Genomic DNA, 41,352 nt, shown 5'->3' on the forward strand with positions numbered 1-41,352 from the left:
ATCATCTAATACTTTCTGAACAGCTGTTTTTATGGTGGAATCAGTGGCACTATAGGCCAGAGCTTGCGCTCTTTGTGCCAATTGCCAAGCATCTGATGTTTGACTTAATGCTGCTGCTATTTCACCTTGAGTGCTGGCTTTTTCTACCATCGCTTGCGCTGTTTTTTGAGCATCTTGAGCTTTTGCGATGGCGATTTTTGGGTCGTTGGCGATTGCCATTGCTAGTTCTGCTGGTTTAGCCTGAGCGTTGCGTAGAGTGGCGATTACTTTTTGCATGATCTCATTTGCCGACGCTCTTAGAAGATCATTTAACGATACTGTTGCTGATAGGTCTTGAGCTTTTTGAGCTAATATTTGAGCTTTTTGTGCTGCCGTAATGGCTGCTTGAACGGCAGCATCTGTTGTGGCCGTATCAACCAATTTTTGTGCATTAGTTTGAGCATCTTGAGCATCGTTAATAGCTTTTTGCGCCATACCTAAGGTGGTTAATTGGGTTTGTATTTTTGTAATAAGTGTATTTGCATCGTCTATAATTCCTTGAGCTCTTGCTTGATCATCTGTTTGAGTGCCAGTTTTTGCTTTTGTCGCCTGCGCTAATGCTGTTTGTGCTTGTGCCAAAGCTGCATTAATTTGGTCAGAGGTGACTGATGTGTTCGCTTGTGTATTGGCAGCAGCTACAGCTCTTTGAGCGTCAGTTACCGCTTGATACGCGGCTTGTGCTGCATCAGTTTTATCATGTGCCATTTTTACTGTTGTGGTTGCATCATCCACTATTTTTTGAGTATCTATTTTAATGGTGCTGTCAGTTGCATTGGCGACTGCGGTTTGAGCATTCATAGCTTTTAACTGAGCATTTTCTGCTTGAGATAAGGCAGCTGCTATGGTTGTTCGCGTAGTTGCTTGGGCTACGGATTGTTGGGCTTCTGTTAGAGCGATTCGTGCTTGATTTAACGCGGCCGTTCTAAATTCCAATACTGCTTGTTCTTCGGCTGCTATTTGGGCGGCTGCTATATCTTTTTGTGATTGAGAAGCTGCAGCGGCATTGATTTTACTTTGTGCCATGTTTGATGTCGCGAATGCATCGAGGTATACTTGGTGAGCTGCTTCTACTAGTGCAGGATCCTTTGAATTATTTACTGCAAGGTAAGTATCTTGTGCTAGTTTTAAGGCTGCTTGTGCTTGCTTGAGGGCTGCGAGTATATCGTTCGGATTTGCAGCAGTATCGACTGCTTTTTGTGCGTCGGTTTGAGCTGTTTTTGCTAAAACTATAGTATTTTGAGTTGCTGCTTGAGCTGTTTTGGAAGCCTGCAAAGCAGTAGTTTTTTTATCTTGCGCCATAGTTACTATTTTTTGAGCATTACTACGCGTATCGTTGGCAGCAGTCTTAATAGTGCCATCTATCTGGTTTTCGGCTAATAGTTGGGTGTTTTGAGATCCGGCAAGGACTGTTAGTGCTTGTGTTAATGCTGATTCTATTTGGTCGAGGGATGTTGCTGAGTCGACCGCAGTTTGTGCTGCTTGTATTGCATATTGAGTTTGAGTCAGCGAGGCTTGTGCTGCTTTTACGGCATTAAATAGGTCTTGTGCTGTTTTCAAGGTTGCGGTTGCATCGTCTACTGCTTTTTGAGCTGCTGCTTTGAGTGTATCATCTCCCTGTGTGGCTGCTGCATCTCGAGCATTCTTAGCATTAGATAAGCTTGATTGAGATGCAGTGACTGCTGCTTGTATAATATCGTGTGTTGTTGCAGTATTGATCACCGCTTGAGCTGCTACATTTGAATTTTGAGCTACTTTTATATAGTTTTGCACATTGGTAAACCCATTGAGTTTACTTTCTGCTTTACTCATGGTTTGGCCTGTATCAAATAATAGTTTTTGACCCAATGCTTTCAACGTATCGTCTGTTGTTTTGAAGGCGAGAATATTGGCATTTTGAGCTTTGGAAAGAGCCGATTTTGCTTGCGTTAATGCGGCTTCAATATCTGCTTGCAAAGCAGCCTTATCCAAGGCTGCTTGCGCTGTTTGTTGAGCATCTTGTGCAATCGTGAGTGCCGCTTGAGCATCGGCTTTGGCTTGTTGGACTGCTTGAGCTGTTTGCGCTGCTCGTGCTATTTGATAGGCGGCTTGATCTACTTGCATTTTTTGTGTTTGGTTTTGTATGTCATTGATCACGCCTTGTGCTTCATTGAGGGTGCTGGCGGTTGCTGCTTTGATGGTGGCATCAAGATTGGCAGTCAATGGTGGTAGACTAGTAGCCACTATTTGAGCATCTTGCGCTTGTTTTAACGCATCTTGCGCAAACGTTAATGCTCGTGCTAGGTCACTTTGTGTTTGAGCCCATCCTAATTGTGCCCTGGCTATGCTGAGGGCGTTTTGAGCTTTGGCTAGGGCTGTTTGTGCAGGATTGGCTTGCAGTTGTTCTGTTGTTGCAAGAGCATCTGCTTTGGCTTTTTCATCGGCTAATTGAGCTGCTGCTAGGGCATCAGCTTTGGCATTATCTTCGGCCGCTTGAGTTGCAGCCAGGGAAATTGCTTGAGCTTTATCTTGTGCATCTTGTTTAAGTTTATCGGTGATCTGAATTTGTTCTATGATTTTGGGCGTTCCGATGCTATTTAAGAATGATCGATAAAGATCGTATACATCAATACTATAGGCCCATTGCACCAAGTTTGCTAGGCTTGAGTCTGTACCCGGCAGATTCAAGAAATCATGATCCCAACCTTGTGCGGTTGTTATGATACTGCTCAGTTTTTCTTGTGCTGCTTGTTTTGCTTGGGGACTATTGTTTGAAGTGTACCAATAGTTCTGAAGCAGGCTGGATAATTCCATGATATCTTTTTGAAGAGCATCGTATTGAGCCATTTTTGTACGTGCTTTTTCATAGTCTTCTTGTTGTTGATTTGCTGCAGCGATCAAAGCTTTTTGGATTAATGGTGCATCGGGATATTTGTTAAAAATTCTTTGGTAGGAATCCAATATTCCAAGTTTATACGTTGGCGCTACTAACGATGCTATGTGTGCATCGAGGGTAATAAAATCTTCGTAGCTGAGTCTATCGATTTTTTCTATTATTTCTTCAAATGCAATAATAGCAGGATTGAGTAAAAAATTGGCAATGCTTTGTTTTATGGTTGCAAGAAATACTTCTTGAGCTTGCTTGGTAAAATTGGCGAATTTTTCCTGGCTGGCATCGGTCATTATTGCAGGCAAGGTGCCATATTGTTTAAAGTATTCTAACATGCCCTGAAACCAACCGGATAAGGTTAGCCAGAGAGGCGGCGTGTTCCATTCCATATCAGCAATAACAGCCTGTAGAAATTGATAGTATAAATCAGTCATCGCTTTAAACCCTAATGCAGTTGAAGCTATATTCTGTCCTTGTGCTTCACTTAATGCTCTTATTACGGAAGTAATGGTTGCGTCTTGTAATGTTTGATTTTTTATATCTTGTTGTATGGTTGCCGTAATAGCAGGGAAGTTGAAAGTATTGATAGTAATTTGTTCTTGAGAAATTTGTTGAGGAGCAGTTGCAGGAGTAGGGGTTGTTGCGACTTGTGCGTCAGCTAATGCTTTTGCTATAGCTTCTTGTTGTAATGCCGCAGCCTTATCGGCAGCAGCCTTGGCGTCTTGCGCGGTTTTAGCGTCATCGGCAGCTTTTTTTGCTTGTGCATCAGCCAATGCTTTTGTTGTAGCTTCTTGTTGTAATGCAGCAGCTTTGGCATCTTGCGTAGCTTTTTCTTGAGCATCTTGAGCAGCTTTTGCATTTGCGGCCTGTTTTGCTTGTGCGTCAGCTAGTGCTTTTGCGGCTTCGTCTTGTTGTAATGCAGCAGCTTTGGCTTGTGCAACTTGTTGTGCTTGTGCCTCAGCTAAAGCCTTTGCGGCCTCTGCTTCTTTTAATGCAACGGCCTTAGCATTTGCATCGGCTTGAGCTTTTGCGTCTTGTGCGGCTTTTGCCTGTGCAGCTTGTTGTGCTTGCGCGTCTGCTATTGCCTTTGCTGCTTCTGCTTGTTTTTGTGCGATTTGAGCTTTCGTGAGTGGTTTTAACGCATCTTTAATGGCTTTGAGTGTATCGCTCGCTAATTTTTTTGCTTGAGTAAGGGCGTCTTTAATATCAGCATCATTATTTAATTTTTTAGTTGAAGCTAATTTGGTGACATCATCCAATTGTTTGGTGATGGATTTGAGTGCGTTTTCGGTTTTAGCTGTTTGTGCGGCTGTTTTTGCTGTGGTAATTTTTTGTAGTATATCGGTTTTTGCAGCAGCTGTCTGAGCGTCTTTAATTTCTTTAAGAGTATCGCTTACTTCTTTTTTTGCTTGGACTAGAGCGTTTTTAATATCAGCATCATTATTTAATTTTTTTGTGAGAGCTAATTTGGTGGCATCATCTAATTGTTTGGTTATAGATTTGAGAGTGTCTTCGGTTGTAGCTGCTTGTGCGGTTGTTTGAGCAGCAGTAATTTGCTGAAGCATGTTAGTTTTAACCTTTTGCAGATCTTCTGTCACTTTTGGGGTTGCAGCTGCGGTTTTAGGCTGAATAACGGCGACCGCGTTGTTTGTCAACGCGGTCAATAGTATAATCATAAAAACGTATTTTTTTGACACATATTTCACAAGCATTCCTCTTGGAAATGACTTATTGTAAGCACTGTTTAAAACTTATTCAGTAATAACAATAGGTGCAGGTTGATTCATATATTCTGGAAAAGCGTTGTCTATTAATGGTTTTAGTTGTTCTAGTCTTTGACTGAATGCGTTGCGGAAGTCAGAGAACTCAAATTGGGCCATGATCCAAAGTCCCAGGATAGGGAAGGTAGTCATGATAGCAACATGAAGGTTTTTTAAAGCTGCTCTGTTTTGAGGGGTTTCTGCATTTCTTTGGATTTTTTCTGCCATTGTTTGTGAGAGGTCATAAATTTTTTGTATAGCAGGTAGGAATGCTTTCATGTCAGGTACCATCGCCTTAAATTTCTTTTCCCACTGTGAAGTTGGAAACTTAATGAATTCAATAATAAACGCTTTTATTTCAGGTTGTGCATTCTTAAATTTTGCTAAAGCATCTTTAGCCGCTTCTTTTAATGGTGATGGATAGGTTGCTATCTTGAGTTGTGATTCGAATGACTTCATCGTGTTATTAAATTGAGTAGTAAAATCTTTGACTAATTTATCTTGTTCTTTTTTTAATCTCTCCAGTTCTTTTTTTGCTGCTAATTCTGCTGCGGTCTTTTTGACGACCGGTGCTTTAGTTGCTGGCTTTATTACCACAGCTTGTGCCTGAGGTGCACAGAAGGCTAAGCTTATCATGGCAATCGAGAATGCTAAGACATGTTTAGGGGATATGTTTTTCATAGTAACTTCCTTTTTTTAAAAACTATATTGGTAACTTTATTATCAGTATTCCATAGTGACAAGCAAGAAATCAATAGTTTTATTAAATTCAATTATAATTGTTATTCGTAGGCGAATTAGGAGTTTTATGAGGGGAGTTAAAAGTTGCTCGAGATAGGGATTGTTTAGGGTCGATGGTTCATAATTCTTTTTGATAGCGCCACTGATGGAGCGGCCAAGGCTATTGCGGCTAGCTTTATGATATAACTGACGATAATAATGTGCAGAATGTTGTCCACGATGCCATAGAGACCTAAAAAGCTAAATAATATGGTGTCGAGTAATTGACTGACGATAATCGATGCACCATTGCGGATGACTAAATGGCGATTGACTAGGGCTATCTTGAGTCGAGCATAAAGCCATGAATCAAAGAACTGCACTACTAAATAGACAACAAATGAGGCAATAACAATGCGGGGCATGAATCCTAGGATGGCTTGAAAGTGATCTTGCATGGTGTCGCTTGGGCTTGGAACGTAGGCCAGTTGAATTTGCGATACGATACCATAAAAAGCTAAGAGGCCAAAGCTGGTCCAAATTGCCTTTTTTGCACTCTCTTGTCCAAAGTATTCTTGGAGAAGATTTAAACCCAATACAGCACCGATGGTGAATGCATCAGAACAGGTGGCGTTAAAGCCAAAAAGCGTGGTTTGCTTGGTGACAAATATGTTTGCCAAAATGCATTGCACAGAAATAAAGGCAACAAGCGCCTCTTTGCCCATACGGAGGGCAAGGAGTGCTGATGCGGCAATGAAAAGAGAATGAGCGGAGAAAATTAATTCATTAATCATGTCAGTAACGGCCATTCTTTAAAGCCAATGAGTTGGCACTCAGGTTGGGGAATAATGCCAAATTCTTTTTTGACCAATTCTTGCATGGTGCGCACAAGGTTAACAATATCAGTTGATGTGGCATTGCCACGGTTTATGAGCATATTGGCATGTTGATAGGATACTATCGCATCGCCAACGGCAAGTTGACCTTTAACGCCGATTTTATCTAAGTAGTAGGCAACGTAGATCATTTTTTTACCATTACTCATCAAGGTAACTTCATTGTCATGAAAATTTCTGAAAAATGAGCCACAGGTGTGCGTGCTGGGGTATCGTTTAACGCGGTGGCGTATAATTTCAATCCGTCTGCCTTGTGCATAGGCCGTTGCTAAGTCGGTTGTCCTTTTAAGCTTAAATGTTGCGTTAAGGAGGTAGTGATTTTTATCGAATAGTTTTGATTGGTCGTAACCAAAATTAAACCATGCCGTGGATACTGTTTCAACCAGACCTGATTCTTTATGGATAATCTGCGCGCTGACTAAAAATTGCTCAAGTAAGAACTCATAATAGTGAAGATTGATATAGACCGAACCGCCTACAGTACCTGGAATGCCACTAAATTCCTCCAAGCCGACGATATTGTGTTCAAGGCAATATAGGATGAGATCATGGATAGTAACGCCAGCGCCGGCTGTAATTTCTACAGATTCTTCATTTAAGCAGTTAATGGTTATTTCATTAAGTTGTGGTCTTATGACTAATCCATCAAAACCATCATCACTGATTAATATATTAGCACCTTGTCCAAGTACAAAAATAGCCAGTTTGTGTTCTTGCGCATAAAAAAGTGCTTGCGCAAATTCTTGTGCCGTTGTTGGCTCTACATAATTTTTTGCAGCACCACCGGTTCTGAACCAGTTTTTATCGGCAAGCAAAATATCGTGTTGAACCACGAGACTATGTTGGTTGTGATGGGGGCTTTGTGTGTGCATTATTGTACGGAGCAGGCTGTTTGAGGTTCAGCTTTTTTAAACGGTGCACGCACGGCAACTTTTTTATTCGTCACTAATTCTGAGCATTCTTTGCTACAAGTGTTGTGGTATTGTGTAACACAGTCTTGGCAGGCAATAAAATGTTTGTTGCAGGTGGCATTGAGGCAATTGGTGTAATCATCAGATGCATTGCTGCATAGGTCGCAGATGCTCAAAATGTCATCATTAATCTTAACCGCTACGCGACTATCAAAAACATAGTTTTTCCCTCTAAAATAACCATCGGGGAATTGTTCGGTATAACGAACAATTCCGCCTTCAACTTGATAGACTTCTTGGGCAATGCCTTTTTGGTTGAGGTAAGCGGTTGCTCGTTCGCAACGGACGCCGCCGGTGCAGAACATTAACACTTTTTTGTCTTTAAACTGCTCAGCATTGATGTCCAAATATTCTGGCAGATCTCTAAAATTCTTAATATCAGGAATAATTGCATCAGTAAAGGTGCCAATTCTTGATTCGTAGTTGTTTCTGGTATCTAGAATAACCAGGTTCTCTGGTTTGTCTTGTAGCAATGCATGGGCTTGAGCAGGGGTAAGGTGGCGACCGCCATCACGAACAGTGACTTTTTGTGTATCTTGACCAAAGTTAACGATTTCATCTTTAATTACAATGCGTAGTCGTGGGAAGTAGTCAGAATCGCCTTCGCTTTTTTTAAAATCAATAGCGCCAAAAAGTTCGTGATTGTTCATGAGGGTAATGTAACGTTCTACCATGGTATTGTCCCCGGCTAGGGTGCCGTTAATGCCTTCGTGGGCGAGAATAATACGGCCTTTTAATCCAAGATCTTGGCAAATTTGAGTCTGCCATTTTAGGATTTGCTTAGGGTATTGAATGTCGACGTATTTATAGAAAAGGATTAATGTGCCCATAGGATTTTTCAATAAATTAAGGGTTAAAAGTTCTTATATACTCTTATTTTTACTATAGCATATTGCTATGGGGCCGTCGATAGTCAATAGGTTTTTAGAGTGTCAGATCTATTGGCGTAATGTCTTTTTAAAAACATTACAAAAAGAAAATTATTGACAAACTGCTTGTATCTGTCAACATCTCTCCTCTGTATGTTAGCGTTCAATTTTTTGAGGTTTGTTATGTGTGATTTAAGAAAAATATTTTTGATAGGGTTATTCAATATAGTTTCTGGTGCATTTGCTGGTCAGGGTGGAAGTTGCGAGATTCTCCCATTAGATAAATATAATCCAGATGTTGCGGATGGAGTATCAAGATTGTTAATGAAGGCGATTGTAGCAAGTGATTATGGCCAGGTTGTGCGGGCTTTGGATTTTCATGCTGATGTTAATGCATCAGCAGAGGAAGGAATAACTCCGCTTATGCTTGCCTGCAGTAAAGACAACAGTGATATAGTGAAATTTCTTATTTGTTGTAGAGCCGATTCCAATATTCAAGATCTTAGTGGTGAGACAGCTCTTCATGTAGCTGCATGTTATAGTGCATACGGGTGTATAAAATTATTGCTTGAATCAGGCGCTCGGGTTGACGTAAAAAACAATAAGGGTCAGACGCCAGTGGATTTTGCTATGGTGTCTGGTAATTATAAATGTATGGGAGTTCTGGTAAGAAAACTTTTTGAACCAACCAAGCGTACGGTGACGCCAAAACATTTTATATTTGCACCAATATTGCCAAAAGCGGTGCATGGAGCTCTTATGTTTTCTAATAAAGAAATGATAAAAGATTTTCTGAATGGTCCGGCAATGCATTGTGGCGATAACGTTGAAGCGGTAGATGTTTCAACTGGTTCTTGTTTGTTATCTTTAGCCGCAGCGTATAGTTCTGAAGAAATAGTACAAATGATCTTATCAAGAAGGCCTCATCTTAATAGAAAAAATCGTCTAGGGCAAACAGCTTTGCATCGTGCTGTGTCACATGCTCAGCCAAACATAGTGGAGTTGCTTTTAATAGCTGGTGCTTCTGCTAATATAGTTGATAATGCCGATAGGACAGCGTTTGATATTGTTTGTGTTGGTTCAGATTTTAAACATGCTGAGTTACGTAAACATTATTTAGAAAAAAAAACATTATTGGTTGATCACATGAAACGCAACATGGCCATCGAGCTTTATAAGCATACTCCGATAGCAAATTACGACACGCGCGAACAAATAACAAAATTAATTATGGATTATCATACTATCAGTGAGCCACGGCCTCACCAATAATAAAAATTGAGTCGTTAGCACCAGCGAATTTTTAAGGATATTGCATGAAACATAGTACAAAAATAGTATTAACCTTCTCACTCGGAATGAACATGACCGGCCTTGTCGCCATGTTGCCTTACTGGAGAGTTTCTGAAGCTTTAAAAGCCAATCCGGAGCGATCTATTACACAAATATTTTCTCAAGAATTATTAATAGCAAGTCAATCTGGTCAGTTGAATACAATGCAAGAATTGATTGAGATAGGTGCCGATGTGAATTTTCAAGGGGCCGATGGTACTACTGCGCTGCATAATGCATTGCTTAATAGGCATCTTGGATGTGTGCAATGTTTGATTAATGCAAAAGCTAATATCAACCTTGCAGATGGTGAAGGTATAACACCACTTCATTGTGCCACAAGTCGTAATGATGGAGCATCTATGAATCTGTTAATTGAAAAGAATGCTTTCATTGCAGCATGTGATAATGACGGGCAAACTTCAATGCATGTTGCCGTTGAGCAGGGCTATAGCGATGGTTTGCAGCTTTTGCTTGATAACAATTTTGGTCCTGAGACTACGCTTTGTATTGATAAGGCTAATGCAAATGGTGAGACGCCACTGCATTATGCGGCAGATCTTGGGGATGAGCAATGCCTGAAAATTTTGTTGGCAGCAAAAGCTAATGTTAATCTTAGAGCTGCTAGTGGTAAGACGCCATTTGAGTTAGCGTTTGATCGGGATAATGCCTTATGTATGATTCTTTTATGTTTACAGCAGCATTAATCATAGATGGCGAGCATGATGAAAATTAGTCTTATTCATTGATTTTGCGCTAGCACGCTATGGTTCTTTTTGGTATACTGACACTGAAACTGATAGTGTGTAAGTGTATCAAAAAAAAGGATCGTAATTATGACAAAAAAATTAATGTTAGCATTGTTATGTGGCGTAGCTCCAGTAATGTTTAATGGATGCTCATGTCAGACAGATAAAAAAGAAACAAAAGAAGTAACAACAAAAACAGCAACCACAAAAGAAATGAAAAATACTATGAACGAAATTAAAACTACTCCGTCAGGATTACGTTATCAAATTCAACAAGCAGCACCTGCTGATGCTAAAAAACCTACCAAAGGTAATAAAGTAACCGTTCACTACACTGGCTGGTTGGAAGATAAAGATGGTCAACCAAATTTAGATAAGAAATTTGATAGCAGTGTTGGTCGCGCTCCATTCAGTTTTGTTATTGGTGCAGGCATGGTAATTCAAGGCTGGGACGAAGGTGTTATGGATATGGCAGTTGGCGAAAAACGTCGCTTAATTATTCCTGGCAATCTTGCATATGGCAAACAAGGCTACCCTGGTGTTATACCACCTAACGCAACATTGATTTTTGATGTTGAGCTTTTAGAAGCTGCATAAAAATAGATTATAAAAATTGGTTATAAAAAAAGAAGCTGGGCTTAAAAAACCCGGCTTCTTTTTTTGTTTGAAATCTTGATAAAATCCTGCAGAAATAAGTAAGACGCATAGGCGTATTAGATATGATCGACTTTCTTTTTGAAGTAATGCCAGGTGAATATCGTAAAAAGTACGGTAAATAGAGTAAGCGCTCCTGCACAAATCCAAACAGGCATAAAGTTTGGTGTGCCAAGCATAGCGCGACGTAGCCCTTCGGTGACATACACAAATGGATTTAAAAGTAAGATGTAGCCAAGTGGTGGACAGAATTGTTTAATGATTTGCCAGGGGATAAAGGTGCCACCAAACAGTAGTAATACAAAATTAATACGCATCCAGAACGATCGTAGACTTCGTGAACTTGGCATTAGGCAGGCGGTTAAATGAGTGTATGCAGCAGAGCAGAGCGCGCTCAAAAATATAATGACGGAGGTTGCAAGCCATGATGCATGTGTGGTTACAAACATAGTGCCGAGAATCAATTTTGCCATAGGGAAAAATGGTAATGCGATAATACAGGTAAAAATCGTATTGAAGAGAATGCGTTGAACTATTACTAATCGTGGATCGAGCAAAGTAATTTGATAATCGATAAAGCGTTTATTTTCAAGATCAAAAATTAATCCAATGCTCAAATTATACGCAAACGAAAAAACAACAATCAGCATGTGGCCGACTAATAGTGTGGTGCTTTGGATAGCGCTATTAGGTCCAAAATAGGTTGTTGCCATAATATAGCCGATGCCAATCGTGTATATGGTAGGATAAATAAAACAATAGTTGATGAAGTACGTGAGCAAGCGTTCGCGATAGTTATAGGCATCACGATATAAAAATTGTAAAAAAATGCGCGCTGTTTTTGTGATATTCATATATTACCTATACCGGATCTAATCTTTTTTTGACGCCATACACTAAACAAACACAATTAAATACAATAAAGATGCTGAGCATGACAGCACATAGTGGCCAAGGGATAAAGTCTTGGTTGCCAAGAAATGCTGCGCGTATGCCCTCTGCAGCATAGGTGATTGGGTTGAGTAGCATGCAGTAGGCAATCCATGGTTGCCAAAGATAGACTTTTTTCCATACAACTAATGTTGCACCAATCCACCACATGGGTGCAAGAATTCGTGGCCATGAATTGGCCATAATCCATGACAGTGACAACGAGTAACTGAATGCTAAAAAGAAAGTAGAAAAATAAGCTAAAATTAATGGGTAAACGATTGCAATGCCTAGCCAACTGATTGCTGCTAGGTTAAAGTGCGTATGTAATAGGCCAACGCCAATCGTGAACAGTGGGAGCGTTACGATCGCAACCTCAAGCATGTGATTGATAATGAATGAGGCAAAGAGCCATCGCTTAGGAATGGGTAACGTCAGATGATAATCAATAAAGCGATCATGTTCTAAATTAAAACTTGTTTTTAGTACAAAGGCATATCCCAAATGGAATAATAATGAGGTCATGCTACCAAGGTAGGTAGGTGCAATCATGGCAGATGGCGTTCCCAGTAAGGGGAATAAATAACCAAAGGTGGTGACTTGTACGATAAGCGGTGGTATGCAATCAATGATAATTGAGCTCACATTGGCAGCGATCATTTTGAGATCTTTGCTTATCAGTACGCGGAGTATTCGAGCATTTTTAAGGGTACTCATTATTAAGCCTTTCAGGCGGTTTAGAGCTCTTGTATGTCTTTGGTGATATGTATAAAAATATCTTCTAGGTTGTCCATGCTATGTTTTGCTTTAAGTGCGGCAACCGATTCAATGAGTATGAGTCTTCCTCTGTGCAAGATACAGACTCTATCAGAAAGAACTTCAGCTTCGTCCAAATAGTGAGTCGTTAAAATAATCGTGATACCCATGCTTTTTAAATTTCTAATAATGGCCCAGAGTTTTCTGCGAATGTCAGGATCAAGACCTACGGTTGGCTCATCTAAAATAACAATTTCTGGATTGTGCATGAGTGCTCGTGCAATCAACACGCGTTGTTTAGTGCCGCCAGAAAGGGAATCGATAGCCGCATTCTCGTGGCGTTTAAGCTCAAGCTGTTCAATGAGTTTATCAGTACGTTGTTGGACTATTTCTTCGGGAATCAAAAAGTAACGGCCAGCAAATAATAAGTTTTCTTTAACCGTTAAAAATTGATCAAGGTTTTGTGTTTGTGGGCAAAATCCTAAGTGTGTTCGATAGTCAGGAATGTTTTTATAGATTGAAGTGCCATTAAAAAGAATGTCACCCGAAGTTGCAGGATGCAGGGTAGCTATGATAGAAGATAGTGTTGTTTTGCCAGCACCATTCACGCCAAGGAGCCCAAATATTTCGCCTTTATGAATATCGAGCGATACATTGTCCAAGGCTTTGGTAGTACCGTTTTTGCCTTGATATATTTTGGTGATATTTTTGATCGAAAGAATATTTTGTTGCATAGGTATTACTCGATGATAGTTCCGATTTTAATGAGATGCTTATTTTTATTGGCAACATAAATAGCAGCGAATATCCATACGACTGTTATGCCGCAGCTTATAAGTGTGCCAAATATCATTAAGTTGCCGATGTTATTTTTAAAGATGTTATTGATTTGTGCTCCTGTTTGTTGTGCTGCGCGGAAAGCAAACATATCAATCCATCCTTTGGTTTTAAAGCGAATATCTTTGCTGGTAGGAATGTAGAGCATTTCTTTTACTGGATTATTAAGGCCGTATGCTAATCCTTTTGCAAGAAGCATGACACCAAAGGTTGCCCATAGAAATTGTCCAGCAGTTGGATTGCCAAGATTAAAAAAAACGAATAATGATATGAATGCAGTTGCCAAACATACGGGAAATACTAATAAACAGAAGCGTATGCCAAAGCGTTTTAATAAGTAGCTCGTACCAAAAAAAGCCATGAGTAATGCGAGGGTATTCACGCTTATACCGTACATGCCTTGAAACTGTGCGAAGACGTCTTCTTGACAAAATGACGGATGCTCATGTGCGCTCGTTTGCATTTGGTATTCAACGATTTGAGTGATAATTTCATAAAAAGTAGAAATGACCAATATGCAGAGTACGTATGGTTTAGTGATTAGCAATATAAGACCAGAAAAAAATCCCTTAAGAAACCCTTCTTTTTTGTTTTCTGTGGTATGTGCTTCGGGATTGCCAATTTGTTGTTGTGGTGGTATAACACGCATAAAATAGTACATGAGGCAGCCAATTATAATAGAGGTGGCTGTAGCAATTAAAAAAAATGTCCATATGCCCCCAAACTGTAGTGAGCCAAGGTTGATAAGTGATCCTGTAATTGCGCCGCATTGTGCCATTGTAACGAGAAAAGGATAGCTTCGTTGTGCTGATTGCGTAGTGCTAATGCTTATGGTGAACGACCAGAAGAGCGTAATTAATAAAGCGCCGAAGCTGTCGGTGGCAAAAAATGATAACCAGCCTATGCCAGCAAGAATATTTTTACCTAAATACATATCGCCATAAAAATGACGTAACGCAAGCAATAGAGTGATACCACCAAAAAGAAACGTGTATAAGCTGCAGAGTAAATAAAAAACGGTATGTTTTTCGAATAAATCAATTATTTTCGAATATAACAAAATAAGAAGAATTATGACAAAAGGCGACCAAAACTTTGCAATTGGTTGCATAAGGCAACCATAATTTGCGGGCCATCCGAATTGACTAGGGAATGCAATCTTAAAAAAAATCGTGTTTTTAGCTAAACCTACGAGCCAATACGTACCTATGATAAGAAAAAAAATCATACCAAGAATAGTATATTTTTTGAGCTCTTCTTTGTGTAAATCAGGCCAAAAAAAGTGTACGAATTTGGTTAACATAATGAGTTCCTTAGTATTGTACACAAATTCTTATTCAATAATTGTTCCGCTTTTGATAAGGTATTTGTTTTTATTTGCAACATAAATAGCGGCAATTATCCATACTACTGTAATACCACAGCTAATCATGGTACCGAAGACCATTAATTCACTCATGTTATGTTTGAAAGCGTTATTAATCTGTGCGCCTGTTTGTTTTGCAGTGCGGCTTGCAAACATATCAATCCAGCCTTTTGATTTAAAGCGAACATCTTTGCTTGTTGGAATATACATGATTTCTTTGACTGGGTTGTTGACTGCGTATCCCAAGCCCTTTGCAAGAATCATAACGCTAAAGGTTGCCCAGAGTAGTTGACCTGTGCTTGGGTTGCCAAGTTTGAAAAAACTGAACAGTGATAAAAATGCAATTGCTAGGCAAATAGGAAACAACAATAAGCAGAATTTGAGTCCAAATCGTTTGATCAGATAGCTTGTGCCAAGAAGTGCCATGAAGAACGCCATGGTGTTAACGCAAATACCATAAATACCTTGAAATTGTGCAAAGCCTGCTTCACCGCAAAATGATGGGTAGACATAGGCATTGGATTGCATTTGGTATTCTATAATTTGGGTGATAATTTCATAGACGGTAGAAACAATTAATACACCAAGCAAATACGGTTTTGTTACCAGCAATATGAGGCCAGAGAAAAATCCTTCAAAAAAACCTTCTGTTTTTTTTTCTGTTGCATGTGCTTGTCGGTTGCCAATAAGTTCTTGGTGCGGAGTGACGAGCATGAAATAATACATGGCGCCGCCGGCTGCTATGATGGCGAAAGTTGCGATGAGAAAGAGTACCCACATGCCACCCAAGCGCTCAATGCCCAAGGTAGGAATGGAACCTATAATAGCACCAAATTGTGCTGCGGTTCCAAGAAGTGGGTAGCCGCGCTGTGCAGAAGCCGATGTGCTGATACTGGTGGTAAATGACCAAAATAGAGCAACAAGTAATGAGCCAAAACTTTCGATAGCAAAAAAAGAAACCCAACCAACATTGGCAAGAAGTATTTTTCCTAAATAAACATCGCCATAAAAGTGGCGCATGGCAAGAAGCACTGTTATGCCACCAAATAGTATGGTGTAGATAGCGCATAGAATGTAAAAAACAACATGCTTTTCAAACCAATCAATCATTTTCGAGTAGATGAGTACCAAGGCAATAATAACAAAGGGCGACCAAAATTTTGCCACCGGTTGCATGAGACAACCTTGATTTGCTGGCCAACCGAGAGTTGTTGGGAATGCAATTTTAAAAAACAAGGTGTTTTTTGCTAAGCGCAAAAGCCAATAGGTACCAATGATAAGAAAGAATATAGACGAAAGAATGCTGAATTTTTTTAATTCTTGTTGTTGTAAATCGGGCCAAAAAAAGTTGATCATACGCGCTAACATGAGTAAATCCTTACTAGGTATTTTCGTGAAATATCAGATTGTGGTAGAGGTAAGAAGGGAAGGTAGTGCAACAAAGGCAGCACTTACCACTTTTTACTTATAAAGGTTACCATGTAATTGAGTGCATGACAACGATTGATTGCCATGTTTTTTTATTCGATGCGGGCTAGGCCGCGAGCTCTACTTTTTTCAAACATGGCTTTAAAGAACATGATAGCCAAAGCGAGGTACATTACGTTTAATGCAAGACTGATTGCCATATAATCAATACGCGGAATATTTTCTTCCATCATTGAGCGCATGCCTTCAAATACATAAGTAGGTGGGAGTGAGTAGGCGATGCATTGGAGCCAGGTTGGTAATGTTTTTACTGGATAGTACATGCCAATAAAAGGTGATATGAAGTAGCCGATTGCCCAGTTTGCCCAATTAAGGCGCATACCGCCATGCATAATGAGTCCCGCGGTACAAAAACCAAGTATCCAGCCGGTCAAAAGAAGGGAAAGGCTAAATGGGAAGAGCATCCAACCGATAGCAAAAATATTGAGTGAGTACAGCATCCACGCAAAGCTTGCGCACAAGGTTATAATAAAGGTTACTCGAATGATTCCCAGAAGCATTACTGCTGCGATCCATTCATTAATGGTGAGTGGTGAGCTAAAAATATTGATGAGGTTTTGAGACCATAATTCATCGATAAGGTTATTGGTAATGGCGTTTCAAGCCATAGGCTCATCATGCCCCAGATTACAACATCAATGAGTGGCCAAAATACAAAATCACCGATTACTAATAAATCGCGTGTTGATTGGCGCAGATAGCGGAGTGTTACTGCCCATATACGGTATGATTTCATGGTCATCATAAGGCTGCACCAGCTTTGTGTGATGGTGTTCTTGAGGGTTCGGCAATTTGTAAAAAGTAATCTTGTAATGTTGGTTTTTCGATAGTAACGCCCGCGTAAGCAACTTTAGCATGTGCTAGATTAGTAAGGAGCGTTGCAACTTTTTGTTCGTTGATCTCAATAGAGATAGTGGTGTTGCGTACGGCATGAGGCAATGCGTTGTGTCGTGCATAATGCACGGCTCTATCAAGACCCTCTTTAATGGTAAGTTGCACCCGTGATGTTGCAATGCGAGATGCAAGGAGTGCCGGTGTATCATTTGCAATGAGTTTGCCTTGTTTTATGACAAGAACACGATTGCACAGTTCTGTTACTTCATCCATATTGTGCGATGCCAGGAGAATAGAGATGCCAAGGTCTCGTTGTTGTTGGAGGACGAATTGTCGCATTTCGTAGGCGATGTCGGGATCCAACGAAGCGGTGGGTTCATCAAGAAGCACAATTTTAGGTTTGGCAAAAAATGCTTTAGCAAGCATAACGCGTGTTGTTTGTCCTGCAGATAGTGTTGCAGTTTCTTTATGGCGCATGTCCCAAAGACCAAAGAACTTTAAGAAAGTTTCAATAATATGTGCTCGTTCTGTATGGCCAAGGCCGTAAAGTCTGCCAAAGACATCCAAATTTTCATAAATGGTGAGTCGAGGTGCAAGTTTTATATATGAACTTGCAAAGCCTATATGTTGTAAAATTTCTGATCGATTGCTGGAAAAATCTTTGCCAAAATATTCAATAGTTCCGCTTGTTGGTGTAACGGTTCCTAGCAGCATCTGCATGATGGTACTTTTGCCCGATCCATTAGTGCCAAGAAGGCCAATAATTTCTCCGGGTTGCATGGTAAATGATATGTTGTCGATGGCCGTAAAGCTTCCTTGGGGGTGTTCTCTGATGAAAAAACCCTTGGGTTCAAAAATTTTAACTAATGAATTAACGGCTAAAATACATTTGCTGGGCATATATTTTTTATAAATCCACTCATGGTAGGTGTTGAAATTTCCAAATTATTACGGTGATAAAAAAGAAATAATATGTGTATAACCGTTCCCATAATTTCCTTTTAGTTAAGGTCTTTTTTGGCCTATAACGTATATGATATACACTATACCCGAACTAAATGCTGACGCAAGTTATACTTTGTTTTTTTTAATGAGTTTTTTTGGTGCGCTCTTTTATTGCGAAAGTTGTTAGTGAGATGGTATGAAATATGATGAGTCGTATTTCATACTTTATTACATTCTTTTTATAAGGAGAGTTTCTCTATGAAACGTTTTTTATCTGAAGTAATGGGCACGTTTTTTCTTGCCCTTGCTATTAATTTTACCGCTAATCCATTAGCGATAGGCTTTATGTTTTTGGTAATGGTGGTTCTTCTAGCACCAATTTCGGGGGCTCATTGCAATCCAGCTGTTTCTTTGGCAATGGCGTTACGTGGCAGATTAGCCATGGCACAACTGCCAGTATATATGGCAGCACAAGTTCTTGGTGTTTCGTTGGTGTCGGTGCTTGTGTACCTTGTTACCCAACAGGTTATGCCTGCGGCGGTTATTCCTGCTGACAAGCTCTTGTTTGTTGGTATTGTAGAATTATTATTAAGTTTCCTATTTATCTTAACATTCTTGGTGGTGATGACTTCTAATAGATTTAGAAACAGTGAGCACCAAGGTCTTATTCTTGGTTTTGCTTTAGCGGCAGTTGCCTTCTTTGGTGGCAGCTATAACCCTGCTATTGCGCTTGGTTCTATTATTGCTAATGTAGTGGCCAATGGCACCATGCCAGGCATGAATGAATTGCTTGTGTATGTTCTTGTGCCATTTGTTGGTGCCGGCCTAGCGGTATTGAAATACAATTGGTGTTATAGAGAGAACGGACAATAGTTCTTTGCGATACACAAAAAATCGGGGGCAGCTTTGTAACAGCTGCCTTTTTTTTTAATAAAAAAGGGATGTATATGAAGTTCAAAGATCGTGTTGATGCTGGCCAACAATTGGCTGAACAGTTGAGTCGTTATAAAAACATTGATGATGTTGTAGTGCTTGGTCTTTCTCGTGGCGGTGTGGTTACCGCTCATGCCGTAGCAGAAGCTTTGCATCTGCCGCTGGATGTTATGGTAGTAAAAAAAATTGGATCACCATCAAATGATGATCTTGCGGTTGGTGCTTTGACGGCAGGAGGCACTACTTATTTTAATAAGTCTGTAATGGAAAAATATGGCATTACTGTCGAAAATCTTGTGCCGATTATTGAAAAAGCACAAGAAGAGGTAGCGCGACGTCTGAAAGTATATCGCGATGCTTTGCCGGCCAGAAACTATATGAATAAAACCGTCATTGTGATAGACGATGGCATGGTTACCGGCTCAACCATGCAAGCTGCTATTCTGTCCTTAAAAAATCTGGGTGCCAAAAAGGTGGTTATTGCCGTGCCTGTTTCATCGGCACATGCGTTGCGTGAACTCAAAGCAGGAGTTGATGAAGTACTATGTTTGTATGAATCTGATACGGTACTAGGTGTCAGCCAATTTTATGATTCTTGTGAGTCGGTTACAGATGACGAAGTAGTAGCTCTGCTGGGCAATGATTAAATTGCCCGTTTAAAAGCATACAAAAGGTGTTTTTACCCCAATTGTTGATTTCTATTAGAAATATTGCCTATAATGAACTATGGAATATAAAGATGGAAGTTATTGCAATACCAGGGTTTGAGGAGCAAGCATGGAATGTAAGCAAATAATGACACGCTTTTTACTGTGTTTGGCGGCAATGTTCGGTGCTTTTAATGCTACGTGGGCTGGAGGGCATGGCGCTCACGGTGCACCAGCTGCACCAGTGGCTCCGGTTGCGCCAGTTGTAGTTCAAACACCGTTGAAGATTTCTGGTGTTGTTATAGATCTTGCAACAGAAATAACGTTAGAAAGCGAAAGCGCCAAAAAGGATGCTTTTGTGCTTCCTGCATCAGTTGCGTTTCAATCGCCCCTCATTCAACAAGTGGTCAAACAAACGGTGGAGCAAGGTTCGCCCATCTATTTTATCAAATTTGATGATATTCCTGCGCAAGATCTCAAGCTCATGGTTGATGCAATGACTATCATGAGTGCGTTGCCCGACGAGCCATTATTTAGTGTGATGTTTAATCTTGAAAACAATCTTGAACTACCAAAGCTCATATCGCTTGATTTATTCAATCAAGCTGCCTTTCTACAGCTGAAACCATTCGAGACGCTCTTGGCTCGTTATATTGCGACCGCTATTCATGATGGCAAGATAGCCAAAGATGTGGTCTTTGGTAATTTCACTAAGCCGCTTAATGAAGAGATCTCGCAGCAATATTATAATTTATATCAAAAGTTGCTGTAGGGTTACCAACTTTAAAAGATTGCTAGGAAAAATAATGTCAGATAAAAGAATCAATAAGAGAGTAAATGATTATGATCATGTAACGGGCAGAACTCCGTTTATGGATGCTGTTTGCTTTGGTAACAAGGATGAGGTTATTGCATTACTATCAGCTGGTGCGAAGATAAATCTTCAAAGTACCAATGAAGGTTCTGACCCTAGTGGTAGTACTGCTCTTATGTATGCTGCCGAAAGGGGGTATAAGGAGATAGTTGATATATTAATTAAGGCTGGCGCCAATGTTAATATTCGTAATTCAATTGGTAGAACAGCTATTATGTTTCGGTCTTCTCAAGACCGATCGCCCGATCTTGGAAAATGGTTTGCAATCAGTAAAAAAGGTGAGGATTATAAAGATATAATAGATACGTTAATTAAAGCTGGTGCAGAGGTGAACGCTCAAGATGAAGATGGCAGAACGGCTCTTATCTTAACGATTGTTTGGGTTCATCCTTATGCTGAATGGGTAGTTAATGCATTATTGAAGGCCGGAGCGGATGTTAATATTCGCGATAAATCGGGTCAAAGTGCCTTTGCTTATAGCACGCATGGTTACCCTTTTAGTAGGAGTGATGATATCATTGCTGCTGCATTAATTAACCATGGCGTTGATGATCTTTCTTTTAAAGATAGGTATGGCCAAACCGCTCTCATGAATGCTTGCGTCTTTGGAGGCAGAGATACCGTTGCTGCATTAATCAAGGCTGGTGTTGATCTTAATGTTCCTGACCAGAATGGCCAAACAGCATTAATGAAGGTTGTTGAGCGTAATGAGCAGCTCGTGGATCAAGGAAATGGTGTGGTATGGCGATATGAAGATGTATTGGATGCATTATTGAAGGCTGGAGCGGATGTTAATGTTCAGGATAAGAACGGTCAAACGGCTCTCATGAAAGCTGCTTGTGGCGGAAAAGAAAGTATGGTTATGGCATTACTTCTAGTCGGTGCTGATACAACTATTACTGATAAACATGGCGATACAGCTGAAATGTTTGCCATGAAGAGTGATCATTCTGAGATAGTAAAACTTTTACAAGAAAAAAATAAAACCACTTAGTGTGACCTTGCTCCTTTCATAATTGAAGCTTTTCCTGTTTTGACGTATGCTAAAATATATCTCAACAATATTTTTGTTTCGACCGTCTTTACAAGGGTAGTTCCATAATGAAATTATCGATTTCCTGGGTTTTTGATCACATTGATGCAGATTGGAAAAAGCTTGATATTAACGATCTCATAAAGCGCTTTAACCAAATGGTTGCTGAAATTGAAGGGTTTACCAAGCTGTCCATTGATCTTGTGCCATTTACGTTAGCGCATGTCACACGTACTGATGAAAAACAGACAGCATTGTTTAGCCAGGAATGGCAACAAGAATGTCTTGCGCCAGGTCGCAAGGGCATTCAGATTGGTCAGTTATTTTTGATCAAAAAAACACAGAAAGGTTTCGATTGGGCATTGGCTACCGATTTGGGCAGTGGTAAAGATGCCATTTTACCAGCACTTTTTTGTGATGAGTCGGAAGTCGCCGGAGCTTGGAAGAACTCCTTTGAAACAGAAGATTACATTCTCGAGCTTGATAATAAATCGGTTACTCACCGTCCAGACATGTGGGGTCACCGTGGCTTTGCGCGCGAAATTGCAGCAATGTTTGATATGCCACTAAAGCCGGCCAGTCAATTTTTAGCAGATAAAAAAGTTACGCAGTACACAAAAACGGTACCTGCAACAAAAACTAATCCGTGCGCTATTGATATGCAAGCGCCGCTTGTGTGCAAACGACTTGCTGGCATGTATTTAGACAATGTTGTTACGCAACCATCATTATTATGGATGGTGCATCGCTTGGTGCGTGTTGATGCACGGCCAATTGAAGCAATCGTCGACATGACTAATTATGTCATGCTTGAATGGGGACAACCAATGCATGCGTTTGATATGGCACAATTGCCAACCAACAGATTAGTCCCACGCATGGCACGAATGGGCGAGTCATTAGTATTGCTTGATGGCCAAACGGTTGAACTGACACCAGAAGATTTAGTAATCAGCGATGGCGACAAAGCATTGGCATTAGCTGGTGTTATGGGCGGCCGCGACAGTGGCATTAGTGCATCTACCACATCTATTATTGTCGAATCGGCCTGTTTTGATGCGGTGACCATTCGTAGAACAGCTACTCGGTACAAAAAGCGAACCGAAGCTTCTGCTCGTTTTGAAAAGTCGTTGGACCCTAACCAAAACACTCAAGCAGTTGCTCGGTTTTTAAAATTAATGCACGATGCCAAAATCAAAGCTGTTGAATCAGACGAAATTTTTTCTGTGGGTGATCCAGCACAAGAAAGCACGATTGTCATAGCACATGATGTTATAGAAAAACGTCTGGGCGTGGTGCTGTCACCTGAATTTGTGTATAACATGCTCACCAAATTAGAGTTCAAGGTCGCGGTTACTAATGGTATCTACACCATTACCATTCCTACTTTTAGAGCTACCAAAGATATTCGTATTAAAGAAGATATCATTGAAGAGATTGGTCGTTTTTATGGGTATACAAATCTTGCGCCTGAACTGCCAAAATTACAATTACGGCCAGCCGAGCTTGGTTGGGTGTACCGTCAACGCACTATTAAACAGTTGTTGGCACACACCGCAAAAATGCGCGAGCTTTACTCTTATGCATTTTTTGATGAAGAATTTTTAAATCACGTTGCATGGCAACCAAAAGATACGCTAGAAGTCCAAAGTCCGGTTTCTGAAAACTGGCGACGCTTGGCGACATCGTTAGTTCCAGGATTGCTCAAAGCAGTAACGACTGCAAGTTCAGAACACGATGCTTTACGCTTTTTTGAATTAGGCCGCACATGGCATGCTAGTGCGGATGTTGTAGAGAAAAAATCTTTAGCGGGTGTTTTCTTTGATAAAAAGAATGTTGATTTTTATGATGCCAAGGCATTATTGCAACCACTGTTTGATGCACTAAAATTATCCGTTGAATGGGTGAAAGTTAATCAGCCAACATCGCCATGGTATGCGCCGTATCAAACAGCTGAGCTGTTCTATAACGGTACCAAGATTGGCGTAGCAGGCAAGATGCATCCAACATTTTTACAAGCAGTGTGCCAAGGTGATGCCTTTATTTTTGAATTAGATGCAGACTTTTTGTTGACTCATCAACCAGCTCTTGAACGTTGTACCAGAGAATGTAAGTATCCTGGCATGGTGCGCGACATCAGTATGCTTGTCGCACGAGACACAACCGTGGATATGATTTTGCATAGTATTGCACAGGTTAATACAAAAATCTCAAGCGTAACGTTGCAGGACTTCTTTGAAAAAGAAGAATGGCCAGATCAACGAGCAATGACTTTCCGTTTTGTGATTTCAGATCAAGAACGTACGATGACTAAAGAAGAAGCTGATGTTATATGGGATGCGGTAGCTGTACAAGTTAAAGCAGTCGGAGCAGTGATTCGATGAATCGACCAATGCATTTTTTTCAATATATTATTGTATTTTTATTCTGCTTTCAGATTGACCGTATTACCAAAGGACTTGCACTTGAACGTGCGGTTGACCGTTATGAGATTAATCAATTCTTATCATTTGAATTGGTATTCAATCGTGGCGTGACCGGTGGTTTGTTTGGTTCTGATAGCCCACTATTATTTTTACTTTTGAGTCTGTTCATTGCATCCATTATTGCCGTCTTGGCGGTGTATGCTTATTTTCGGTGGCGTGAAGATAAATCCATTTTGGGAGAAGTGCTAACACTGGCTGGTGCGATTTCAAATCTACTCGATCGTGTTCTTTATCAAGGTGTGATTGATTTTGTGGTACTTTCGTGGGGTGATTATACCTTTCCGGTATTTAATATAGCTGATGTGTGCATTGTGCTTGGTGTCGCGATTATATTTTTTGTTCACGTACGGGAATAAGATGCTTGTACGATTATTTGCCACCCTTGGCCCCATTGGGCATCGGCCATTTTCTGGGACCTGGGCAAGCTTATTAACATTGCCGATTATTTATGGACTTAGTGCTCTTGATGTTTCTATTGTTGTCTACAGCGGTTTAATCATAGGTTTGGTTGTAGCTGCGTGGTATGCAATTGAAAAGTCGCTTGCCTACTTCAAACATCATGACCCTAGACAGATAGTTATTGATGAGGTTGTCGGGTGCATGGTTACTTTTGTGGCAGTGCCAATTTCTTTTACATCGCTTGCCATGGGCTTTGTATTATTTCGCTTGTTTGATATCACCAAAATGTTGGGCATCAAAAAGCTCGAATCTATTCGTGGCCCCTGGGGAATACTTTTGGACGATATTGCAGCTGGGTTATTGAGTAACGTTATTTTACAACTAGTGCTGCATGCGGATTTGATGTGAACATACACTTAGCAAAATTTTCTTCCTTTATATACGCAATCCCCAATGTATTAATCGATCTCCTATCGCCTCCCATCTGCGCGCATTGCAAAGATTTTGTGCCACAACGTGTGGTATTTTGTGATTCATGCGCCATCAAACTAGAGCCGGTCGTAACAATTATGTTGCCGATTACCGCAACTATTTCGGTAAAGTTATGTGCAGCGGCGGCCTATAAAGAACCCATTAAAACATTAATTATGGCTAAGCACTGGTCGGATGAGGTTGCCAGTTATCAGTTGGGCCAGTTGATTTGGGAACGCACTGATGTAAAGACTGTTGCGTGTGATTATATCATCCCGATTCCTTTACATTGGACTAGGTTTGCCAAGCGTGGTTTTAATCAAGCGGAAGAAATTGCACAGATGCTGAGTAAAAATAATGGTAAACGGGTAGTGAATATACTAAGCCGTGTAAAAAAGACGTCATTCCAAGCTGGGCTAAAATCGGCCGATCGTATTGCCAACGTGCATGAAGCATTCGCGTTAAAGGGTCACGATAAGAGTTTGTATAAAGATAAGCATTTGATGCTTGTTGACGACTTGTGTACAACGGGCTCAACAGTACGTGCGGCAGCAAAAGTATTATTGAGCCTCAAGCCTTCGTCTATTACTGTTGTTGTTGCGTCTCGGGTGATTGATTAATCGCTCTAGTTATCAGTAGCTGATTAACAAAATCGGGCAACAAGGAAGCATGATGCTTCTTTGTTGCCCGTATTTTATTATCTAGAATGGATTCTACAGGTGTATTGCAGTCGCCAATTATCCCCTTTTTTTTTCGTCGACTTTTACAGCCGATGCATAAGAAGAAGAGGATGATGATGATGATGAACTAGATGACGATAGCTTTGATCTATTTCTTACTGATTCAGGAATTGCTCCTGTAGGTGGTTGTGGTTTTAATGTTGCTGCATTTGATGTAGTTGCGGCTGCAGTGGAAGATGTTTCTATACTAAGATCTTTAATTGTTGTAGTTATTTGCCCGCTTGAACTGTCGCCTCTGCCTGTTACTTTTATTTTAAATACATCTTCTTTTGCAAGAAAATTGTCATATTGTTCATCGTCATTGGAACAATAGCCATTAAGGGGATCTTTTTGAAATGTTTTCGCTCTCATTTTATCAAGTTGTTGTATCTCAGCGACATTTTTTTCAAAGTTGGTGCGTACCGTCTCCATGATTCGCACAGCCTCTGCAGCAGCTTTTTCGGTATCAGCTTTGTAGGCTTCAAGTAAGGCAGCGACTGCTTTTGTTTTTTCTTTTTTTATAAAGGTTCGCAGATCTCTTCGGGTGGTACTATCAGTAATAGCAAGTCCTTTTTGATCTGATAATTCAAGAAATTCGGCTACTTTGTTTTTATCACTTTGGGCTAGTAATTTATTTGCTGCGCTTGCGATTACTGTTTGTGCGTTGGTATCGGCTTTAATGCGTTGGTGTGGTTTTAGTTCTCTGAGTGTTTTGATTAATTGTTCATCGGTAGTGCCGGCAAACCAGGTTCCAATACCCGTTTTTATGGTTCCTGAAAACCATCCCCTATCTAATTCGATATATTCTATTATTTCTTCTTTTGATGTAGGCGTTTCTACTGCTGCTGCTGTGGATGATGCTGATGTAAGATTTGTTTCAGGATTTTTGCGTTCTTCGCTTTCCATGGCGCGCATGCTAAGTGGACAGGAAAGCAAAAGAGCTATGCTTAGGAAATATGAACTACGTGTAGTTTTCATCTTGTCATCCTCGTTTTATAAAAGACTGATCCTATAACTAGGGTAATCCTAGTATATTTTTGCATGAGTTGGAAGGAAATTTTAAAGATGAGCATTTTTATGTTTATGTGCGATATTTTGTAAATTGTTTATTTTGTGATAGTATACGATGGTTCTGATAGTAAGTAACAGTTGTTTCATTAATAATAATGTTTAAAAAGGATATTCTATGAATACAAAGGCAAAATTTGGCCTAGCATTACTTTTTGTTCCGGTCATTTTCTTACCGAGCTGCGGATTATTAGATTGCCTAAAAGGTAAAAAAGATGCTGCTAAAGTAGATGGTAAAGTTGTTGTTTCAATGGGTGGACAAGCTGTTATTACCACCGAGAGCTTCAAACAAGAATTCGATCAATTAATTGAAGAAAATCCACATTTGAAATCAGTTCTTGCATTAATGCCAGATGCTAAAGAGAATTTCTTAAAAGGCATGGTAAATCAAGAAGTTGTTAACAAATGGGTTGTTGATAGCAAAATTGATCAATCAGAATCATACAAGAAAGATAAAGCTCGTATGTACTGCTCAGTTGATCGCATGCTGAACACCAAGTATTTTGGTCTAGAGCACCCAGTACAAGTTACTGAAGTTGAATTGACAGAGTTCTACGACAAAAACAAAAACGTTATGCCTGATCTTATGATTTCACGTGGCGGCGTAAAAGCAGTTGGCGTTTCATTCGATAAAGAAGCTGATGCTAAAGCATTTGTAGCTAAAGTTAAAGAAACTAAGGATATCACCAAAGCTGCGCAAGCTGCTAATGTAAGCAAAAACTTACGTGATTTCAAAGTTGTTAACGATCAAAGCTTAGGTATGGATGCTGAATTGCGCGACAAAGTAGCAGCACTTGATAAAGTTCCTACCGTTGAAGTAATGCAAGCTTCAGACAAATCTTTCTGGGTTGTTAGCGCGACTGCAAAAGAAGATGTTAAATACCGCCCATTCGAGCAAGTAAAAGCTGGTCTTGAGCAATACGTTTCTAAAGAAAAACGTATGGAATTATTCGACAAAGAAATTTCAAAACTTAAAGTTGATTACAATGTTGTAGTTAACGAAGAAGCTTTGAAGCCAGAAATGCCAAAAGAAGAATCATCAGTAGCTCTTAACGAAGAAGTTGAAGCTGCTCAAGCTGAATCTACACAAGTAGCAGCAGTTGAGCCACAACCTGAAGCTACACAAGTAGCGTAAGAGTTACTTGCTTACCGTAGGTATGGCATACTAAAGTAAATAAAAAGAGGAGAACTGAATATAAGTAAGTTCTCCTCTTTTTCATATCAAACCTTTGGAGATAGGAACGATAATGAAAATAAAAAATGTAGTAATGGTGAGTTTGCTCGCGATAACCATGTCAGCGTATGGGGTTGATGCCAAAATTCAAGCTGATGCCGGTGCTGCCGAATCAAAAAAAACAAAAACCACAAACAAAAAACAAGCTCGTGCAACGCAGGTAAAAAAAGATACAACTCCTGTAGCCGTGGCAACAAAACAAACTTCAAAGGTTGCAGAGCAAGAAGATAAGAATATAAAGCTTCCCGCCAATGCTTACTTGTTGGACACTGTAGAAGCGGTTGTTTTCGGACAAGAGGGCACCAAAATTATTACGCGTGCTGAGCTTGAACGTCCAAGCTTGGATGGTAGATTTCGTACCCTTGATGATTTGGTGTACGAAAATTTAATGATACTCGATGCTCAACGCTTTAAAATGGTTCTTGATGAAGATATGATTGATAAGCATTTAGCGGCGGTGCAACGAGAAAATAACCTCAAACCTGATGATTTGAAAAACATCTTTAATGCTGCCGGGTATACGCAAGAGGATGGTCGTCGACAATTTGGTGTTATTTCTATCATTAATCAATTATTAGATTTTAAAATTCGCTCACGATTGATTGTCCCAGAAAAGGAAGTTGTAGCCTATTACAATGCAAACCCTGAAATGCAAGACGCTTCATATTATATTCAACGAGCATTCATTCCTTTTGCCTACGATAGAAGCACGCAAGAACAACAGGCTGAAATTCAACGATTTCTTGATGATAACATTGGTCTTGTAGAAATTGATTGGCAAGAGCCATTCTGGATTGAAGAAGCTGAATTAGCTCAATCTATGAAATTCATTACGACTATGGAAGTTGGTTGTATTGGAGAGCTAAAAGAAACTGAAGAAGGCTTTGAGTTATTCAAACTCGTGGAGAAAAAGCCAGCTCGTGCATTAAGCCTTGAAGAACGCTATCGCACGATTGCCGAATTACTCAGACGGCCTCGGTATGAACAGCTGTTAACTGAGTATAAAAAGCAGTTAATGGACGGTGCGTCAGTCACCTACTTAACCGCTCAATAAGGTTAATTTTTTAAAATAGATTTAAATAGAAAAGGCCGGTCTTATAAACCGGCCTTTTTTAACATATTCAGTGATTATCTAAATTAAGCAAAATAGATGTTATCCATAAAATCTGCTTTAATTCTCATGGTGTGACGTGACCATGTGCCCTTATATTTTTGACCATCGGCATAAACAGTGAACTTAAAGCTACGTTTATGGCTTACGGCTTCGTTTCTACCAGGTCTAATGCGGGTGCTTTCATTGCGATAGTTAACGAATTCAATGGTTTGGTCTGTGTCGTTATGGACTCTCCAGTATGTTTTGTCGTGGTTATCGAGTTCGATATCCTCAACAATGACTGGTTGCATAACCATTGGTCGTACCACAGTAACTGGACGAACAACTCTCTTTGGTTCTGCTAAGGGTATAGAAAAAGCTACTCCGCCGTTTCTTCCACCAAAGCCAAAATTTAGTTGAGGTTGTGGTTCATAAAAACAGTGTCTTACTGGTTCAACATAGTGATATCTTGTGCCAGTTGAAAACCCGAAATTAAAGAAAGCAGATGCCGTTCCTGTAAGGGATGCTAACAGTGTTACTGCTAAGATTGTTTTGATATTCTTATTCATAATGATTCTCCGTAGTTAAGGTGTTTTATACATTCCTTTACAGTAATCAGTATACGCCCTACGAAAATAATGTCAATGTGTAATATTAATTAATTTTTGAATTTATTTGTATGAGGTGCTCGTATGGGGTGGTTTTCTACCTGGAGTACCAAAAGTGAGGTTTTTAAATGGGTGGCGATGGTAAAGGGATAGCGATAGTTGTGGTTAGAAATGTAGCCAATTAGGTTCAAAATTAACCTAGTTGGCTACATTCAGGTTCAAAAATAAGGATTAGGGGTGAGAATTATTATAGCCTAAAGAGCTTCTTCAGATTTCTCTTTAGATTCTTCAAATAAAAGGATGGTCTTTTTAATAAGATCATCTTTTTTATCTTTCAATTCAGCTTTGGCGCTAAAATAGGTGTCCAGAAGTGTTGGCAGATCCATGGTCACTTGCATAGTAGCGCGACGTTCGCGAACCGCCACGGGGCGAATGGGGATAATGCCTACCACATACATTGCACCCGCTAATGCTTTTTGAATAACTTTCAAATCAACAAAGTCTTTGCGATCGGCAGTCAGGTGATACAGAATTTTAACGACAGCATCATTAACGTTGTGTGCGCGAATGGCGTCAAGAATTTGGTCGGTTTGATTGCGTTCGGCATTAAGGTCAACTTCAATTTGAATGAACGGCCTCATAGGGGTCTTAATAAATTCGTAGGTTGTTTTTTCTTTGCTTTCGATAGTGACTAAGCAAAATCCTTTATCTTCTTTACGTTCGCCAAAATCTATGCGTTCAATGGAGCCAGAATACACAATGGGCACGCCGTTGGGGTTCAGGTTTTGATAGCGGTGTAAATGTCCCAGAGCAATGTAATCAAACGGTGCAATGGCAAGTTGTGAGGGCAACAGCACCGGGTCGTTCCCATAAATTGCACGTTTTTCAGAACCAGAAAATATGCCAGAGCTGACCGTCATATGCGCACCAAATACGGCAGGCAACGTTGGGTCTAGTTTTTTTGCATGATCTTGAATGATGTGACTAACTGCTTGGGAAATGTATGAAGTAATCTCGATAGCATTTTTAAAAATATGTTTTGTCGATAGCGCAATAGTGTTGCGGGTTGGCCATGGCATGCCTACAATCTGAACCGGGCCGCCCTTGGTTTGTAGCACCAAGGTTGTCGGTTGATCGATAACATAAAAACCTTCAAGAGGAAGGTCGCCAAATATGTCCAGTGAGCTGGCTTTGCCAAAGCTGAGCGGGTTGTCGTGGTTGCCCACAATAATAACCGCAGGAATATTTGCTTTGTATAATCGTAACAAACATTTGAGCATCAACTTTTGTTGGGTCGGGCTTGGGTTGGTTGTTTTGTACGCGTCGCCGCAAAACAACAAGAAATCTACTTCTTCTTTTATGGCCGTATCAATGCAAGCATTAAAAGCACGCTCGAAATCCAAAAGCCGAGAATGAATCCCGGTTTCCGGATCGATTTTGCCATAATTTTCCATTCCAAAATGTACGTCAGCGGTGTGGATAAAACGAATCATTGACCCTCGGAAAGTTTGCTATCGTGGTTTGTTTTTACAGCACCTATAAAGGATACCGATTGGTCGGCTTTGCTGATTTTGTTTTTTGTTTTCATCTTTTTTGCGTAGCCTTCTTTATTGATTTGGCGTGCGCGTGCAATGGCTAATGCGCCTTGTGGTACATCAACGGTGATGGTTGATCCTGCAGCGGTATAAGAGCCTTCTTCGATGGTCACGGGCGCAACCAGTGTGTTGTTGCTACCAATAAACGATCCATCTTTAATAATGGTTTTATGTTTTTCGCTGCCATCATAGTTACAGGTAATCGTGCCAGCGCCAATATTCACATGTTCGCCAATAATAGCATCACCTAAGTAGGCGAGATGTTTTGCTTTTGAATGTTGGCCAATGGTGCTGCGTTTGACTTCCACAAAGTTGCCAATAACGGCATGTGCTTTAATGGTTGTATGTTCGCTCACGTGTGCGAATGGTCCAATCTTGGCATGTGCACCAACGTGTGAATCTTTAACAATGCAATGAGAAAAAAGGGTTACATTGTCTTCGAGTGTTGAGCCTTCAATAGCATTGAATTCGTGAATAAAACAATTTTGCCCGAGTACGCTACCCTTGAGAATATGTGCGCCGCAGCCGATATAGGAGCCTGCGCCAATGGTGACATCTAAATCGATGTGCACGTTTTGCGCGACAGGAAATCTTACGCCGCGATCCATCCAATGTTTAATAAGTTCAGCACGTTTTACTTGTTCTGCGGCCCACAATTCTTGAAAGTTGTTTATGCCGCGAATACGGTCAAACGATGCTTTTACCGTGGTGATTGGTTGGTTGAGATCGCTTGCAATCTTAATGATATCGGTAAAATAAAATTGTTTACTCGTATCGTTTTTTTCGATCTCGTTGATATTGTTACTCAAGAAATCATTGGTAACAATATAGATACCCGCATTGACGTAGCAATGGTCGTGCAAGTCGCCATCAAATTCTTTTGCTTCTACGATTTGAATTTTGTTGTCACCTTGTTTGACTACGCGACCATACGAGAATCCACTTGGGTCGTCATTGTGGGCAACAATAAAACTAATGGTTGCCTGAGTCTCAATATGTTTTGCGTATAATTTTTCTATAATTTCTTTGGTTACTAGGGGCATATCGCCATGCATTACAAGAATATTGTCTGCTTGAAAGCTATTGCGTGCACACAAAATAGCGTGGGCAGTCCCGTGCTGTTCTTCTTGTACCACAAAATGTACATTGTCGTGATGGTGTTGCGTAACAATGTCTTGGATTAATTCTTTTTGATAGCCCACTACCAGCGTGGTTGGAATATTAAGTGATTCTAATAATTTTGTAGAATATAGAACCATCTCTTGGCCACAGATTTTTTCAGCAAGTTTTGTTTTATGTGCATTGAATGAGCTTGACGTGCTTGCCGCAAGCACGATTGCTTGTAAATTTAGTAACATACGATCTCCTTTTTAAATCATTAATAGTCGAGAATAGGTAGAAAAATTTTAACATAATTGGTGTCTAAGTCCATAAAGTTTCATTGCGTACAAGCGTACGCAAGTAAGGAGATTAAAAATCAATGGTTTTTTGTTTTTTATCATGAATGGTCTTTCTTTGGCGGCATGGCGTATGAAAGAGGTTTAATAAATAAGGTACGTGATTTTTACCTGAAAACCTTTTCAAAATAGCAGGATGGGGTATTATAGTAATGCATTGATTCTTTGAGAATGTAGAGCTTTTTGGAGAGATGGCTGAGTGGCCGAAAGCGGCTGCCTCGAAAGCAGTTATTCCGTGAAAACGGGATCGGGGGTTCGAATCCCCCTCTCTCCTAACTACGCTTATCCAGGCCTTCCGGCTTGGCAAGCTTCGTTAGGCAGGCCTCCCTTTTAAAGGATAAGTATTTGTAAAAAATACAAAAGTGACTTGTTTTTCGTAGTTCGTAAGAGCGAAGAAGAAAGTATGGGCCAGCAGGCCCGTAATAAGCAGAAAAATTTTAAAACATATAATCAGGAAGCAGTATGTCTAAAGCACAAAAAATAGTAGTAGGGGCATTAGTAGCTCTCGTAGCACAATCAGCACACAGTATGGTGTTTGATAACAGATACATACCATTGTTACAAAAACCTTACATTTCAGTAGACGATAGACCATCTCATTGTGCAGGCAATTTTTTTGTTACCACTGCAAGCAAAGCAATTGATAATCGAGAAAAAGAAATTGGCATTCCGGAGTTGAATGGCCAGTTTGATTTGGGCCAATATGGCGCTGCTTTTGATGTGGTAGGATTGCCCAACCCATTGCGTGCTGATATTCAGGGACAATCAATTCCATTCAATGTGAATGGCGTTATTCAAGCGCAAGGTGTTGAGTTTTCTTATTATCAATCCATTAAAGATGTTGCGGGCATTGGATTCAATTGGCTTTTGATGCGTAGTGTTTCCCGCCAGGAATTTCTACCAAAAAAGATCGCCGGCATTGATAATGATGAACTTGATAGAACCAGACGCGAAATGTTCAAAACCGTTGGCTTGTGCGAGTCGTACGCTACTCAAGCAGGCATGGGCGACTTGGATCTTTATATGCGTTTTGGCTATGCGTGGGACTACACTCTAAAATTAAAACGAATCGATACTCGTGTTCGTGTTGGGGCATTGATTCCAGCGGGTGAAAAGATGCGTCTTAATAGCCCAGCGTCAATTCCTTTTGGTGGCAATGGCTATTGGGGAATGTATGCAGCATCTGAAACAGAAGTTGAACTGCGCGAAGATATGAAAGTTGGATTGATTTTGAGAGGAGGCAAGCGCTTTGCTCGTACATCAGTTCAGCGTCTTCCTGTGGCGGCAAAATTATTAGGGAGCACCAAAGCAGCGGTTGAGCCACAAATTTTCGGGGTTATTACTGGACTTGCGCGAGTCAATCCTGGCGCCACCCTTATTTTTTCTCCGTATGTTATGATGGAAAATCTTCGAGCTGGTCTTGGTATACGCATCAATTATGCCCTCACCAAACATTGGGCGGATTCTTGGTGTGATGCTCGATGCGATAAGGTAATTCCTATTGATTTATCACAAGTGAACTGTTTGTCTGCTTGGAAAACAGATTATATTTCGTTTACGGCTTTTTATGATTTTGGTAAAGTTAAGGTGTGTCGTAGGCTTGACCCTATACTGATATTTACTTGGGATATTCCTTCATTATTGTTCGGTTCAGACCAAGCGGTAAATATGCACAAAATATCATTAGGTTTAGAATTTAATTTTTGATCCACAACTATTATTGTCTGTAGCGCAGATATAGGAACAACGTATGAGTCTTATGAAATTTTTTCCGGCAAAAAGATTATTTAGTATTTTTTCCAATGATATTGCGATTGATCTTGGTACAGCAAACACGGTTGTGTATGTGCGTAATCGAGGTATCGTGCTCAATGAGCCTTCGGTAGTTGCTATCAGAGCGCATACCAATCAAGTGTTGGCAGCAGGAAAAGAAGCAAAAGAAATGTTAGGAAAAACTCCTGAAAACATTGTGGCATGCCGACCAATGCGTGATGGTGTTATTGCAAACTTTGAATTGACCGAAAGCATGTTGCGCTATTTCATTCGCGCCGTGCACGATGACCGTAGAACGTTGGTTCGCCCACGTATGCTTATTGGTGTTCCATCAGGCATCACCCAAGTTGAACTCCGCGCGGTTATTGAATCTGCAAAACAAGCAGGAGCTCGCGAAGTTCACACCATTTTAGAACCTATGGCTGCAGCAATTGGTGCCGGGCTTCCGGTGCAAGAGCCATCCGGTAACATGATTGTTGATATTGGTGGTGGTACAACTGAAGTTGCCGTCATCTCATTAAAATCAGTGGTGTTCTGTAAATCAGTTCGCGTTGGTGGCGATGAAATGGATCGTGCGATTGTTCAATATGTTAAAAGAAAATATAACTTACTTATTGGTGAACGTACTGCTGAGCGCATTAAAATGGAAGTTGGTTCAGCGTTATTGTTGCCAGAACTAAGCAAAGAAAGCGTACAAGTTAAAGGCCGCGATTTAGTAACCGGTGTGCCAAAGACCGTCACGCTAAGCAGTCGAGAAGTTAATGAAGCACTTATTGAAACCGTAGCAAGCATCGTTGATGTTGTACGTGTTGCTTTAGAAAACACACCACCAGAACTTTCCTCTGATCTTGTTGATCGCGGTATTGTAATGGCTGGCGGCGGTTCATTGCTCAAAGGCTTGGACCAATTGCTCGCAAGAGAGACAGGGTTGCCGGTGCGTGTAGCAGAAGATCCATTATTCTGTGTAGTTAATGGTGCAGGTAAGGCAATTGAAAACTTAAGCTTCTTCCGTGAAGCATTAATGAAATAAAGGCGGTAAACACAGTGAGACCTTTTTCTCAAGGTATTCCCTTAAAAAAACAGTTTGGACAACATTTCCTGCGCGATCAATCGATTGTTGATTCAATTGTGCGCAGTGTTGATTTGAACGATCAAAGTTCAGTATTTGAAATTGGGTGCGGGGATGGTTTTCTTACCCGCACTATTTTACAAGCGAAATTAGCTCGGTTGTGGGTGTTTGAAATTGATGCCGACTGGGTTGATTACATGCGTAAATCGGTAACCGATAAACGGGCCGAAATATTTGAAGAAAACATTCTGGATGTTGATTTTGCGCGATTCGAGCCCAATGCCCCATGGACATTGCTCGCCAACTTGCCTTATCAAATAACGTTTCCTATTTTGCATATGTTAAAGGCTAATCGCCTTTTGCTCAAAGAGGGCGTTATTATGGTGCAAGAAGAAGTAGCGCAAAAGATATTAAAAAGTTCTGGTAGGGGGTATGGGTTTCCATCACTCTACTTCCAGCATTTTTTTGAGTGGCGCGCTTTGGATAAAATTGCTCCTACGGCATTTTTTCCACCACCAAAAGTCTATTCACGTTTGCTTTATTTTAAGCCTAAAAAAGATCTTGTCGTTATTCCTGACGAAGAGAATTTTTGGAAGTTTATTAAAGTATGTTTTAGACAACCGCGTCGCACATTGCGGAACAATCTAGCACAGACTCACTACGCTGAGGCTGATGTGCCGGAAGAGTTTTTGATTCTGAGAGCGCAACAGCTTGATATGGATGATTTGCTTAAGATTTGGGATTCTCTTTCTAAGAGATAAGTATTTACTTTTTTAGAAGTGATTTAATGAAATTAAGTACGGGATGCTTTTTACACAGCATCCCGTAATCTTTTAGAGCAATTTATCTTTTCTTAGCAGTTTTTTTACGTGCTTTTGTTCCAGCTGATTTTTTTGCAGGAGTTCTTTTGACCGCAGATGTTCTTTTTGCGGTTCTTTTTTTAGTAGACGCTCTTTTTGCAGTAGATTTTTTAGCTTTAGTTTTTACTTTTGTTGTTTTTCTTGCTGCTGTTTTCTTTGAACGAGATGGGCTTGTCTTAGCCTTGGCAACTTTTCTGACCGCAGTTTTTTTAGCTTTAGCTTTTGGCTTTGCCTTTGGTTTTGCTTTTAGTTTGACGGCAGCTTTTGGCTTCGCTTTAACTTTAGCTTTAGTTTTAGGTTTAGCTTTTGCCTTCGGTTTTGCTTTGGCTTTTGGTGCAGCTTTTGGTTTTGCTTTAGCTTTTGGGGCAGTTTTTTTTGCAGTTTCTGTTGGAGCAGGAACCTTGGTTCCTTTTGGGTCTGAAAGAGTTATGGCAATAGCTTCTATCACAGATTCTGGCTTCTTTCCATATTTGTCGTCTGTCATCATGATCGATCCTTTTTTTTAAAAACAGCTTGTACAATAAATTCACTATGTGAGATTAATATTGTTGTGCTGTGCAAAGCAATAATTTTTAAAAAAATTTTTTAATGAAGTTGGCGTGGTAACATCCTCTTATGTTATTTAACGTAAATTCGATCTAAGAAAAAAAATCTTAACCCCGCTCGCCCTGAGTGTTTCGAGCTATTTTGTAGCGAGAAATGTAACGAATGGGTCGGGGGAAAAGTGACTTGCGATTGTAAGATTTTTTAGATCCGACCCTTCGATACTATTCTCTTCGAGATCTTCATGCCTTTTGGATTCTTTTGCAGCCAATCGAGCAGCTTTTCTGAGCTGTTTTCTTTGTTTTTTGGTGCAATTTCGACGTTTAAGACGAGCTTGTAAGCTCCATTCGTCTTGATAAAACTCATGAGCTTTTATGTACGATTGGCGTATGCGTTCTTTGTATGCTTCCACGGTAAAACCTTCAGGGGCATATTCGAGTGCCATTGCCTGCATTCTTTTAAAGTCATGGCGTGGAATGAATTTTACGACCGTATAAAATTTATTTTTCTTTACGTTTTTTATCAGCGTTATGCCGTGTTCCGGACGCATATCAACAATGACGGGATATTTAGGAGATAATTGATCTTCAATATCTTGCACGCTTTTCAAGATGAAGGGCAGAATAGCTACGGTCGGCAATGGGTTGAGGGCAAATGATTGCCGATAATGGGTTGGTGACCATCCAAAAGCCCAGAGCTCGGCATGCCCAGGTGATGAATTTCTGAGTAAGTGAGATTTACCCGAAACAATGGCAGGATTATCCATGTTGAGCGTTAATTTAAACTTTTTAGGATTTGATCGTGCAGCAGCACTGCTTCGTGTGAGTTTAAGCTGTATCTGTACTAATTTTTTTGGTAATTTGAATCCTGTGCGTTCTTCAAAAATTCGTCGTGAAAACAGGCGAGTGTACGAAAAGAAATCTAGTTTTTGAATGCGGTCGCTGTTTGAATAAATGTTATAGACACGTTTAAAAACATCATCATTAACTAAATAATCGGTTTCTTTTTGTATGGGGACACCAAGAAGTACTGCTTCATCAATAACAAGATTTTTGTCGACTGGCATTTTTTGACGTACGGCACCAAGATTGAGTACTACATTGCCACCGTGACTGTAACCAATAACCCGTATTTTAGGGGTAATGCCTTGTTTTTTGAACTGCTGTATTTCTTGTTGGATACTGTTATAAAGGCCAAAGGCGTCTTTATAGCGATTGGTAGGACTCAAAAGGCCTGACCAGCCATAGGTGTAATAATGATTTTCTATAGATGGCCCATGACTCAAAAGGGTTACTTCATCCAATATTTTTGCCAAAGCACTAGTTGCCTCTCCCTGGCCGGTTTTTTCTTTATCTACTCTATGAAGACCAAAGCCTTGCATCGCCTGGTTTTGATAGAAGTGGGGGTCCTGACGCATGATTTCTACGGTTTTTGCATAGGTGGTATTTTCAACATCATCACGCATAAATCTGAGGAAATTGCTGATAGTCAGGTGGGGTTGGATACTCATAATGCCATGTACAAAAAAGGTAAGCCAGACTTGGCGCGGCTGCGTGACTATGGGCTGCTCGTTTTGAGCGCACAGAGGCGAATTAGCCAACGTTATGGCTAGTGCCGCAAGTAAGCAATATGCTAAATTTGTACGTTTCATAGCCCCTAATCTTTCCACTTTTCTACCCATCTTTGTTTACTAGTATCTTATCTTTAATGTTACCCAAAAAACCATCATATTGTGATTGGCTTTTATCATCTTATTCTGTTTGTGCTCACAGAATGAAAATGTGCTTAAAAAGAGTGTATCACAAATAAATTCAAATTTCAAATTGAATTTGGGAATATGGGTATTAATGCGGAGAAAGGCTTTATATTCTATCGATTGGGGGGGCGGTAGCGGACCTTTTGAGTCTATGGTATACTCATTATATGAAAAAATCATTATTTAAGCTTCACCTACCATTTCCGCCTGCAGGAAGCCAGCCCCAAGCTATTGAAAAGCTGGCGCAAGCCCGCCCCGGTAAATCGACCCTAGTGGGAGTTACTGGATCGGGTAAGACCTTTACTATGGCTAATGTCATAGCGCAGCAAAATAAGCCTGTGTTGGTTTTGGCGCCCAATAAAACCTTGGCTGCTCAATTGTATGAAGAATTTTCACTCTTTTTCCCTGAGAACAAGGTTTGTTACTTTGTAAGTTATTACGATTACTATCAACCAGAGTCCTATTTGCCGGCTCAGGATATGTATATTCCTAAGGAAACTAAGATTAATAGTGAGATTGAACGGTTACGGATTGAGGCTACTGCTTCCTTGGTGAATCGTCAGGACACCATAATTATTGCTTCGGTTTCTTGTATTTATTCATTGGGTAACCCAACAGATTATCGCAACCTAGCCTTACCCCTCAAAGTGGGACAACAAATAAGTCGCACTGAACTCATTCGCCAACTTATTTTCATTCAATATAAACGTAATGAGATGGACAAATCATCTGGTACCTTTCAGGTATTAGGTAACACTATTGAAGTTAATTTGCCCTATCAAAAAGAAAAACTCCGTATTGAACTATTCGGCGACATGATAGAGGGTCTACAATGGGTGAGCAAACTCAACAATACCGTTGTCACAACACTTGATAATACCTTGGTGTTCCCTGCAAAGCATTTCGTGACGACTGAAGAGCGTAAAAATGCGGCGATCAACAGTATTCAAGCAGAGCTTGATGCATGGGCGCCACAATTGACCAACCCAATCTATCACGAACGTATTAAAACCAGGGTTGCGCATGATCTTGAAATGTTGCAAGAGGTTGGCCATTGTTCAGGGATTGAAAACTATTCAGGTCATTTTGATGGACGTGTAAACGGTCAAGCGCCATTTTGCTTGTTCGATTTCTTTGAGAACAATGAGCTTCTTCTTATTGTTGATGAGTCACATATTGCGCTTCCACAATTGCGTGGGATGTACGCGGGCGACCAAGCACGTAAAAAATCATTAATAGAATTCGGGTTCAGATTGCCTTCAGCAGCTGACAACAGACCACTTAAATTTGAAGAAATAGAACGATATTTTAAAGATGCGGTGTTTGTTTCTGCAACGCCAGGTGATTATGAATTACAACATTCTGATACGATAGTAGAGCAAATTATTAGGCCTACTGGTCTTGTTGATCCGCATATCGAAATTGTCCCTCGTGTTGGGCAAATGGACCATCTCATTACCAACATCAAGGCGACAACCGACAAAGGGTTCCGTACCTTAGTCACCGTGTTGACCAAAAAATTAGCCGAAGATTTAGCGCGCTATTTGCAAGAACATCAAATTAAGGTTTGCTATTTACATAGTGAACTTAAGACTCCGCAACGTGCAGAACTGTTACACAAATTGCGTCTTGGGGTATTCGATTGCTTAGTGGGCGTTAACCTATTACGTGAAGGGTTAGATTTACCCGAAGTTGCGTTGATGGCAATTATGGACGCTGATATCGAAAGTTATTTGCGTGATAAGCGGTCGTTGATTCAGATTATAGGTCGCGCAGCGCGTAACACCGAGTCAAAGGTTTTGATGTACGCTGACAACATCACTAAGTCTATGCGTGGAGCAATAGACGAGACCAATCGTCGTCGCACCTTGCAAGAGGCATATAATATTCAGCATGGCATTATACCTGTCAGTGTCAAACGAGATGTCACTAAGAGTATTGTCAACATTCAAGAGGCTATTGCCAAAGCATCGGAAGCTAAACGAAGCAAGAAGAAGCAAAAAGAGGAAGTTATACAAGACCCTCGCTTGGTTCTTATTGATTTAGAAATGCGTATGCGAAAAGCAGCTGAAGCATTAGACTTTGAGCAGGCTATTGCATTGCGTGCCCAATGGATGCAGATTAAAAAAGAATCTGGTCTTTAATTTTCCCCCTATCTCTTTTTCCCATTATTGCATTTTTTGTGTATTCTGAATTTTAGAGTAAAAAATTCATACGTTCATAAAAAAGGCAGAGCATGTGTAATAAATTGTTTGTTGGTATTGCTGTATGTGTAGCAATTTTTTTGGGTCTTACTGTATTTACTAAAATGAAGGGCAATAAGCAGATGTTTAATATTCGTTCCACGGCTGATGTTATTCAGTTGTTTCCAAAATCAGTCAAAGAAATAGAACAATTAACCGAGCATTCTATAGCGTCAGCGCAACAAGCGGTTAACGAAATTATTGCCGTACCCGTAGAAGAAAAGAACTATACTAATACTTTTAAGGCACTCGACACGTTGCATGCATTGTCTAATTTAGCCATTGCTGCTGCAGCGGTAGAGATTCTTGAAATGGTCAGCCCGGACAAAGAACTCCGCGATGCGGCACATGCTATGATTATCAAAATACAAGGTTTTGTTGTAGACCATATGAGTAATAATGTTGAGTTGTGCAATGCCCTCAAGGCATATGTTGAAGGTAATGCAAAAAAAGAATTATTGTCCGAAGGGCAATGGTAC

The 41,352-nt window shown here is 40.3% G+C and carries 37 protein-coding genes and 1 tRNA gene; 20 read left to right on the forward strand and 18 right to left on the reverse strand.

Annotation, left to right across the window (positions count from 1 at the left end):
• The 5 genes from NTX86_00770 to NTX86_00790 all read right to left on the reverse strand — a co-directional run.
• On the reverse strand, nt 1-4,611 hold a 4,611-nt coding region (locus NTX86_00770), incomplete at its 3' end, for a hypothetical protein (GenBank protein MCX5921841.1).
• 45 nt (nt 4,612-4,656) lie between these two features.
• Nucleotides 4,657-5,346 carry a hypothetical protein gene (locus NTX86_00775; protein MCX5921842.1) on the reverse strand — a complete coding sequence of 230 codons (690 nt, stop codon included), beginning with the start codon at nt 5,344-5,346 and terminating at the stop codon, nt 4,657-4,659.
• Between the two features lie 164 nt (nt 5,347-5,510).
• The gene (locus NTX86_00780) at nt 5,511-6,179 is read right to left on the reverse strand and encodes a queuosine precursor transporter (protein MCX5921843.1); all 669 of its coding nucleotides are present in this window, start codon (nt 6,177-6,179) and stop codon (nt 5,511-5,513) included.
• Nucleotides 6,176-7,153, reverse strand: a complete 978-nt coding sequence (gene murB / locus NTX86_00785) for a UDP-N-acetylmuramate dehydrogenase (GenBank protein ID MCX5921844.1) — start codon at nt 7,151-7,153, stop codon at nt 6,176-6,178. Before murB ends, NTX86_00780 begins: the two co-directional genes overlap by 4 nt.
• Nucleotides 7,153-8,082: a rhodanese-related sulfurtransferase gene (locus NTX86_00790; protein MCX5921845.1), complete on the reverse strand. Its 930-nt coding sequence runs from the start codon at nt 8,080-8,082 to the stop codon at nt 7,153-7,155. Before NTX86_00790 ends, murB begins: the two co-directional genes overlap by 1 nt.
• A gap of 222 nt (nt 8,083-8,304) precedes the next feature.
• Between NTX86_00790 and NTX86_00795 the strand changes: the two genes are divergently transcribed.
• The 3 genes from NTX86_00795 (at nt 8,305) to NTX86_00805 (ending at nt 10,799) form a co-directional block, all read left to right on the forward strand.
• Nucleotides 8,305-9,393, forward strand: coding sequence for an ankyrin repeat domain-containing protein (locus NTX86_00795; GenBank protein ID MCX5921846.1), 1,089 nt, complete (start codon nt 8,305-8,307; stop codon nt 9,391-9,393).
• Between the two features lie 44 nt (nt 9,394-9,437).
• Nucleotides 9,438-10,160: an ankyrin repeat domain-containing protein gene (locus tag NTX86_00800; protein MCX5921847.1), complete on the forward strand. Its 723-nt coding sequence runs from the start codon at nt 9,438-9,440 to the stop codon at nt 10,158-10,160.
• A gap of 129 nt (nt 10,161-10,289) precedes the next feature.
• On the forward strand, nt 10,290-10,799 hold the full coding sequence (locus tag NTX86_00805; GenBank protein ID MCX5921848.1) for an FKBP-type peptidyl-prolyl cis-trans isomerase: 510 nt from the start codon (nt 10,290-10,292) through the stop codon (nt 10,797-10,799).
• A gap of 116 nt (nt 10,800-10,915) precedes the next feature.
• Here NTX86_00805 and NTX86_00810 read toward each other — a convergent pair whose 3' ends face one another.
• From NTX86_00810 to NTX86_00845, 8 genes are all read right to left on the reverse strand, one after another.
• Complete coding sequence (locus NTX86_00810) at nt 10,916-11,710, reverse strand: ABC transporter permease (protein ID MCX5921849.1); 795 nt, start codon at nt 11,708-11,710, stop codon at nt 10,916-10,918.
• Nucleotides 11,711-11,717: 7 nt separating this feature from the next.
• Nucleotides 11,718-12,503, reverse strand: coding sequence for a hypothetical protein (locus NTX86_00815; protein ID MCX5921850.1), 786 nt, complete (start codon nt 12,501-12,503; stop codon nt 11,718-11,720).
• A gap of 20 nt (nt 12,504-12,523) precedes the next feature.
• Nucleotides 12,524-13,276, reverse strand: a complete 753-nt coding sequence (locus NTX86_00820; protein MCX5921851.1) for an ABC transporter ATP-binding protein — start codon at nt 13,274-13,276, stop codon at nt 12,524-12,526.
• A gap of 5 nt (nt 13,277-13,281) precedes the next feature.
• A complete protein-coding gene (locus NTX86_00825; protein ID MCX5921852.1) occupies nt 13,282-14,682 on the reverse strand; it encodes a hypothetical protein in 1,401 nt (466 codons plus the stop codon).
• A gap of 30 nt (nt 14,683-14,712) precedes the next feature.
• Entirely contained in the window at nt 14,713-16,113 is a 1,401-nt protein-coding gene (locus tag NTX86_00830) for a hypothetical protein (GenBank protein ID MCX5921853.1), read from the reverse strand.
• A 152-nt stretch (nt 16,114-16,265) separates the two neighbouring features.
• A complete protein-coding gene (locus NTX86_00835) occupies nt 16,266-16,733 on the reverse strand; it encodes a hypothetical protein (protein MCX5921854.1) in 468 nt (155 codons plus the stop codon).
• Nucleotides 16,733-16,978, reverse strand: a complete 246-nt coding sequence (locus tag NTX86_00840) for a hypothetical protein (GenBank protein ID MCX5921855.1) — start codon at nt 16,976-16,978, stop codon at nt 16,733-16,735. Before NTX86_00840 ends, NTX86_00835 begins: the two co-directional genes overlap by 1 nt.
• Nucleotides 16,975-17,967: an ABC transporter ATP-binding protein gene (locus NTX86_00845; GenBank protein MCX5921856.1), complete on the reverse strand. Its 993-nt coding sequence runs from the start codon at nt 17,965-17,967 to the stop codon at nt 16,975-16,977. The genes NTX86_00840 and NTX86_00845 overlap by 4 nt, the downstream gene beginning before the upstream one ends.
• Before the next feature lie 303 nt (nt 17,968-18,270).
• Between NTX86_00845 and NTX86_00850 the strand changes: the two genes are divergently transcribed.
• The 8 genes from NTX86_00850 to NTX86_00885 all read left to right on the forward strand — a co-directional run bounded on the left by NTX86_00850 (nt 18,271) and on the right by NTX86_00885 (nt 25,475).
• The gene (locus tag NTX86_00850; protein ID MCX5921857.1) at nt 18,271-18,885 is read left to right on the forward strand and encodes an aquaporin; all 615 of its coding nucleotides are present in this window, start codon (nt 18,271-18,273) and stop codon (nt 18,883-18,885) included.
• A gap of 74 nt (nt 18,886-18,959) precedes the next feature.
• Nucleotides 18,960-19,592, forward strand: coding sequence for a phosphoribosyltransferase family protein (locus NTX86_00855; protein ID MCX5921858.1), 633 nt, complete (start codon nt 18,960-18,962; stop codon nt 19,590-19,592).
• Between the two features lie 130 nt (nt 19,593-19,722).
• Entirely contained in the window at nt 19,723-20,364 is a 642-nt protein-coding gene (locus NTX86_00860) for a hypothetical protein (protein ID MCX5921859.1), read from the forward strand.
• Nucleotides 20,315-21,460 (forward strand): ankyrin repeat domain-containing protein, encoded by a 1,146-nt coding sequence (locus NTX86_00865; protein ID MCX5921860.1) that lies wholly within the window; start codon nt 20,315-20,317, stop codon nt 21,458-21,460. The genes NTX86_00860 and NTX86_00865 overlap by 50 nt, the downstream gene beginning before the upstream one ends.
• A 107-nt stretch (nt 21,461-21,567) precedes the next feature.
• Nucleotides 21,568-23,883, forward strand: a complete 2,316-nt coding sequence (gene pheT, locus NTX86_00870; GenBank protein MCX5921861.1) for a phenylalanine--tRNA ligase subunit beta — start codon at nt 21,568-21,570, stop codon at nt 23,881-23,883.
• Nucleotides 23,880-24,341, forward strand: a complete 462-nt coding sequence (gene lspA, locus NTX86_00875; protein ID MCX5921862.1) for a signal peptidase II — start codon at nt 23,880-23,882, stop codon at nt 24,339-24,341. Before pheT ends, lspA begins: the two co-directional genes overlap by 4 nt.
• Nucleotide 24,342: 1 nt before the next feature.
• Nucleotides 24,343-24,792, forward strand: coding sequence for a phosphatidylglycerophosphatase A (locus NTX86_00880; protein MCX5921863.1), 450 nt, complete (start codon nt 24,343-24,345; stop codon nt 24,790-24,792).
• On the forward strand, nt 24,789-25,475 hold the full coding sequence (locus NTX86_00885; protein MCX5921864.1) for a phosphoribosyltransferase family protein: 687 nt from the start codon (nt 24,789-24,791) through the stop codon (nt 25,473-25,475). Before NTX86_00880 ends, NTX86_00885 begins: the two co-directional genes overlap by 4 nt.
• 117 nt (nt 25,476-25,592) lie before the next feature.
• Here NTX86_00885 and NTX86_00890 read toward each other — a convergent pair whose 3' ends face one another.
• Entirely contained in the window at nt 25,593-26,552 is a 960-nt protein-coding gene (locus NTX86_00890) for a hypothetical protein (protein ID MCX5921865.1), read from the reverse strand.
• Between the two features lie 208 nt (nt 26,553-26,760).
• Between NTX86_00890 and NTX86_00895 the strand changes: the two genes are divergently transcribed.
• Both NTX86_00895 and NTX86_00900 read left to right on the forward strand, forming a co-directional pair.
• Nucleotides 26,761-27,777 carry a peptidylprolyl isomerase gene (locus NTX86_00895; protein ID MCX5921866.1) on the forward strand — a complete coding sequence of 339 codons (1,017 nt, stop codon included), beginning with the start codon at nt 26,761-26,763 and terminating at the stop codon, nt 27,775-27,777.
• 112 nt (nt 27,778-27,889) lie between these two features.
• Nucleotides 27,890-28,930 carry a peptidylprolyl isomerase gene (locus NTX86_00900; protein ID MCX5921867.1) on the forward strand — a complete coding sequence of 347 codons (1,041 nt, stop codon included), beginning with the start codon at nt 27,890-27,892 and terminating at the stop codon, nt 28,928-28,930.
• A gap of 83 nt (nt 28,931-29,013) precedes the next feature.
• Here NTX86_00900 and NTX86_00905 read toward each other — a convergent pair whose 3' ends face one another.
• From NTX86_00905 to glmU, 3 genes are all read right to left on the reverse strand, one after another.
• Nucleotides 29,014-29,538 carry a hypothetical protein gene (locus NTX86_00905; protein ID MCX5921868.1) on the reverse strand — a complete coding sequence of 175 codons (525 nt, stop codon included), beginning with the start codon at nt 29,536-29,538 and terminating at the stop codon, nt 29,014-29,016.
• Between the two features lie 293 nt (nt 29,539-29,831).
• Nucleotides 29,832-31,070: an exonuclease SbcCD subunit D gene (locus tag NTX86_00910; protein MCX5921869.1), complete on the reverse strand. Its 1,239-nt coding sequence runs from the start codon at nt 31,068-31,070 to the stop codon at nt 29,832-29,834.
• Nucleotides 31,067-32,530: a bifunctional UDP-N-acetylglucosamine diphosphorylase/glucosamine-1-phosphate N-acetyltransferase GlmU gene (gene glmU, locus NTX86_00915; protein MCX5921870.1), complete on the reverse strand. Its 1,464-nt coding sequence runs from the start codon at nt 32,528-32,530 to the stop codon at nt 31,067-31,069. Before glmU ends, NTX86_00910 begins: the two co-directional genes overlap by 4 nt.
• A 284-nt stretch (nt 32,531-32,814) precedes the next feature.
• On the opposite strand from glmU, the gene NTX86_00920 reads away from it, so the two are divergent.
• The 5 genes from NTX86_00920 to NTX86_00940 all read left to right on the forward strand — a co-directional run bounded on the left by NTX86_00920 (nt 32,815) and on the right by NTX86_00940 (nt 36,837).
• Nucleotides 32,815-32,903, forward strand: a tRNA-Ser gene (locus tag NTX86_00920).
• Nucleotides 32,904-33,091: 188 nt separating this feature from the next.
• Nucleotides 33,092-34,336 carry a hypothetical protein gene (locus NTX86_00925; protein ID MCX5921871.1) on the forward strand — a complete coding sequence of 415 codons (1,245 nt, stop codon included), beginning with the start codon at nt 33,092-33,094 and terminating at the stop codon, nt 34,334-34,336.
• A gap of 52 nt (nt 34,337-34,388) precedes the next feature.
• Nucleotides 34,389-35,432, forward strand: coding sequence for a rod shape-determining protein (locus tag NTX86_00930; GenBank protein ID MCX5921872.1), 1,044 nt, complete (start codon nt 34,389-34,391; stop codon nt 35,430-35,432).
• Between the two features lie 14 nt (nt 35,433-35,446).
• Entirely contained in the window at nt 35,447-36,232 is a 786-nt protein-coding gene (gene rsmA, locus NTX86_00935) for a 16S rRNA (adenine(1518)-N(6)/adenine(1519)-N(6))-dimethyltransferase RsmA (GenBank protein ID MCX5921873.1), read from the forward strand.
• Between the two features lie 146 nt (nt 36,233-36,378).
• Nucleotides 36,379-36,837, forward strand: coding sequence for a hypothetical protein (locus tag NTX86_00940; GenBank protein ID MCX5921874.1), 459 nt, complete (start codon nt 36,379-36,381; stop codon nt 36,835-36,837).
• Nucleotides 36,838-37,013: 176 nt separating this feature from the next.
• Here NTX86_00940 and NTX86_00945 read toward each other — a convergent pair whose 3' ends face one another.
• A complete protein-coding gene (locus NTX86_00945; GenBank protein ID MCX5921875.1) occupies nt 37,014-38,525 on the reverse strand; it encodes a hypothetical protein in 1,512 nt (503 codons plus the stop codon).
• Between the two features lie 272 nt (nt 38,526-38,797).
• Here NTX86_00945 and uvrB point away from each other — a divergent pair, with 272 nt between their 5' ends.
• Together uvrB and NTX86_00955 are read left to right on the forward strand one after the other, a co-directional pair.
• Nucleotides 38,798-40,774 (forward strand): excinuclease ABC subunit UvrB, encoded by a 1,977-nt coding sequence (gene uvrB / locus NTX86_00950; protein MCX5921876.1) that lies wholly within the window; start codon nt 38,798-38,800, stop codon nt 40,772-40,774.
• A gap of 92 nt (nt 40,775-40,866) precedes the next feature.
• Nucleotides 40,867-41,352, forward strand: a 486-nt coding sequence (locus tag NTX86_00955) for a hypothetical protein (protein ID MCX5921877.1), incomplete at its 3' end; no start/stop codon positions are given.

The organism is Candidatus Dependentiae bacterium (genome assembly GCA_026389015.1).
GTDB lineage: Bacteria > Babelota > Babeliae > Babelales > Vermiphilaceae > JAPLIR01.

Excerpts from the sequence above, each read along its gene's own strand:
- NTX86_00835 (MCX5921854.1), bottom strand. The coding sequence starts at position 16,733 with ATGCTTCTGGGAATCATTCGAGTAACCTTTATTATAACCTTGTGCGCA.
- NTX86_00775 (MCX5921842.1), bottom strand. The coding sequence starts at position 5,346 with ATGAAAAACATATCCCCTAAACATGTCTTAGCATTCTCGATTGCCATG.
- NTX86_00865 (MCX5921860.1), top strand. The coding sequence starts at position 20,315 with ATGAAGAGATCTCGCAGCAATATTATAATTTATATCAAAAGTTGCTGT.
- NTX86_00820 (MCX5921851.1), bottom strand. The coding sequence starts at position 13,276 with ATGCAACAAAATATTCTTTCGATCAAAAATATCACCAAAATATATCAA.
- NTX86_00880 (MCX5921863.1), top strand. The coding sequence starts at position 24,343 with ATGCTTGTACGATTATTTGCCACCCTTGGCCCCATTGGGCATCGGCCA.
- NTX86_00790 (MCX5921845.1), bottom strand. The coding sequence starts at position 8,082 with ATGGGCACATTAATCCTTTTCTATAAATACGTCGACATTCAATACCCT.
- NTX86_00910 (MCX5921869.1), bottom strand. The coding sequence starts at position 31,070 with ATGATTCGTTTTATCCACACCGCTGACGTACATTTTGGAATGGAAAAT.
- uvrB (MCX5921876.1), top strand. The coding sequence starts at position 38,798 with ATGAAAAAATCATTATTTAAGCTTCACCTACCATTTCCGCCTGCAGGA.
- NTX86_00850 (MCX5921857.1), top strand. The coding sequence starts at position 18,271 with ATGAAACGTTTTTTATCTGAAGTAATGGGCACGTTTTTTCTTGCCCTT.
- glmU (MCX5921870.1), bottom strand. The coding sequence starts at position 32,530 with ATGTTACTAAATTTACAAGCAATCGTGCTTGCGGCAAGCACGTCAAGC.
- NTX86_00905 (MCX5921868.1), bottom strand. The coding sequence starts at position 29,538 with ATGAATAAGAATATCAAAACAATCTTAGCAGTAACACTGTTAGCATCC.
- NTX86_00845 (MCX5921856.1), bottom strand. The coding sequence starts at position 17,967 with ATGCCCAGCAAATGTATTTTAGCCGTTAATTCATTAGTTAAAATTTTT.
- NTX86_00815 (MCX5921850.1), bottom strand. The coding sequence starts at position 12,503 with ATGAGTACCCTTAAAAATGCTCGAATACTCCGCGTACTGATAAGCAAA.
- NTX86_00780 (MCX5921843.1), bottom strand. The coding sequence starts at position 6,179 with ATGATTAATGAATTAATTTTCTCCGCTCATTCTCTTTTCATTGCCGCA.
- NTX86_00930 (MCX5921872.1), top strand. The coding sequence starts at position 34,389 with ATGAAATTTTTTCCGGCAAAAAGATTATTTAGTATTTTTTCCAATGAT.
- NTX86_00825 (MCX5921852.1), bottom strand. The coding sequence starts at position 14,682 with ATGTTAACCAAATTCGTACACTTTTTTTGGCCTGATTTACACAAAGAA.
- murB (MCX5921844.1), bottom strand. The coding sequence starts at position 7,153 with ATGCACACACAAAGCCCCCATCACAACCAACATAGTCTCGTGGTTCAA.
- NTX86_00860 (MCX5921859.1), top strand. The coding sequence starts at position 19,723 with ATGGAATGTAAGCAAATAATGACACGCTTTTTACTGTGTTTGGCGGCA.
- NTX86_00800 (MCX5921847.1), top strand. The coding sequence starts at position 9,438 with ATGAAACATAGTACAAAAATAGTATTAACCTTCTCACTCGGAATGAAC.
- NTX86_00855 (MCX5921858.1), top strand. The coding sequence starts at position 18,960 with ATGAAGTTCAAAGATCGTGTTGATGCTGGCCAACAATTGGCTGAACAG.
- NTX86_00925 (MCX5921871.1), top strand. The coding sequence starts at position 33,092 with ATGTCTAAAGCACAAAAAATAGTAGTAGGGGCATTAGTAGCTCTCGTA.
- NTX86_00840 (MCX5921855.1), bottom strand. The coding sequence starts at position 16,978 with ATGATGACCATGAAATCATACCGTATATGGGCAGTAACACTCCGCTAT.
- NTX86_00810 (MCX5921849.1), bottom strand. The coding sequence starts at position 11,710 with ATGAATATCACAAAAACAGCGCGCATTTTTTTACAATTTTTATATCGT.
- NTX86_00945 (MCX5921875.1), bottom strand. The coding sequence starts at position 38,525 with ATGAAACGTACAAATTTAGCATATTGCTTACTTGCGGCACTAGCCATA.
- NTX86_00805 (MCX5921848.1), top strand. The coding sequence starts at position 10,290 with ATGACAAAAAAATTAATGTTAGCATTGTTATGTGGCGTAGCTCCAGTA.
- NTX86_00895 (MCX5921866.1), top strand. The coding sequence starts at position 26,761 with ATGAATACAAAGGCAAAATTTGGCCTAGCATTACTTTTTGTTCCGGTC.
- NTX86_00830 (MCX5921853.1), bottom strand. The coding sequence starts at position 16,113 with ATGTTAGCGCGTATGATCAACTTTTTTTGGCCCGATTTACAACAACAA.
- NTX86_00900 (MCX5921867.1), top strand. The coding sequence starts at position 27,890 with ATGAAAATAAAAAATGTAGTAATGGTGAGTTTGCTCGCGATAACCATG.
- NTX86_00795 (MCX5921846.1), top strand. The coding sequence starts at position 8,305 with ATGTGTGATTTAAGAAAAATATTTTTGATAGGGTTATTCAATATAGTT.
- lspA (MCX5921862.1), top strand. The coding sequence starts at position 23,880 with ATGAATCGACCAATGCATTTTTTTCAATATATTATTGTATTTTTATTC.
- NTX86_00890 (MCX5921865.1), bottom strand. The coding sequence starts at position 26,552 with ATGAAAACTACACGTAGTTCATATTTCCTAAGCATAGCTCTTTTGCTT.
- pheT (MCX5921861.1), top strand. The coding sequence starts at position 21,568 with ATGAAATTATCGATTTCCTGGGTTTTTGATCACATTGATGCAGATTGG.